This window comes from Methylobacterium organophilum (assembly GCF_022533465.1).
Classification (GTDB): domain Bacteria; phylum Pseudomonadota; class Alphaproteobacteria; order Rhizobiales; family Beijerinckiaceae; genus Methylobacterium; species Methylobacterium organophilum.
In genome coordinates this window covers 998,112-1,055,444 of the sequence record NZ_CP092848.1, presented here as the reverse complement: position 1 = coordinate 1,055,444, position 57,333 = coordinate 998,112, and the positions used below count along the sequence as shown (strand labels likewise).

General features: G+C 70.7%; 47 protein-coding genes, 3 pseudogenes and 1 riboswitch (2 of these 51 running past the window's edge). Of the genes and pseudogenes, 19 read left to right on the top strand and 31 right to left on the bottom strand.

Annotation, left to right across the window (positions count from 1 at the left end; all coding sequences use genetic code 11):
* The 4 genes from paoC to MMB17_RS04815 form a co-directional block, all read left to right on the top strand.
* Positions 1-298, top strand: partial view of an aldehyde oxidoreductase molybdenum-binding subunit PaoC gene (paoC, locus tag MMB17_RS04830; RefSeq protein WP_241101263.1) — the 3' end only. It extends 1,928 nt beyond the left edge of the window; 298 of the gene's 2,226 nt are visible here — the last part of the coding sequence; its start codon lies off the left edge, out of view; its stop codon occupies positions 296-298.
* Between the two features lie 215 nt (positions 299-513).
* A complete protein-coding gene (locus MMB17_RS04825; RefSeq protein WP_241101262.1) occupies positions 514-738 on the top strand; it encodes a hypothetical protein in 225 nt (74 codons plus the stop codon).
* Positions 739-947: 209 nt separating this feature from the next.
* Positions 948-1,094, top strand: a complete 147-nt coding sequence (locus tag MMB17_RS04820; RefSeq protein WP_238313862.1) for a hypothetical protein — start codon at positions 948-950, stop codon at positions 1,092-1,094.
* A gap of 972 nt (positions 1,095-2,066) precedes the next feature.
* Positions 2,067-3,014 (top strand): LysR family transcriptional regulator, encoded by a 948-nt coding sequence (locus MMB17_RS04815; protein WP_241101261.1) that lies wholly within the window; start codon positions 2,067-2,069, stop codon positions 3,012-3,014.
* 166 nt (positions 3,015-3,180) lie between these two features.
* Here MMB17_RS04815 and bcsN read toward each other — a convergent pair whose 3' ends face one another.
* The 6 genes from bcsN to MMB17_RS04785 all read right to left on the bottom strand — a co-directional run bounded on the left by bcsN (position 3,181) and on the right by MMB17_RS04785 (position 9,021).
* Complete coding sequence (bcsN, locus tag MMB17_RS04810; protein ID WP_241101260.1) at positions 3,181-4,242, bottom strand: cellulose biosynthesis protein BcsN; 1,062 nt, start codon at positions 4,240-4,242, stop codon at positions 3,181-3,183.
* Positions 4,239-6,260 carry a hypothetical protein gene (locus MMB17_RS04805; protein WP_241102116.1) on the bottom strand — a complete coding sequence of 674 codons (2,022 nt, stop codon included), beginning with the start codon at positions 6,258-6,260 and terminating at the stop codon, positions 4,239-4,241. Before MMB17_RS04805 ends, bcsN begins: the two co-directional genes overlap by 4 nt.
* Positions 6,257-7,381 carry a family 8 glycosyl hydrolase gene (locus MMB17_RS04800; protein ID WP_241102115.1) on the bottom strand — a complete coding sequence of 375 codons (1,125 nt, stop codon included), beginning with the start codon at positions 7,379-7,381 and terminating at the stop codon, positions 6,257-6,259. Before MMB17_RS04800 ends, MMB17_RS04805 begins: the two co-directional genes overlap by 4 nt.
* On the bottom strand, positions 7,378-7,761 hold the full coding sequence (locus MMB17_RS04795) for a hypothetical protein (RefSeq protein ID WP_241101259.1): 384 nt from the start codon (positions 7,759-7,761) through the stop codon (positions 7,378-7,380). The genes MMB17_RS04800 and MMB17_RS04795 overlap by 4 nt, the downstream gene beginning before the upstream one ends.
* 47 nt (positions 7,762-7,808) lie before the next feature.
* Positions 7,809-8,384, bottom strand: a complete 576-nt coding sequence (locus MMB17_RS04790; RefSeq protein WP_241101258.1) for a hypothetical protein — start codon at positions 8,382-8,384, stop codon at positions 7,809-7,811.
* A gap of 406 nt (positions 8,385-8,790) precedes the next feature.
* A complete protein-coding gene (locus tag MMB17_RS04785) occupies positions 8,791-9,021 on the bottom strand; it encodes a hypothetical protein (protein ID WP_241101257.1) in 231 nt (76 codons plus the stop codon).
* A gap of 117 nt (positions 9,022-9,138) precedes the next feature.
* Here MMB17_RS04785 and MMB17_RS04780 point away from each other — a divergent pair, with 117 nt between their 5' ends.
* The gene (locus tag MMB17_RS04780) at positions 9,139-9,477 is read left to right on the top strand and encodes a hypothetical protein (protein WP_241101256.1); all 339 of its coding nucleotides are present in this window, start codon (positions 9,139-9,141) and stop codon (positions 9,475-9,477) included.
* 717 nt (positions 9,478-10,194) lie between these two features.
* On the opposite strand, the gene MMB17_RS25365 is transcribed toward MMB17_RS04780, so the two are convergent.
* The 10 genes and pseudogenes from MMB17_RS25365 to MMB17_RS04735 form a co-directional block, all read right to left on the bottom strand.
* Positions 10,195-11,091, bottom strand: coding sequence for a hypothetical protein (locus tag MMB17_RS25365; protein ID WP_420847392.1), 897 nt, complete (start codon positions 11,089-11,091; stop codon positions 10,195-10,197).
* A 151-nt stretch (positions 11,092-11,242) separates the two neighbouring features.
* Positions 11,243-11,671 (bottom strand): annotated as a pseudogene (locus MMB17_RS25360) (glycosyltransferase family 2 protein); the annotation flags it as partial.
* An 18-nt stretch (positions 11,672-11,689) separates the two neighbouring features.
* Entirely contained in the window at positions 11,690-12,013 is a 324-nt protein-coding gene (locus MMB17_RS04770; protein ID WP_053622179.1) for an IS1 family transposase, read from the bottom strand.
* Complete coding sequence (locus MMB17_RS04765; protein WP_241101255.1) at positions 11,988-12,392, bottom strand: IS1/IS1595 family N-terminal zinc-binding domain-containing protein; 405 nt, start codon at positions 12,390-12,392, stop codon at positions 11,988-11,990. The genes MMB17_RS04770 and MMB17_RS04765 overlap by 26 nt, the downstream gene beginning before the upstream one ends.
* 50 nt (positions 12,393-12,442) lie before the next feature.
* Positions 12,443-13,312 (bottom strand): annotated as a pseudogene (locus tag MMB17_RS04760) (glycosyltransferase); the annotation flags it as partial.
* A 168-nt stretch (positions 13,313-13,480) separates the two neighbouring features.
* Positions 13,481-14,221 carry a cellulose biosynthesis protein BcsS gene (gene bcsS / locus MMB17_RS04755; RefSeq protein WP_420847368.1) on the bottom strand — a complete coding sequence of 247 codons (741 nt, stop codon included), beginning with the start codon at positions 14,219-14,221 and terminating at the stop codon, positions 13,481-13,483.
* A 303-nt stretch (positions 14,222-14,524) separates the two neighbouring features.
* Positions 14,525-16,960: a response regulator gene (locus MMB17_RS04750; protein ID WP_241101254.1), complete on the bottom strand. Its 2,436-nt coding sequence runs from the start codon at positions 16,958-16,960 to the stop codon at positions 14,525-14,527.
* Positions 16,961-17,300: 340 nt separating this feature from the next.
* The gene (locus MMB17_RS04745) at positions 17,301-18,455 is read right to left on the bottom strand and encodes a glycosyltransferase (RefSeq protein WP_241101253.1); all 1,155 of its coding nucleotides are present in this window, start codon (positions 18,453-18,455) and stop codon (positions 17,301-17,303) included.
* A 7-nt stretch (positions 18,456-18,462) separates the two neighbouring features.
* On the bottom strand, positions 18,463-19,911 hold the full coding sequence (locus tag MMB17_RS04740) for a Hint domain-containing protein (RefSeq protein WP_241101252.1): 1,449 nt from the start codon (positions 19,909-19,911) through the stop codon (positions 18,463-18,465).
* A 283-nt stretch (positions 19,912-20,194) separates the two neighbouring features.
* A complete protein-coding gene (locus MMB17_RS04735) occupies positions 20,195-20,599 on the bottom strand; it encodes a RidA family protein (RefSeq protein WP_241101251.1) in 405 nt (134 codons plus the stop codon).
* Between the two features lie 272 nt (positions 20,600-20,871).
* Between MMB17_RS04735 and MMB17_RS04730 the strand changes: the two genes are divergently transcribed.
* The 4 genes and pseudogenes from MMB17_RS04730 (at position 20,872) to MMB17_RS04710 (ending at position 27,236) form a co-directional block, all read left to right on the top strand.
* On the top strand, positions 20,872-21,783 hold the full coding sequence (locus MMB17_RS04730) for an ABC transporter substrate-binding protein (protein WP_241101250.1): 912 nt from the start codon (positions 20,872-20,874) through the stop codon (positions 21,781-21,783).
* 67 nt (positions 21,784-21,850) lie between these two features.
* Positions 21,851-23,465 (top strand): annotated as a pseudogene (locus MMB17_RS25320) (amino acid ABC transporter permease/ATP-binding protein).
* 85 nt (positions 23,466-23,550) lie between these two features.
* Entirely contained in the window at positions 23,551-24,810 is a 1,260-nt protein-coding gene (locus MMB17_RS04715; protein ID WP_241101248.1) for an acetamidase/formamidase family protein, read from the top strand.
* Between the two features lie 80 nt (positions 24,811-24,890).
* Entirely contained in the window at positions 24,891-27,236 is a 2,346-nt protein-coding gene (locus tag MMB17_RS04710; protein ID WP_241101247.1) for an acetamidase/formamidase family protein, read from the top strand.
* 57 nt (positions 27,237-27,293) lie between these two features.
* Here MMB17_RS04710 and MMB17_RS04705 read toward each other — a convergent pair whose 3' ends face one another.
* From MMB17_RS04705 to MMB17_RS04685, 5 genes are all read right to left on the bottom strand, one after another.
* Positions 27,294-28,229, bottom strand: coding sequence for an ABC transporter permease (locus MMB17_RS04705; protein WP_238313915.1), 936 nt, complete (start codon positions 28,227-28,229; stop codon positions 27,294-27,296).
* Positions 28,230-28,258: 29 nt separating this feature from the next.
* Positions 28,259-29,404 carry an ABC transporter permease gene (locus MMB17_RS04700; protein ID WP_241101246.1) on the bottom strand — a complete coding sequence of 382 codons (1,146 nt, stop codon included), beginning with the start codon at positions 29,402-29,404 and terminating at the stop codon, positions 28,259-28,261.
* On the bottom strand, positions 29,397-30,872 hold the full coding sequence (locus tag MMB17_RS04695; protein ID WP_241101245.1) for an ABC transporter ATP-binding protein: 1,476 nt from the start codon (positions 30,870-30,872) through the stop codon (positions 29,397-29,399). Before MMB17_RS04695 ends, MMB17_RS04700 begins: the two co-directional genes overlap by 8 nt.
* Positions 30,873-31,050: 178 nt before the next feature.
* Entirely contained in the window at positions 31,051-32,163 is a 1,113-nt protein-coding gene (locus MMB17_RS04690) for a BMP family ABC transporter substrate-binding protein (protein WP_241101244.1), read from the bottom strand.
* Between the two features lie 187 nt (positions 32,164-32,350).
* On the bottom strand, positions 32,351-33,037 hold the full coding sequence (locus MMB17_RS04685) for a cysteine hydrolase family protein (protein ID WP_241101243.1): 687 nt from the start codon (positions 33,035-33,037) through the stop codon (positions 32,351-32,353).
* Between the two features lie 538 nt (positions 33,038-33,575).
* Here MMB17_RS04685 and MMB17_RS04680 point away from each other — a divergent pair.
* From MMB17_RS04680 to MMB17_RS04665, 4 genes are read left to right on the top strand one after another with little or no spacing between them, the layout of a single operon-like run.
* Entirely contained in the window at positions 33,576-34,430 is an 855-nt protein-coding gene (locus tag MMB17_RS04680; protein ID WP_241101242.1) for an FAD binding domain-containing protein, read from the top strand.
* The gene (locus MMB17_RS04675; RefSeq protein WP_241101241.1) at positions 34,427-36,757 is read left to right on the top strand and encodes a xanthine dehydrogenase family protein molybdopterin-binding subunit; all 2,331 of its coding nucleotides are present in this window, start codon (positions 34,427-34,429) and stop codon (positions 36,755-36,757) included. Before MMB17_RS04680 ends, MMB17_RS04675 begins: the two co-directional genes overlap by 4 nt.
* Entirely contained in the window at positions 36,750-37,232 is a 483-nt protein-coding gene (locus MMB17_RS04670) for a (2Fe-2S)-binding protein (RefSeq protein ID WP_238313933.1), read from the top strand. The genes MMB17_RS04675 and MMB17_RS04670 overlap by 8 nt, the downstream gene beginning before the upstream one ends.
* A gap of 3 nt (positions 37,233-37,235) precedes the next feature.
* Positions 37,236-39,512 carry a xanthine dehydrogenase family protein molybdopterin-binding subunit gene (locus tag MMB17_RS04665; RefSeq protein ID WP_241101240.1) on the top strand — a complete coding sequence of 759 codons (2,277 nt, stop codon included), beginning with the start codon at positions 37,236-37,238 and terminating at the stop codon, positions 39,510-39,512.
* 104 nt (positions 39,513-39,616) lie between these two features.
* Here MMB17_RS04665 and MMB17_RS04660 read toward each other — a convergent pair whose 3' ends face one another.
* Positions 39,617-40,249, bottom strand: a complete 633-nt coding sequence (locus MMB17_RS04660) for a helix-turn-helix domain-containing protein (protein WP_238313937.1) — start codon at positions 40,247-40,249, stop codon at positions 39,617-39,619.
* Positions 40,250-40,361: 112 nt separating this feature from the next.
* On the opposite strand from MMB17_RS04660, the gene MMB17_RS04655 reads away from it, so the two are divergent.
* The 5 genes from MMB17_RS04655 (at position 40,362) to MMB17_RS04635 (ending at position 43,098) form a co-directional block, all read left to right on the top strand.
* Positions 40,362-40,760, top strand: a complete 399-nt coding sequence (locus MMB17_RS04655) for a hypothetical protein (RefSeq protein WP_241101239.1) — start codon at positions 40,362-40,364, stop codon at positions 40,758-40,760.
* Positions 40,761-40,768: 8 nt separating this feature from the next.
* On the top strand, positions 40,769-41,173 hold the full coding sequence (locus MMB17_RS04650; protein WP_241101238.1) for a cupin domain-containing protein: 405 nt from the start codon (positions 40,769-40,771) through the stop codon (positions 41,171-41,173).
* 4 nt (positions 41,174-41,177) lie between these two features.
* Entirely contained in the window at positions 41,178-41,414 is a 237-nt protein-coding gene (locus MMB17_RS04645) for a carbon-nitrogen hydrolase family protein (RefSeq protein WP_241101237.1), read from the top strand.
* Positions 41,415-41,472: 58 nt separating this feature from the next.
* Positions 41,473-42,093, top strand: a complete 621-nt coding sequence (locus MMB17_RS04640; RefSeq protein ID WP_241101236.1) for an SRPBCC family protein — start codon at positions 41,473-41,475, stop codon at positions 42,091-42,093.
* Positions 42,094-42,207: 114 nt separating this feature from the next.
* Positions 42,208-43,098, top strand: a complete 891-nt coding sequence (locus MMB17_RS04635) for a cyclase family protein (RefSeq protein ID WP_238313945.1) — start codon at positions 42,208-42,210, stop codon at positions 43,096-43,098.
* Between the two features lie 102 nt (positions 43,099-43,200).
* Here the strand turns inward: MMB17_RS04635 and MMB17_RS04630 are convergent, their stop codons facing one another.
* The 4 genes from MMB17_RS04630 to MMB17_RS04615 all read right to left on the bottom strand — a co-directional run bounded on the left by MMB17_RS04630 (position 43,201) and on the right by MMB17_RS04615 (position 49,460).
* On the bottom strand, positions 43,201-45,225 hold the full coding sequence (locus MMB17_RS04630) for a TonB-dependent receptor (protein WP_241102113.1): 2,025 nt from the start codon (positions 45,223-45,225) through the stop codon (positions 43,201-43,203).
* A gap of 229 nt (positions 45,226-45,454) precedes the next feature.
* Positions 45,455-45,652: riboswitch (cobalamin riboswitch) on the bottom strand.
* Positions 45,653-45,736: 84 nt separating this feature from the next.
* Complete coding sequence (locus tag MMB17_RS04625) at positions 45,737-47,485, bottom strand: ABC transporter ATP-binding protein (protein ID WP_241101235.1); 1,749 nt, start codon at positions 47,483-47,485, stop codon at positions 45,737-45,739.
* Positions 47,479-48,216, bottom strand: coding sequence for a siderophore-iron reductase FhuF (gene fhuF / locus MMB17_RS04620; RefSeq protein WP_241101234.1), 738 nt, complete (start codon positions 48,214-48,216; stop codon positions 47,479-47,481). Before fhuF ends, MMB17_RS04625 begins: the two co-directional genes overlap by 7 nt.
* Positions 48,213-49,460 (bottom strand): MFS transporter, encoded by a 1,248-nt coding sequence (locus tag MMB17_RS04615; RefSeq protein WP_420847331.1) that lies wholly within the window; start codon positions 49,458-49,460, stop codon positions 48,213-48,215. Before MMB17_RS04615 ends, fhuF begins: the two co-directional genes overlap by 4 nt.
* Positions 49,461-49,797: 337 nt before the next feature.
* On the opposite strand from MMB17_RS04615, the gene MMB17_RS04610 reads away from it, so the two are divergent.
* Positions 49,798-51,003, top strand: coding sequence for a major royal jelly family protein (locus MMB17_RS04610; protein ID WP_241101233.1), 1,206 nt, complete (start codon positions 49,798-49,800; stop codon positions 51,001-51,003).
* 46 nt (positions 51,004-51,049) lie between these two features.
* Here MMB17_RS04610 and rfbA read toward each other — a convergent pair whose 3' ends face one another.
* The 5 genes from rfbA to MMB17_RS04585 form a co-directional block, all read right to left on the bottom strand.
* On the bottom strand, positions 51,050-52,069 hold the full coding sequence (gene rfbA, locus MMB17_RS04605) for a glucose-1-phosphate thymidylyltransferase RfbA (protein WP_241101232.1): 1,020 nt from the start codon (positions 52,067-52,069) through the stop codon (positions 51,050-51,052).
* Between the two features lie 97 nt (positions 52,070-52,166).
* Entirely contained in the window at positions 52,167-53,600 is a 1,434-nt protein-coding gene (locus tag MMB17_RS04600) for a hypothetical protein (protein ID WP_241101231.1), read from the bottom strand.
* Complete coding sequence (locus tag MMB17_RS04595) at positions 53,600-54,712, bottom strand: DegT/DnrJ/EryC1/StrS family aminotransferase (RefSeq protein ID WP_241101230.1); 1,113 nt, start codon at positions 54,710-54,712, stop codon at positions 53,600-53,602. Before MMB17_RS04595 ends, MMB17_RS04600 begins: the two co-directional genes overlap by 1 nt.
* A 369-nt stretch (positions 54,713-55,081) precedes the next feature.
* A complete protein-coding gene (locus MMB17_RS04590; protein ID WP_241101229.1) occupies positions 55,082-56,380 on the bottom strand; it encodes a right-handed parallel beta-helix repeat-containing protein in 1,299 nt (432 codons plus the stop codon).
* Between the two features lie 22 nt (positions 56,381-56,402).
* Positions 56,403-57,333: the 3' portion of an O-antigen ligase family protein gene (locus MMB17_RS04585; protein WP_241101228.1), read on the bottom strand. The gene runs 485 nt beyond the window's last position; 931 of the gene's 1,416 nt are visible here — the last part of the coding sequence; its start codon lies off the right edge, out of view; the stop codon is at positions 56,403-56,405.

Genomic DNA, 57,333 nt, shown 5'->3' with positions numbered 1-57,333 from the left:
CGGCGGCGCCCTGATGGAGGAGCTCACCGTCGACAAGCGGCGCGGCTTCTTCGTCAATCACGACCTGGCCGGCTACGAGGTGCCGGTCCATGCCGACATCCCGCATCAGGAGGTGATCTTCCTCGACGAGGTCGACCCGCAATCCTCGCCGATGAAGGCCAAGGGGGTGGGCGAGCTCGGCATCTGCGGCGTCGGCGCGGCGGTCGCGAACGCTGTCTACAACGCCACCGGCGTGCGGGTGCGGGACTACCCGATCACCCTCGACAAGCTCCTCGACCGCATGCCCGACGCGGCCTGACGCGCGCCGGAGCGCTGTCCGCCCCTGTCATCGGGAAGACGAACGCGACCGCGGTCATGAATTCAAAATCATGTGAAGCCTCGAAACCTCCGCATTCTACCCATTTCGAGCCGCTAGACAGACTTGACGGCACGGCGTAATCGCCGGCCCGCAATCGATTGACACGCCATAAACAGCGAGTCGTCGCGTCCTGCGACATCCCTTGGCGGCCGCCCGTGTACAAAGACTCGAAGCTCGATACGGAAATCCTGTTCGCGACGGCCGACGCAACCTGGCGGTCCGAGGCGGCGCGGGTCCTCGATCTGAATCCGGACGACCCGGACCTGACCCGGGTTCCCGCCGCGCGCGGGGAACCTGACACCGTGCTGCGCCTGGCCTTCGATGTCCGGGAGCGGGCCTACGGCATGTTGCTGGGCGCGATCCGGCGCAGCCTGCATTGATGAACTGAATGGATCCGGTTTCCCGGATCTTCCCTCTGCGTGATCCGATGATCTCGCGGAATTTTTCTATGCCGGCGCCGATAAATGTTCAGTTTATCGGATCTTAACCACAAGTAATGCTTCCCTCATGGTCCGCGTGACTGAGCGCGTTCCGCGCTTTTCCGGCGGGGGAAGCTCCTGTATGAAGCTTGCGAAGGAGCTTTCCACAAATGAGCGCCAGGGAATATTCGACAGCCTACATGGCGCTCGTCGCTCCGCAGACACCGATTCCCGGCATCGTGATGACCTCCCTCTCGATCGCGCTGTGGCTGGTGGTGTCCTATGCCGAAGGCCGGCCCGTCTGGTTCCTGAACTAGCGCGCTTTCCCTGAGGCGGCCCCGGTTCCCGGAACGGCGACGGGTCGAAACAGGACCCCCGGAACGCCCGCCGGCACCCTCTACGAGTCGGTCTTGTGCATCATATAGGCGCCCAGCAGATATCCCCCCTGAAGGGATGTCAGGAGCGCGAAGGCAATGACCACGTTGATGAAGGATGTCTTCTCCAGGATGATGCATGTCGTGGCATAAGTGATCGCTACGATTGCGCTGCAGAAGAGTAGGCTTGTCACATGCAGATAATAGCCAATAACGAGGCCAATAAAAAACAATAACAGTGATATCAGCATGTGAGCCTGCCTCGCTCGCTGCCCCACGTCATGATAATGTATCGGGACAGGATCTGTGCTCCGTCTTTGTGACGCTGCGTCGTCATGGTTGATCGATCATGAATCGCGGTGCGCCGCTCTGCGGTTTGGTTAACCTTTTGATCCTTTCGTCCGAGGGGCGCGGGCGGTGATAGCCCGCAGCAGGTGCCCGATGTCCGATGTCGGTCGTCGATGAGCAGGGCGCAAGGCGACGTTACCTATCGTGCGGCAGGTCTCGCTCGAGGTCGCGAAGAAAGTCGAGCGTAGCGTAGATCCGTTATATGATGACATCAATTTATGTAAAAATAACACAAGATTCAGCGCTTTTCCCGGTCGCGCAATAGGTCCGCAAAGGTGCTTTTCATCCAGGGCGCATATTGAAAGATATTTTCCATACTGTGCGATCAAGGTTGATTTAGGATAAGCCCCATTCGAGCAAGCCTGTGTTACGCCAGTTCGTTCGCTTCATCGGCGCGGAGTTTCTTCAGAGGCTAAATCGCTTCTTGAGACGGCTTCGTCCGAGATGAGCGAGCGTCCGCTCAGTCCGTTTTCGTGACGGCTCTGCGAGGCAATCGAAGTCTTCAACCCACCTCCCGGTGGAAGGGGTGAATGGCGCGCAATGTCACATCCTCAGGTGTTGAGAGACATGGCGCTGTTCGTTGAGGTCGCCAAAAGAAAAAGCTTCAGCCAGGCCGCCCTCGCCCTGGAGATGCCGGTCTCGTCCCTTTCGCGGCGGATCACCGTCTTCGAATCCACGATCGGCGTCCGCCTGCTCGATCGCACCACCCGCAAGATCAGCCTGACCTCCTACGGGGAAGCCTATTTCAAGCAGGCCCTTCGCCTGGTCGAGGAGGCGCAGCGCGCCTACGACGACATCACGGCGGAGGCGAAGGGTCCCAGCGGGCTCCTCAAGATCGCCGCGCCGCCGGACACCTGGATGCTGCAGCATCTCTCGACCCTCCTGACGGAGTTCAAGGCCAACCACGCCTATGTCCAGCTCCAGATCGATCTCGGCTACGGTTCGGTCGATCTCGTGGGCGGCCGTTACGATCTCGCCCTCACCCTGGATCCGCCCCAGGAAGGCTCGGTCATCGCCCGCAAGATCATGGAGGTGGAGAACGGGATCTTCGCCGCCCCCGCCTATCTCGAGGATTGGGGCTGCCCGAATGTCCCGCAGGATCTCGTCGACCATCATGTGATCGTGCCCGGGCCGAGCGCGGAATGGGTGCTCAGCCGGGGCGGAGAGATCGCCACGGTCGCCGTCTCCGGACCGGTGTCGTCCAATTCCCCGACCCTGACCCGCCGCTTCGCGATCGAAGGCCAGGGGTTGTTCGCCGACAGCCTGTCCCATGTGCGGGCGGATGTGGAGAGCGGGGCGCTGGTTCAGGTCATGCCCGCGTGGCGGCTCCAGCCCACCTCGATCCACATCGTGACGACCTCCCGGCTGCTGCCGGCCAAGGTCCGCAGCTTCATCGATTTCGCCGCCGAACGGTTTCCGGCGGTGACGAAGGCGTCGAACCGCGAGAACGCGCCCGCCGTCGTGTCCGCCGCGCACGAGATGCCGTATCTGCGCCGGGTGATCCTTCCCCATTAGGGCGCTCTCCGCCGAAGCGGACACCGGTTCGGCGTGAGAGAGCGCGTCCCGACAGAGGCTTGGAGCCGCTCCCGACGGATCGGGAGCGCCCTCGGGCCTCGTTCCGGCGGCGCGCCGCGGCAGCCCTTGCTCCTCCCGTCGACCGTGGCAGGCCGCCTGGGCGCCGTCACGGTCCCCCGGGCGGCCCCTTCGGCTTGTAGGCTTCGGGGGGTAGGTCCTGCGACAGGCTCTCGTTGGTGGTGCGGCCCGGTGCTGGGCTCGGCGCCGGGGTGCGGCCGCCGGCCTCCGCCGGGTTCGGCACGTCGGTGATGTAGCGTTGCGGGCCGCCCGCGGCCGGTCCGGCCGGCTCGGGCGCCGATGCGGCGGGCGCCTGTTGGGTCGGCGCGATGTAGCGGCGCCCGCTCTGGTCGGCCGGGGCCGGTTCGGACCGGGTTGGCGCCGGGATCTCCGGCCGTGGCGGCGGAGAGGGCGGCGGCGCCTTCGGCGGCGGGGCCGGCCGGTCGTTCAACACGTTCGGCTCGTTCGGCCCGGGCTCGGCCGCCGGCTTCGCGACCGGGGCCGGTCGCCGGGCCGCCTTCGGCCGGGGGCGGGTGACCGCGGGCCGTTCGACGGACGGGGCCGCCCCGGGCAGGGTGATCCGCAGCTTCTCGACCGCGGCGACGAGATCGCCGAGGCTCGCCTGCGCCGTGCGGCAGAGCCGGATCCGCAGGGACAGGACCTTCCGGGGGGCGCCCGCCGCGGGCGCGGCATCGATCAGGCCCGGCCGCCGGCCGCTGCGCTGGAGCGCGCTCGGCCGCTCCAGCCATTGCCAAGCGTAGAGGCAATCCGCGCCCAGGGCCATGCCGACCGGGCCGTAGACGGTCTGCCGCGGGACGGGGAGCACGCGCAGGACCTGGCCGGGGAAGCGGACCGCGATCTCGCTCTCGATGCCGAACTGGCTCGGCTTGGCGAGGCGCGGCGGGAAGGCGAGGAGCAGATCCCCCGTCTCGTTGCGCAGGGCGATCTCGGCATGGTTGCGTCCGTCGCCGCCCTCGTAGCGGATGCGCTGGTCGAACCCGTCGCGCTGGCGCGTCTCGACGACGCCCGCGACCGGCCCGGCCCCCGGCAGGGTCAGGACCGGCACGGGCTGGGCCCGGGCCGGACCGGCCGGGACGAGCCCGCTCAGGAGGGCCAGGATCGCAGGAACCAGGAGGGTGAGAGGAGGGCGGCCGCGACGTCCGGATCTCACGGAAACCCCTTCTCGTTCGCTGTCGTGCCGGAGGATTGACGGCCGGGCACCGAGAAGCGGTCGCCTTCGGTGGAGCCGGCGCGGGCGCGGTCGGCCTGCTGGTCCTGCCAGAGCGTGCCCCGGGCCGGGGGGCTCAGCCCCTGCGGCTTGTCGAGGCCGTTGTAGCCGGGCAGCAGCGCGAAGCCATACCGTTCGTAAGGCATCGCGCCCGCACCGGCCACGCGGCGCGCGACCAGCGGGGGGCGGGCGGTGGCGGGTTCCGCGGCGTAGGTGCCCGGAGGGACCGGGTCGGCCAGGACGCGCTGCAGGGCGCCCGGCGGGTAGCGCAGGGCGTTGTCCAGGGAGACGGCAAGCGGGAACTCGTTGCGCTGGACGGCGGGCGGCGTGCCATCGCTCCGGGCACCGACCGTCGGCGCGTCCGGCCGGGGCACGCGGCCATAGGCGGCCGCGTCCGTCCGGGCGGGGGAGGCGGCGCGGGGGGCCACGGGTGCGGGCGCGGCGACCGGGCCGGCGCAGGGCAGGGGAGGACCGCCCGGATCCTCCCGGAACAGCATGTCCACGACCTTCGGGAACAGCCCGTCATAGCGGTTGACGACGGCCAGATACGGCCGCTGCCGCTTCAGGCGCTGCAGGGTGAGGGCGTAGCCGAACATCGTCGTCTCGCTCGGCAGCCAGGCGACCGCCCGCTGGAACCATTCGAGCGCCGTGTCGAACTGGCAGGAATTGTAGGCATACCAGGCGAGCCCCTGCGCCCCCTCGCCGGACCCGCTGCCGATGACGACTTTGGCGTAGCGCTCGATGCGGGTCGGCTCGATGAAGGGCGGATTGGGCAGCGTCAGCTTGCGCTCGAGGATGTCGATGAAGAGCAGCTCGTTGCCGACGAAGCGGTCGCGCCAAGCATAGGCCACCTCCTCCGCCTCGCGCAGCATGTTGAGCTCGCGCAGGGTATGGGCCAGGCCGTGGGCGATCATGGCGTCGCCCCCGCGGGCGATCGCCATCTTGAACCACTCGAGCGCCTCCCGGAACTGGTGGCGCTTGTAGGCGTACCAGCCGAGCAGGCCGGTCTGGCCCGGGTCGCCGCTCTTGCGCGCATAGACCTGGAAGGCGGTGAGGTCGGCCACCTTGGGCGTCTGCGCCGGCTCGTCATGCAGGAAGGCGGCGATGCGCGCCCGCGTGATGTCGAGGCGGATGACGTCGAATTCCGAGCTTCCGTCCTGCGCCTGCCGCCCCAGGGCGATCAGGCGCTCGGCCTGATCCATGGTGAGGTGGCTCATCGCCTTCTGGATGGTGGCCAAGCGTGCGCCCGCATCCGCATTCCCGTCGAGCACGGACTTGTACATCGCGAAGGCGTCCTCGGCGGCGCCGGTCGCGGCGAGGGCGTCGGCGATCGTCCAGATGCTCTCCACGTCGGCGGGATCGAGGGCGCCGGGATCGGACCGGTAGAGGGCGACCACCTCCTCCGCGCTCTTGCCTGCGCTCTTGCCCGCGATCTCCCGGATGCGGTTGCGGAATTCCGCCCGGCGCAGCTTGCGCGCCAGCTCCTCGGAGGGCTGCCAGCCCGGCTCGACCGAGCGATGCGTGGCGATGGCGGCGCGCAGGTCCTCGAAGCGCCCCGCCGTGAACAGGTCCCAGAGGGGCGCCTCCTCGGGCGGGCTCGGCTGCAGGCTGTCGAGGTCGGTGGGCTCGGTCCAGCCCGGATAGAGCCGCTTGAGGCGCGCGATCTCCGCCTTCATCCGGGCGGTCTGCTTCTGGGAGGCGTAGTAGCGCAGCGCGCTCTCGTCGACCATGCCGGGCGCCCCGCCCCCGGTCTCGGGATCGACCAGGATCGCGGGCGCCCGCACCCCGTCGCCGTAGACGACGCGCGGCCCGGGCGCCGGAGCGGGCGCGGCGTTCTGCGCCAGGGCGCCGGATCCGGTTCCCGGCAGGCCCGGGGCGGCGCAGGCGAGAAGGAGCGCGCCGAGGCCCCCCGCCAAGCGCGCGGGGAGGCGGGATGGGAGACGGCTCCGGCGAACAATCATTGGGCGAGACATGACGGGGCGCGCATCCGCGCCGCGATCAGCGCGAGGAGGTGGAGGGTGGTCGGATAGTAGTTCTGGTTGTCCTGGACCGTCCGCAGGGTTTCGGGAAAGGGGGTGCCGTCCGAGACGCAGGCCACGAGGGCGGGGATGGCGGTGTAGCCCGGCTCGCTCAGCCACTCGACGGTGTGGCCGTCCCCCGTGTCGACGATGGGCAGGCGCTCGCGGTCGAGCCCGCCCCAGAGCGTCCGGAACGGCGCGAAATCCTCCGGCCGGCCGAGGCCCGCCCAGGCCAGGTAGAGCGGGATCCGGATCGCGTTGTAGGAGAACAGCGCCGGGAAGCCGTCCGCCGGCCGCAGGGCCTCCTTGGCGGAGATCCACTCCGTCGGCAGCTGGCTCGGCCCGAACCGGGATTGGCGCAGGAAGGACAGGCCGCTGCGGACGAGGGAGGCCCAGTCGTATTCCGGGGCGACGATGGCGAGGCGCGGGAAGGCCGGGAAGATCCAGTAGGACAGGTTGAGGAGCGGGCCGTCGGCGCGCTCCTGGCCGGAGAAGCCGGAGGCGGCGGGGAGCAGGAGCGCCCCGTGCGGGTCCTTGAACAGGATCGCCTTGCGGCCGAACTCGACGGCGATGCGCCGCGCGGCGGTCCGGTAGGAGGGCTCGTCCCAGGCGACCGAGGCCTCGGTCAGCGCCCAGGCCACGAGGATGTCGCCGTCGGTGGCGTTGTTCATGTCGGCGACGGCCGGGCGCTTGTCGGGCTCCCAGCGCCAGGCCAGGAGCTCGTCGGAGCGCACCATCAGGTTGGCCCGGGTCCAGCCCCAGATCCGCTCGAAGGCGGCCCGGTCGTTGGCGGCGAGCGCCAGCAGCATGCCGTAGCCCTGGCCCTCGCTGTGGCTGATCTGGCCGTTGGCCGTGTCGACGATCCGCCCCTGTTCCGTGACGAAGCGCGCCCGGTAGGCCCGCCAGGCGGCGTCGTTGCCGAGGGCGCCGGCGAGGTTCGGCCCGGAAGCGTTCTGCACGGGGCGCTCCGCACGGGGCAGGTTCGGGATGGCGATGGCCGGCGGCACCGCGCCGGGCTCCGGCGGCGGGGCCTGGGCGAGGGCCGGCCCGGCGCCGGCGCTCAGCCCGAGCCAGAGGGCGGCCGCGGCCTCGCGCCGCCGGCCGGGGCGGGGGCTGCGGCGCGCGCGGGCGGGCTCATGAATTCCTCCGGCCGAGCTGGCGCACGAGGCTCGTCGTGGCGAGCCCGAGGCAGAGCGCCATCACCAGCGTCATGCCGACATAGGAGAGCGGGTTCAGGGAGCCACGCCGCGGAGACGAGCCGGAAATTGGCGAGCGTCCAGGGACGCGTCCCGATCAGCGCGACATGCTCCGGCTGGACGACGGAGAGCGTGCCGTTCGAGGCGTCGAGGAAGGCGGCGCGGCCGTGCAGGCGCGTCCAGACCACGGGGTCGACGAGGCAGGAGACCGAGGCCTTCAGCATCGAGGGATTGGGGGCGGTGACCACCACCGTGCTGTCCGCGAGGCCCGGGCCGCCGATCCCCTCCGCGATGATCAGCGAGGCGCGGGCATTCTCCGAGACGGCGCCGGCCGCCGGGGCTGGCTCGGGGTGGTGAGCGTCCGATGCAGCCGCCGGGTCCGGTCCACCAGTTGCCGCCAGCCCCCGCAGCACGGCGGGGATGGAGGCCCCGACAGCGTCTCGTCCCAGCGGGCGACGAGTGCCGCCTCGCTGGCGGCATCGTCGGGGACCGTCTCGGCCGCGTCGGCTTCCATGGGCGGGGGCGCCGGGGCGGGCGCCGCGGAGGGGGCGGCGGGAGGCGCCGTGACGAGGGGAACGGCGGAGGCCGGCAGGGCGCAGCGCATCGGCAGGTTCCGCCGCAGCCGGTCGAGGGTCAGCACGCCCTCCGCGCCGAACTGGCCCGGCGTGGCGAGCGTCTCGGCCCGTCCCTCCCAGATCCGGCGGATCTCCCGGGATCGAGGCCGACCGCCTCGACCGTCACCGGGTTGAGGGCGCGGGCGGGCGCCACGACGAGCCGGGCGCCGCCCCGTCGCCGGGATCTCCGGGACCACTTCGAAATCGACGATGCGCCCGGCCGCGATGGCGAGCCGCGCCGCGGGTGGCGGCGGCATCCACCGTGTCCCGGTCCGCCGTCGGCAGCACCAGCCGGCCGGCGCCGGCGGCGACGAAGGGCACGGCCCCGGCCTTGACCGCGGCGAGGTCGAGGCTGCGGGCGGCCTGGGCGAGATGCGGGATGGTCAGGCGGGTGCGGTCGAGGAACAGGAAGCGGGCCTGCCGGGCGGTGGGGACAGGGTATCGCAGGTCTTGTCCGAGGCGCGTGGGGCAGGAGCGCGCTGATGTCGATCCGGTTCAGCCCCGGCCGCCACAGGCTCAGGGGCAGCGGGATCGCGGTGTCCTCGAACACCTCGCCCCGGGCATAGGGCAGCGGCACGCTCGCGGCGTTGCGGCCGTTGATGTCGACGATGATCTTGGCGCTCGGATCGAGGCCGGCCGCGTAGCCGCCGGCGAGATGCAGCATCACCTTGCCGTAGTCGGCGGGGACGAAATCGGCGGGAAGCGCAGCTCCAGGCGGGTGCGCAGGAGGCGCCCGTTGAACTCCCGGGAGGTGATGCCGAGGCGCTCCAGGTCGATCGACTCGTTGCCGAAGACCTCGTAGCCGCGGGTGAGCGTGGCGAGGGTCGCGCCGGGTCCGCCCGCCTGGTTGTCCCGGGGCGGCGAGCTGCGCGGCGGCCTGCCGGACCTCGGCATCGCCGGGGCCGGTCACCACGAGGGTCGGCGCCCGGTTCCCCGGGGGCAGCAGGGCGAGCCGGGGCCCGGTGATCGGCCCGAGGGCCTCGATCCCCGGTGTTGCGGATCTCGGCTGCGGTGCCGACCACGAGGTTGACGCCGCTGCGGCCGGCCATGGGGCCTCCGAAGGTGACGGCGGGGCGGGCGAGCCGCCCGACCAGGGCCACGCCCTGCACGGCGGCGATCATCCGCTCCAGCCGCGGCAGGCTCGGCTTCTCGCTCAGCAGCACCGCGATGGGCAGCGCCCCGCTCTCGTCGGGCTCCAGGGCGGCGAGGGCGTTCGCGTCGAGGTCGGTCGCCGGTGCCACCACGAGGCCCGAGCGGGAGGGATCGACCTGTGTCCAGAGCTCGAAGGTCGCGTCCGTGGAGCAATCGACCCGGTGGCGCTGGCTCGCCGTCAGCGTCACGGCGTTGTAGCCGCTCCGGAGCACGCCCTCCGGCACGGAGAACTCGACCACCTTGACCGCGCCGGGGCCTGGATCCGGGTCGAGCCGACCCGGGTGCCGTTGACGAGGCCGGTCAGCACGGAGAATCCGGTGCCACCGAGATTGCCGAGAGATACGACGACGCGCAGGCGCGCCGGCCCGCGCACCTGACTCTCGGTCAGGTAGACCGGGTATTGCAGGATGTCCTCCTCGCCGGCGAGGCGGAAGCCGCGGGTGCCCGCGGGGAAGCGCCGGGCCGGGGCGATCGCCGCCTGCGCCGCGGTGCGGCGGGCGGCCTCCGTGGCCGCGTCCGTTCCGGCCGGGCGACCCTGCGGGGCGGGCGCCTGGAGGGGGCGGGGCGGCGGCGGGGCAGCGGTCGGGACCGCGGTCGCGGCGGGGGCCTGTGCCGGCGGTGGGGGCGGCGCGGCCGGGGCCGCGCCCTGCGGCGGGCCGGCGGTCGGGCGCAGGGGTCGCCCGTGGGCGGCACCGTCAGCCTTTCCGCCGGTCCCGTGCCGAGGAAGCTCTGGGCGCGGCAGGCCGGGGTCGGGAGGCCGGCCAGCGCCAGGAGCAGCCCGGCGAGGCCGAGGCGGCGCAGGCGCCCTTGGCAGGCCCGGACTCGCGCATGCGCGCCCTCATCGCGCCGTCGCGCCCCGGCCCGGCCCGGACCCGGAATGGTCGGCCAGGGTCCGCTCGTTCTCGTAATCGAGCATCATGCGCACCCACTCGCTCGAGGGGGCCTCGGCCTCCCGCGCCGTCTCCCGCGTCGTCGCGGCCCGGGCGGGCGGGCCGGGCGGCGGCAGCAGAGGCTCCGGAAAGCCCGCGCCGGTCGGGGCCTGGTCCGGGCCGTCGTAGATCGGCGAGATCCCGGTGGCGACGGCGCCACCGCCGGCCGGGCATCGGCCGCGAAGGCGTAGCGCAGGGCGCGCAGGGGCTCCACGAGCCCCCACCAGATGAATTGCAGGGTCCCGGTCAGGATGTCCTTGTGGCGGCGGCGGCGCAGCTGGAAGCGGCGCATCGCTTCCGCGTCGCCATACATCAGGCCGGCGAGCGTCATGTAGTCCTGCGGCCGGAGCCGGCCGAAGGTCAGGCGGCAGAAGGCCTCGTCGCCGGAGCGCTCGACCTCGTCGAGGGTGACCGGGAGCAGGCCCGTCGGGCGGGGCGAGCCCTTGATCGGGACGACGCCGAGGGAGCCCGTCATCGGCTTCTGGCCGGCGCCGGGGGCCAGCAGCGCGGTCGGCAGCCGGATCGAGCAGGCCTGGGCCGAGACGCGCTCCACCGCCACGTCCACGGCGCGGCCGCCGAGGGTGAGGGTCCCGCGCCGGTTGATCGCCAGCGAGGGCGTCGCCTCGCTCTGGCGGCGCTCCGCGCAGACGCCGAGGGCGGCGCCGGCGGTGAGGAGGTTGAAGAAGTTCCACAGGCCCACGACCAGCATCAGGTTGGTCACGCCCGGCTCGAACAGGTAGCGCCACGTCGCCACGGCGCAGCCGGCGAAGAGCACTCCATAGACGATGACATAGGGCAGGGCGGCCGAGGAGAGATGGTTGTGGTCGAGGGCGATGCCCTTGTCGGTGACGTTGAAGGTCGGCTTTTTCGGCGACCAGATCACCGAGGCGATCGCCTTGAAGAGGTAGAGGCCCTGGATGTACTCGTAGAGCTCGAGACGAAGGGCCAGCGGAATTTCCGTAGACGTAGTTCTGCATCATCAGGTTGATGATGATGTAGGTCGCCGTGTAGGCGATGGATTCGTCGACGCTGGCGACGAAGATCTTCAGGTCGAAGAAGATGTGCAGCAGCGGCGCGAACATGAACGCCAGGCGCGGCACCGGGAAGAACCAGAACGTCATGCTCGAGAGATAGGCGATCTTCTGGATCGGCTTGAGGCCGCGCTTGAACAGCGGGTTCTTCAGGAGCAGGATCTGGAACATGCCCTGGCACCAGCGCGAGCGCTGGCCGATGAAGGCCGACAGGGATTCGGGCTGCAGGCCGGCGATCAGGGGCTTGTCGACATAGGCGCTGGTCCAGCCGCGGGAATGCAGCTCCAGCGCCGTCTCGCAATCCTCGGTGATGGTGATGCCCGAGAAGCCGTTGGCCTCGTCGAGGGCGGTGCGCCGCAGCAGCGCGGCCGAGCCGCAGAAGAACGAGCCGTTCCACTTGTCGAGCCCGCACTGCGTCACCGCGTAGAACATCTCGTTCTCCGGAGGGTTTTAGGTTAGCATAGAGAGCAGGTCGCTGATCCTGCAGTTTCCGGCGAAACGGGCGAAGAGGGCGAGGCTGACGTCCACCATGCGCTTGGCTTTCGAGACCACGATTGAGCGGCGTCGAAAGCGGGCGAGCCAATGCCGCTGCCGGGCGTTGTCCCGCTCGATGCTGTGGGTCTCGTCCTTGCCCGTATAGTGCTGCCCGATCGGCAACAGCGCGGTGTAGGCAGCGTAGGCGTCCGTGCAGTAGAGCCGGGTGCGCCAGCGCTGCAGCCGTTGGATCAGGCGCTCGCAGGTGGCCTTGTCACGACCGCCGCATTCCCAGTCCACCAACTGCCCTGAAGCACGATCCCAAGCTTTCCAGATCCAGAGCGGCTCGGACTTTTTTCACATAGTGCCACATCTCATCAAGCTCGATCACCACCGCCCGGCCTTCCGGCTCGGGCTTGTGCGCGTAGGCGGCGGCGAACTGCTCCAGCCAAGCCTGGATCGTCGGTGTCGAGACACCGAGCAGCTTGGCGGTGCGGTTCATCGACAAGCCGCTGACATACAGCAGGACCGCGGTGGCCTTCATGGCCAGCGGCTTGCCGCGGGCGGGCGTGTCGGTGAAGTTCAGGCCACAGGCCTTGCACCGATACCGCTGCTTGGAGCGCATCAGCCCATTTTTGACGTGCTCCTCACTGCCACAACGCTTGCACTGCAGACCCATGACCCACCTCCCGCCGAATGCGCTCGGCGAGGAAGATAGGTCATCTATGCAGCCCTAAAACCCTCGTTCTCCGAGGGCATCCGCGTGAAGGTGCGCAGGTTGCGCTCGATCGGGTCCGGGTTGAGGAAGGCGTGCGGCGTCTGGACCAGGAACAGCCGCGGATCCTCCGCGAAATGGCCGACCGTCTCGGTCAGGAGGGAGCGGAACGGCACGTGGTCGGCATCGAGCACCAGCACGATCTCGCCGCTGGCGGAGGCGAGCCCGTTATTGAGGTTGCCCGCCTTGGCATGCTCGTTCCGGGCGCGGGTGAGATAGCGGGCGCCGAGTTCCGCGCAGAGCGCCTGGAGGTCGCGCCGCCGGTCCCGGGCGGCGGCCGCCTTCTCGGGGTTCGGATCGGCGCATTTCTGGTCGGTGCCGCCGTCGTCGAGGAGCCAGACGGTCAGCTTCTCGGGCGGGTAGTTCATCTGGCGCGCCGCGGCGAGGGTCATCGCCAGGATCGCGGTGTCCTCGTTGTAGCTCGGCACGAACACGTCGACCGTGGGGAGCGCGGCCGCATCCGCCACCGGCGGCGGCCGCCGCCGCAGGGGATCGGCGTTGATGATGAGGCTCACGAACAGGATGAAGACGCAGTAGAGCTCGCCCAGGAGCAGGAGCACCCCGAAGCCGAAGCTGACGGGATCGCCGGGGGAGGGCAGCGTGTCGGTGAGGCGCCACAGGATGTAGCGGAGCACCACCAGGCTTCCCAGGGCCAGGAAGACGAAGCGCGTCCGCGGACCGTCGAAGAACAACCACAGGATGGTCATCGCCGCCATGGCGGCGAGGCTCATGAACAGCTGGTTCTGCGTGCCGACGGGCTGGCTCAGCAGGATGAGGCCGGCGATCGTCGTCCCCATCCATGCAAGCCAACGGATCACACGCATCACACCCGCCGCTCCCACACCGCTTCGCCCGGCTCTCGGGCCGTATCGTGCCCTCTAAATACCGCTTTGCGGGCGATGTTCAGCCGTATGCCAGCGATTTCTGCATGCGATCAATATCGAATGTGTCTTTATGTCTAGCCTTCGATTAAACCGCAAATTTTTCCAGGATTAAAAATTAGCCCGGGCCTCGATGCTGGAATAGTAGCCGGAGCCCTGAATGCGGTCACGGACATAGCCGGCGGCGAGGGACATCTGTACGGGGCCGAAGGTCAAGCCCGTCAGGTGGGCGCCGATGCGATATTGCCGGAAGAAGTCGTCTCCGAGGAACAGGGCCTCCGGCCCAATATAGACCCCGTCCGCGACCATGTAGCCGAGGCGGACGCGGGAATAATAGGCGTTGAATTTCGTGGAGTACGAGCCGTAGGCCGAGACCATCGTCCGGTCCGTCGGATTCGCGTAGAAGTTGCCGGCGACCTTCAGGCCGACGCCCGTGCCGACGACCGGGTTGCCCGGGTCGGGGATCGAGAGCTGATTGCTGCGGACGTTGAAGCCGATATAGCCGGCGAGCGCCGCGTCCCGCCAGATCCACTCGTAACCGGCGAGCGCCGAGCCCTCCTGCTGGTAGCCCGTCACGCGGGAGCCGACGCTCTGGCCGGGATAGGAATAGGTGCCGGCGACGCCCTCGATGCGCACCCGCGCGCCGCTCACGGTGGGCGGGCTTCCCAGGGCGGTCGTCACCGTGACGGAGCCGAAGGCCGAGCTGTTCGAGGTGACGCTGGTCGAGCCGTCGACCGACACGGCCCAGCTGTCGTCGACCGCCTGCTGCTGTGCGCCCGTGTACCAGTCGGCGTCGCCCGAGCGGGGCAGGTCGGCGGCCTCCGCGGCGACCGACAGGGGCAGCGGCAGCACGGCGCCGACGAGGAGGGCGTGGAGGATGCTCGGGGTTCGGTGCTGGATGCGTGCAAACACAGCCGCTCAATCCTCGGACGCTCGAAAGCTGTTCACCAGATTCTCCACCGTGAGGGTTAACAGGATGCTGCCTGCAACCAGCAATTTGCTATTTCGCTCACGGAAACGAGAGTGACGAAGATTTAACGGTTTCGCCCGGCGACGGGCGCATCTCGGCCCGAAGCGGCGTCCGGTCTCTGTCGCACCGCTGTTTTGCTGCTCTGTGAACCGAGGGCGCCGATCGGCGCCTCGGCGCGGGGCGGATCAGGCCGCCCAGTCCTGCACCGGGCCGGCGCTGAGCACCGTCGCGAGCTCGTCCGGGCGGAAGGGCTTGTCGAGCTGCAGGAACCGGCGCGCGGTGGCGGGCAGCTGGCCGTGGGGGCTGGCCAGCACGACCCGGATCCCGGGATAGCGCTCGACCACGGTGGCCACGAGCTGCAGGCCGCTCATCACCGGCATGGCCTGATCCGCGATCATCGTGTCGAAGCGGGCATCCTCGCTCAGGAGGTCGAGGGCCTGCGCGCCGGTCGCCGCCTGGACGACCTCGTGCCCGAGATCGGTCAGCGCCTCGGCCAGGCTCTCCCGCACCAGCCCGTCGCTCTCGACGAGCAGGATCCGCAGGCTGGCCTGCCAGAGCGGCGGCTCGGCCGCCGGGCGCTCCGCGGCCCTCAGCCAGATCTCGGCCAGGAAGGTCTCCTCGCCCGTCCCGTCCGCGAGGAGGCGCCAGCCCGCGCCGATCTCCGCGAGCAGCGCCGCGACGGTCTCGAGGGACGTCCGGGAGGGGGCGGCGGAGGGAAGACGGTCCGGGACGCGCTGCCCGCTCGCCACCAGCAGCCGGACGTAGCGGCCCGCGGGCAGGCCGAAGGCCAGGGCCTCCTGTGCCTCGTGCTCCGCCCCGCCGATGGCGAAGCCGTGCAGCCCCTGGTCGCGGATATGGAAGGCGATGTTGAGCAGGGTGATCTCGATCAGGCGCTCGGCGCACAGCACCCGCGGCAGGCCGGCGGGGAGCCGGTCGATCACGGGCATGTCCCGCAGGACGTTGGTCTGCATGAAGGCGAGCGCCGCGCCGATCGCGGCGCCGGGATCGCTCTCCGCCGAGGCGTCGGCCTCGCCGCGCACGAGGTTCAGCATGCGCCGCGTCAGGGCGGCGCCGCGGAGCGCCCCGGCCAGGGCCGCCTCCACGAGGCGCGATTGCGCGGCGTCGAGATCCGGCCGCCGCCGCAGGACGCCGAGATTGGCGAGCACGACGGTGAGGGCGTCGTTGAAGTCGTGGATGATGGCGTCCGTCACCTGGCGCAGGACGAGCGCGTGCCGCCGCTCGTTCCGCCCGTGGCCGGGCTCCGGGCTCTCCGCCTCCCCGAGGGCGCGGCTGAGCGCGTGGATCCGGTCGCCGGTCCCGCCGCGCAGGAACCGCACCAGCATCTGGCGCTGTCCCTGGGGAGCGTCGGCGCGGGTCCGCAGCACCACGTCGTGCGGGCCGCCCTCCGCCCGCACCGCTGTGAGGGCGTGGTGGAGGAGCGCGTGATCGGCCGGGTCGAAGCAGGCCGCGACGTCGCTGGCGTGATCGGCGGCGAAGGCCCCGGCCCCCTCCGCGTCGGACCACAGGATCTGGCGCGTGTCCGGATCGATCTCCCAGCAGCGCCAGCCGGAGACCGCCTCGAAGGTCCTCAGGCGGCCCTTGATCCGGTCGAGGCTCACATCGGCCTGGGCGACGAGGGCGCCGGAACTCCGGCTGCGCTCGGTGACGGCCTCCGTCAGCGCCGCGATCTCGCGCACCACCGAGGCCGGCTCCGCCTCGGGCTCGGCGGTCCCCTCGGCGAGCGACCGGAGCGGCTGCGCGGCGCGGCCGCCCAGCCCGTAGCCGATCCCGGCCGCGGCGAGCACCGTGGCGAGGCCGAGGATCAGGATCCCGACATCCGGGAGCGGAAGCGCCGTCCGCGCGGCGGGGGCCGGCGCGGTGGCCGTCACCACCCAGCCGGGGCTGGCGAGCTCGCTCCCGCCGGAGAGGGGGACGGAAACCGCGAGCCGCTCGCCCTCCGGCGAAGCCGCGGGCCCGGCCAGGACGCGCCCGTCGGCCCCCGTCACCGTGAAGGCCACCGGCCCGGCGAGGCCGAGGGCCTGGCGGACATGCGCCGCGGTCTCCGTGAAGAATTCCGGGGCTGTGCGCAGCTGGATCCGGTCCGACCGGCCCGGCGCGCCGGCCGAGAGGACGATGTCCAGGGGCGCCTCGCGCTCGCCGACGCCGGTCGCCAGCGCGATCTGGGCGAGGCGGGCCCGGGCGAACCAGGGCTGGCGCGCCACGCTCGACCCGACGCGGCGGCGGTCGGTGGCGGCGCGCACGCTGCCGTCGATCCCGATCAGCGCGGCCTCGCGGTAGCGCGGGTTGAGGGCGAGCCAGTCCTGCAGCAGCGCGGAGCGGTCGCCATCCGCACGGGCCGGATCGTCCAGTTGCAGGAGCAGGGCGAGGTTGCGCGCATCGGCGACGCCGCCGCGCAGCTGCGCCTCCAGCGAATCGGCGAGGGCGCGGGCGCCGGCCTGCACGGCGGCGCGCTCCGCCTCCGGGCTCGGCGCGGTCCCGAAGGCGAGCCCCGCCCAGGCGACCAGCAGCGCGGCGGCCGTGACGGCCGCGAGCTGCGCCGCGTTCAGGATCTTGAGCGGGACGCGCCGCGAACCCGGCCCGTTTGGACGATCCCCTCGCATGGTCTGCCTGTCGCGGGAGGCCGGAATCGGCCTCTCTTCCCGGTCAGACGAGGGGGGAAGGGCTTAAGGTGCCGTTAACGCTGTTTCGACGCCGCCCGGAAATCGATCCGCCCGGGCAGCGACGCGGGCGTGCCCGCGCGAAGGACCCGCGAAGGAACAGAAAGGTCATTTCCAAGAAAGGCCCGGATCTCCTCTCATGTCCCGGCCGGCGACGACATGGCTGACAGGCGGAGGATCGGTCCGGGCGCGGCGGATCAGGGCGGCGCGTCGCCGTCGTCTTTCCGTGATCGGGCGAACGGCGCGGGAAACCGGCGCCGACCGGCCGGTCCGTCCCGCCTGTTCAGCCCCGCCCGCCCAGGCCCGTGCGGTCCGCCACGTCCGCGGCGTAGTCCGTCCAGTCGCGCAGCGGGCGGCCCCGGGCCTCGCCCGACAGCCGGTCGAGCAGGCCGGGCTCGCGGGCGAGGCGTCCCAGGCCGTCGGCGATGGCGGCCTCGCCGGCCATGTCCAGCATCAGCGTGCCCCCGCCCGGTGCCACCTCCGCCATCGCCGAGCCGGCATGGCACAGGCAGGGCCGTCCCAGCCACAGGCTCTCCAGGACGGGCAGCCCGAAACCCTCGTCGCAGGACGGATAGACGCTCGCGTGATGCGAGCGGTAGAGCGCCACCAGGGCGTCGTCGTCGACCCGCTCGGTGGCCTGCGCCTGCGGCAGGCCGGCCAGCAGGCCCTCGATCTCCGCATCCAGCGCCGCGGAAGCCCCCCGGCGCCCGACCAGCGTCAGCCGGATCGCCGCGCCATGGCTCCGCTGCGCCCGGTCGAGCGCCCGGAGCAGCCGCGGCAGGTTCTTGCGCGGCTCCCAGGTGGAGACGGCCAGGAGCCGCAACGGCTCGCCCGCCGCGCGGGGAGGGGGCGCCTCCCGCAGGCGCGGCCGGTCGGCGAATTGCGCCGGCAGCGGGACCACCCCGATCTCCGGCACCGGGAGCCCCTCGCCCTCCAGATAGGCGCGCAGATGGCCGGCCACGAGCCGGGTCGTCGCCAGGACGAGGTCGGCCCGGGCGAGCATGCGGAAGTAGCGGCGGTAGAGGAGGGTCTGGGCCGGGCTGTAGAGATGGGCGAGGCGGATCGGGATGAGGTCGTGCACGATCGCGGCGACCCGCAGGCCGCTGGCCCGCGCCAGCCGGATCGGGTCGATGTCCTCGCCGAGCAGGGTGCTCGGGATCTCGGGCAGGATCAGCCAGTCGCCGCCGGAGGCGGCCTCGCAGCGGTCCGGCCCGGCCGCGCCCGCATCGCCCAGGGGGCGCATCAGGCGCCGTCCCGCATCCCAGCCGACCGGCACGACGTCGAGGCCGCAGGCTTCGAGCCCCCGGGCCAGGCGGCGGGTGACGCGCTGGATGCCGGTCTCGAAGGGCTGCCGCGCGGTGGTGTCGCACCAGAACAGGACGGGGGGCGCAGGCGCCCCCCGCTCGGCTCGTCCCGCGACGGGCATGAGCCGGGTCATCGTCCGCTCAGGCCGCGACGGCGCTGAGGGTGGCGCGCTGGGCGGCGACCTGCGGCGCGATCCAGCGGGGCAGGGCGGCGCGGTGCAGGTCCAGCCAGAGCTGGAAGCTGCCCGTGCTGCCGGTCCACAGGCCCGAGGGGAGGCGAGCCCGGCCGGCGGTCCAGCGCCGGCGCTTGCCCTGGGGGCCCTCCATCTCGTGGAAGCCCAGGCACAGCAGCGGATCGTCCAGCGCCACGGCCCGCGGACCGTTCCAGCCGTCGTCGATGCGCAGGCCGGCGAGGCAGAGCCCGAGGGCGCGCCCGTCCTTGTGGCTCATCCCGAGATGGCGCGGCACGTTGGTCTGCGAGACCAGCCACACCTCCTTGGCGCCCGCCGGCACGACGAAGCGTGCGGTGAGGCCGCGGGTCTCCGGGTCGACGCGCCGGCCGTCCACGATGAGGTGCGCGTGGGCCCAGGCCTCCTCGTCGAGGCGCCAGCCCAGGGCGCGGGCGCGCGCGCAGAGCCGCTCGTGCACGAACTCGACCACGGCGCCGGTCTGATGGAACGGACGGCAGAAGTCGGCATGGGTGCGCTGGGCGGGATCCGCGTCGGGACCGGCGCCGAGATCGATCAGGACGCCGTTCGCCGCCTCGCCGCTGCGGCGGCCGAAGAAGGTCCGGTTGCCCATGTCGAGATAGCTCTCGGTGGCCTGGCCGTTGGCGACGAGGAGATCGTGGCTGTCGAGCTCGACATGCCAGTAGGTGACGCTCTCGACCTCTTCCTGGACGATGGTGGCGCCGTTGATGAGCGAGAAGGCCGGGACCAGGATCTCGCCGACGATGTCGAGGGCGATGGCGTGGCCCGGGGAGACGACGAGGTCCCGCGACGGCTGGTTCTCGCGCAGCGCGCCGGCCCGGATTCGCACCGGCATGGCGATCTCGGGCCGGGCATGGCGGCGCGGATCCATGGTGCGGTGGCCGAGCCACTTGACCGGGCGCTGCTCCCCAGAGGCCGTGACCACCAGGTCGCCGACCTGAAGGGACTCGACCGGCACCTCGCCGCGATCCGTCAGGATCTGCGTGCCTTCGGTGAAGCAGACGATGGTCGGGCTGTCGGGCGCGCTGACGTTCGTGGTGTCGACGGCGACGCCGACCTGGAGCGGCGGCAGGGGGGCGTTCCGCACCGCGACGGTGACGGGCGTGCCGATGCCGGCGGGCTCGACGCGGAAGTAATAGATCGCTTCCTGGGAGTTGGGGATCGCGGTGAAGCCGAGATAGCTTCCCTGCAGGCCGACGCCGGCAATGCCGACCAGGGTCGAATCGACGGTTACCGGCGAGCCGGGCAGATCGATGTTGCCGTTGATGGTGATCGACGCCGCGCCGCTGGCGAGGTTCGTTCCCGTGAAAGTATTTCCGAGAAGAAGTCCTGTTGAGGCTTGTCCGGCTCCGAATGTCTGGTTGACGAATGTCTCGGCCATTTGTGCATTCCCCTGGGCTTATGATTGCGCCGCAGAGGTTTTTCCCATCGCATTCGAGGCGATGTCTACGAGTGAAAAAACCAAAACATCTTTCGGTCTGCAACTGTATTGAATGGAATCCAGCTTCCCTTCACGCATGCTGGATTATGGAAAGGTCGCTCCACGCGTCAACGATTTGCGGCTTGATCGTTGCCGAGTTGCAACTGAGGGTTGTGTATCGGGGTCGGGAGGCCGCCACGGCCTCCCGGATCGATGGCGCGGGGGGGCGGGCGCGCGCGCCGGGTCAGGGGCGCCGGGCGACGAGATCGATCTCGATGCGGGCGTCGTAGGCGAGGCCCGTCACGCCGACGCAGGTGCGGGCGGGGCGGCGGTCGGCGGGGAAATAGCCCTGGTAGGTGGCGTTCATCGCCGCGTAGTCCTCGTCGAAGCGGGTCAGGTAGATCCGCACCATCACCACGTGCTCCAGGCCCAGGCCGAGCCCGGACAAGACAGTCTTCAGGTTCGCCATGACGTGATGGGTCTGCGCCTCGATCCCTTCGGGGAGTCGGCCGGGCGCCTCCGGCGTGTCCGGCATCTGGCCGGTGACGAAGACGAAGCCGTCCGTCTCCACGGCGTGGCTGAACGGCGCGACCGGCTTCGGCCCTCCCGGGACCATGTGGAACAGGAGGGCGGGGGCGGTCTTCGACATCGGGTCATCCTCGGCAGCGCGGCGAACGACGCCGCGCGGGGCCGGGGCAAGGCGCGAGCCATCCCGCCCCGGCCTGATCCGGCCTTCGACCCCGGTGCGGGGGCGGCGGCTGCTCATCCGATGGGCGCGCCCTGCCCGGAATCTGGCCCGGCCCGATCCAACAAACAGTGCGGCCACAGACAAGTCCGCCGCGGGCGCTTCGGTGACACTCCTGCCTCGGGACTCATGGCCGCGACGAGGCGGCGAGACGAGGGGAGTGTCCGGTGGCTTCCATGTTCGATCAATCCTGCGGCCAGCCCGTGGCAGGGGCCGCGACCTGGCTGAAGCGGGCCGTTCTCGGCGCGTTCGGCCTCGCCCTGGCGGCGGCCGCGCTCCCGGGGACGGCCGAGGCGGCGGCGCCGGAGGCCTGCGCGGCGCTCCAGGCCAAGTATCCCACCCTGAAGGGGAAGACGCTGGTCAACGCCATCAACCCGCACACGCCGGGCTACGAGACCATCGATCCCAAGGATCCGAGCAAGTACATCGGCTTCGACGTCGATCTCGGCGAGGCGATCGGCGAATGCCTCGGCTTCAGCCTGACCTACAAGCCGGTCACCTTCGCGTCGCTGCTCACCACCCTGCAGGCGGGGCAGGCCGACATCGTCATCTCGGACATCTACGCCACCAAGGAGCGCGCCAAGGCGGCGGACTTCATCACCTATCTCAAGGTGTTCGACGGCGTGCTGGTCGCCAAGGGCAACCCGAAGAAGATCGACGGCATCAACCTCTCGCTCTGCGGCGCGGTGGCCGCCGAGAACACGGGCTATGTCGAGGTGCCGCTGATCCAGGCCCTGGAGGCCGCGTGCAAGAAGGCCGGCAAGCCGGCGCCCGAGATCCAGCTCTACGACAACAACGCCAACTGCATCCAGGCGATCCTGGCCGGGCGCGCCGACACCTACATCAACGACGCCAACACCGTCGACGGCGCCGTGAAGGCCTATCCGGCCAAGCTCGACAAGGCGACGGCGGTGACGCTGCCCTATTCGGTGGGCATCGCCGTGCCGCGCGACAAGGTCGCCTTCCGCGACGCGGTCTTCGCGGCCCTGACCGAGATCCAGAAATCCGGCCTGCAGGCCGCGCTGATGAAGAAGTGGAACCTGCCCGCCGAGCAGCTCGAGGCGCCGACGCTCGTCCTCGCCGATTGAGGGCGTCCTTCGGGGCGGCCGGGCCGCGCGCGCCGGCCGCCCCCTCCTCGAAGCCGCGAACAGGCCGATGGATCCGTTCCTGCACTACCTCAGCATGCCCTACCTCCTGGAGGGCATCGGCTACACCCTTCTCATCACCGGGCTCGGCCTGCTGGGCGGGCTGGCGATGGGGCTCCTCCTCGCCGCGATGCAGCTCAGCCGCTTCAAGGCGCTGGCCGTCCTCGCCCGCGGCTACGCGATCGTCTTCCGCGGGACGCCGCTGATCCTGCAGATGGTGTTCTGCTACAACGCCCTGCCGCTGATCGGCATCAAGCTCTCCGCCATCGCCGCGGCCGGCCTCGCCCTCGCCCTCAACGAGGCGCCGTTCATCGCCGAGATCCTCCGCTCGAACGTGCTCGGGGTCGATCGCGGGCAGGTCAGCGCCGGCCAGGCCCTCGGCATGAAGCCGGCGGCCATCCTGCGCCGGATCATCGCCCCGCAGGCGATCCGCGCCATGGTGCCCGCCCTCGGCAACGAGACGGTCAGCGCCCTCAAGAACTCCTCGCTCGCCTCGGTCGTCGCGGTGCAGGAGCTGACGCTGCGCTCGACCCAGCTCGCCTCCGCGACCTTCGACTTCTTCTCGATCTTCTGCGCCTCGGGCCTGATGTATCTGGGGCTCACCGGGGCGGTCGCGCTCATCCAGGTCGGCGTCGAGCGGCTGCTCGACCTCGACCGGCCGCCGGCCCGGGAGCAGCTCGCCCGCCTCCGCGCGCCCTCCTGCCCGGGCGGGCGCCCCGCCGAGCGCGGCGGTGCCCGCGACGCCCGCCCCGGCGGCGGTTCCGCCGGCTCCGGCCGAGCCGCTGCCCGCCCTCCGGCGGCTCCGCCCCGGCGCGGACGGCCTCGACCGGGCGGCCCGGAGCGAGCGCCTGGCCGGCCACGCCACGGCCGTCGCGATCAGCGGCCTGCGCAAGCGCTACGGCGGCCACACCGTCCTCGACGGGGTCGACCTGAGCGTGCGTGCCGGCGAGGTCGTCGCCCTGCTCGGCCCGAGCGGATCCGGCAAGAGCACGCTCCTGCGCTGCATCAACCGCCTCGAGACCTGGGAGGAGGGCACGATCCGCGTCGGCGGCTGCTCCCTCGACGTGGACGAGCGCGGCCGCAGGCGGACGCCCCGGGCCATCGCCGAGATGCGGGCGAGCGTCGGCGTCGGCATGGTGTTCCAGCAGTTCAACCTGTTCGGCCATCTGACCGCCCGGGAGAACATCGCCGGCCCCCTGCGCTGGGTGCAGCGGCGCTCGCCCCGCGAGGCGGCCCGGCGGGCGCAGGAGCTGCTCGAGCGCGTCGGCCTCGCCCAGCGCGCCGACGCCCTGCCCCGCCATCTCTCCGGCGGCCAGCAGCAGCGCGTCGCCATCGCCCGCGCCGTCGCCCCGGGGCCGAGCGTGCTGCTCCTCGACGAGCCGACCTCCGCCCTCGACCCCGAGCTCGTCAGCGAGGTGCTCGAGGTGATCCGGCGCCTGGCCGTGGAGGAGGGGCTCGCCATGATCATCTCCACCCACCAGCTGCGCTTCGCCGGCGAGGTGGCCGACCGGATCGTGTTCCTCTCCGACGGCCGGATCGTCGAGGAGGGCCCGGCCGAGCGGGTGCTGGCGGCCCCCGCCCATCCCCTCACCGCCCGCTTCCTCCGCACCATGGACGCCGCCTGAGGGCCCACCCCGGACGCCCCGCGACGCCGCGCGCCCCAGTGGCCTCTCTCCCCATGCCCCGCGAGACCGTACCCAGCGAGATCCCATGACCGAGCACCGCCCCCCGCATCACCTGCCCGCCACGCCCGAGACCGTGCACTGGGGCTATTTCAGCCACACCCTGAAGCCCGTGCTCACCCTGAAATCCGGCGAGCGCGCCGTGATCGAGACGATCACGCACCACGCCAACGACGATCACGCGCGCATGATCGCCGGCGACCCGGCCGCGGAGGCGATCTTCCGCTGGACGAAGGAGACCAAGACCCTGCGCCGCCGCGGCGCCGGCGCGACGGAGCCCCCCTTCGGCGCCGGCTCCGGCGAGGGCCTGGGCGTGCATCTCCTGACGGGGCCCATCGCCATCGAGGGCGCGGAGCCCGGCGACATCATCGAGGTGCGGGTGATCGACATGTGGCCGCGCCCGAGCGCCAATCCCGCCTATGCCGGCCGCTTCTTCGGGTCCAACCCCTCCGCCAATTGGGGCTTCCAGTACAACGACCTGATCGAGGAGCCGAAGCCGCGCGAGGTGGTGACGATCTACGAGCTCGACATGGACGAGGCCTCGGTCAAGGCGCTCTATTCCTACCGCTGGACCCCCCAGACCGACCCGGACGGGATCGTCCACCCGACCATCGACTATCCCGGCGTGCCGGTCGACCACGCCACCGTCACCAAGCGGGAGAACGTCCTGCAGGGCATCCGGGTGCCGGCGCGGCTGCATTTCGGCACGATGGGTCTCGCCCCGGCCGAGGCGGATTTCGTCAGCACGATCCCGCCGAACTATACGGGGGGCAACATGGACGACTGGCGCATCGCCAAGGGCGCCCGGGTCTATTACCCGGTCGCGGTGGCGGGCGGGCTGTTCTCCTGCGGCGACGCCCATGCCGCGCAGGGAGACAGCGAGCTCTCCGGCACCGCCATCGAGATCTCGCTCACCGGCGAGTTCGAGTTCGTCCTGCACAAGAAGGGCGCGCTGGAGGGCACGATCCTCGAAGGGCTGAACCACCCGCTCCTCGAAACCGAGGCGCTCTGGTCGGTCTACGGCTTCAGCGTGCCCAACTACCTGACCGAGCTGGCGCCCGATCCGCAGGCGGAGATCCTCAAGCGCTCCAGCCTCGACGCGGCGATGCGCGACGCCTTCCGGAAGCTGCGCCGCTTCCTGATGACGGCCCACGGCCTGAGCGAGGACGAGGCGATCTCGCTCATGTCGGTCGCCGCGGACTTTTCCGTGACGCAGGTGGTCGACGCGAACTGGGGCGTGACCGGCTCGATCCCCAAGGCGGTCTTCGCCGGCCGCGCGGCGCGCTGAGGGGCCGCCCGGCCCGCGGGCCGGGCCTGGCCGGGGCACGATCCTTGCGGCCTCGCCCCGGCCATGCCGGGATCGTCACCATGAGCGCGCAGCCCTTCGCCAGCGAGTCCTATAGCGGACCCTCGCGGGACCGGGCCTGGCAGGAGGTTCTCGGCGGCTTCGCCCTGCGCTCCGTGGCGGCGCGCCCGCCGATCTCGGCCCATGCCTCCGCCCTGTTCCGCGCCTCCTCCCTCGGCCTGCGCCTCGGCACCCTCTCGGCCGAGCCGCAGGTCCTGCAGCCGGCCCATGGCGCCAGCGGCCCGCCCCTCCTGATCCTGCCGCAGGAGGGCGGCGGCCTGCTGCAGGCCGCCGAGGGCGACCGGATCCTCCGGTCGGGGCAGATGCTGCTCGGCCCCCGGGGCGGCGACTGGCAGCTCAGCTTCCAGCGTGGGCTGCACGCGATCGTGCTCGCGGCGCCGGCGGAGATGTTCCGGGGCCGCACGCTCGCCCTGCAGAACCTGTCGCGGCCCCATATCCTCGACCGGGAGGGCGTGTCCGGGATTCTGGCGAAGGCGGCGGAGGCCGCGGCCGGCACCCTCGACCGCCTCTCCGAGATGGCGTGGGAGACCGTGGCCCAGAGCGCCGCGGAGCTGCTTCTGGCCCTCGCGACGGAGCGCGCCTCGGAGGCGGCCGACGCCTCGTCGAGCCGGGTCGCCCTGTTGCAGCGTCTCTACGCCACCATCGAGCGGCGGCTCGGCGCGGCGAGCCTCTCGGTGGCCGAGATCGCCCAGAGCGAGGGCATCTCCGAGCGCTACGTGCAGAAGCTGTTCGAGGGCAGCGGGGACAGTTTCAGCCAGTACCTGCGCGAGCGGCGCCTGCAGCGCGCCTGGCATGATCTGGTCGATCCCGCCTGCGGCGCCGTGTCGATCTCCGAGATCGCCTATCGCTACGGCTTCTCCGATTCCGCCCATTTCAGCCGCCTGTTCCGGGAGCGCTTCGGGCTGCCGCCCCGGGAGCTGCGGCGGCGCGAGGCGGAGCAGGAGCGGGCGGCGGGCGCGGCGCCGAACGTTCAGCGCGGCTGGCCGCAACAGGCCCTCGCCCGTCTGCGCGCCCGCCCGGCCCGCGGAGAGGACGAGGCGCCGGGCGCCGCCGCCCGGCCCATGCGCCGGGAGGGGGCGGCCCGCACGCCGGGGCACCATCACCTGGCCGTCGATGCCGGCACCGTGCACTGGGGCTATTTCAGCCGGTCGCTCAAGCCGGTCCTGGCGATCGAATCCGGCGATCTCGTCACCGTCGAGACCCTGACCCAGCACGCCTCCGACGACCCGGAACGGATGATCCGCGGGGATGCGGGCGCGGAGAACGTGTTCCGCTGGACGGCGACCGAGAAGGCCGTCAACCGCCGCGGCGCCGGCCCCCTCGACGCCTCGGTGCTCGGGCGGGGCGCCGGCGAGGGCTTCGGCGTCCATATCTGCACCGGGCCGATCGCGGTGCGCGGCGCCGAGCCCGGCGACGTGCTCGAGGTCCGGATCGTCGACATCGCCCCGCGGCGCTCGCAGAACCCGGCCTATGCCGGCCGCGTCTTCGGCAGCAGCGTCGCCGCCTGGTGGGGCTACCATTACGGCGAGTTTCTCAGCGAGCCCCGGCCCCGCGAGACGGTGACGATCTACGAGATCTTCCCGGACGGGGACGCGCCCCATGCCCGGGCGGTCCATGCCTTCCGCTGGGAGCCGCAGACCGATCCGAACGGCGTGCGCCACGCGCTCTACGACTATCCCGGCGTGCCGGTGGATCCGGCCACGGTGACGCGGCGCAGGCCGGTGCTCTCGGGCATCCGGATCCCGCTGCGGCCGCATTTCGGCGTGATCGCGGTGGCGCCGCGGGAGGCGGATCTCGTCGATTCCGTGCCGCCCGCCTATTTCGGCGGAAACCTCGACAATTGGCGCCTCGGGAAGGGGGCGGCCGTCTACCTGCCGGTCTCGGTCGCCGGCGCGCTCCTCTCCGTGGGCGACCCCCATGCGGCCCAGGGGGACGGGGAATTGTCGGGCACGGCGATCGAGTGCTCGATGACTGGGACCTTCCGGGTGGTCCTGCACAAGAGGGCCGACACCGGCGGCACGCCCCTCGGCGACCTGACCTACCCGCTGATCGAGACCCCCGAGCACTGGGTGCTGACCGGCTTCAGCCACCCGAACTACCTCGCCGAGTTCGGCGCCCACGGCCAGAGCGACGTCTACAGCAAGTCGTCCCTCGACCTCGCCATGCGCGACGCCTTCCGCAAGGTGCGCCGCTTCCTGATGGCGAACATGAACCTCGACGAGGACGAGGCCATCGCCCTGATGTCGGCGGCCGTCGATTTCGGGATCACGCAGGTCGTCGACGGGAACTGGGGCGTGCACGCGATGATCGACAAGGCCATGTTCCGGGGGCCGCAGGGCGCGCCCTGAGCCCCCGGAGGCGGCCCCGGGCGCTCCCTTCGGCGCGCCCGTCTCTCGGCTCCGGCCCTATCGGTCTTCGCGCAGGTGAGGTGTTCCGAGGGCTCTTGGTTCGGTGTTGTTGGATTGGGCTTTGAGGCAGGTCCAGATCATGACGCCGAGGGTGGCGAGATAGGGGATCATGGCGATGAAGTACTGGGGGACCTGGATGCCGACCGCGGCGATCCGGGGGATCAGGGCTTCGATGGCGCCGAACAGCAGGGCGCCGGCCAGGGCGCGCCAGGGCTGCCAGCGGGCGAAGATGACGAGGGCGACGGCGATCCAGCCGCGTCCGCCGGTCATGCCCTCGACCCAGATCCGGGCGATGCCCACGGAGAGGTAGCCTCCGGCCAGGCCGACCAGGGCGGCGCCGGCGGCGACCGCGCCGTAGCGCGTGGCCGACACGCCGATGCCGGCGGCGTCCGCCGCGTCGGGTCCGTCGCCGACGGCGCGCAGGCGCAGCCCGGTCAGGGTGCGGGCCAGGAACCAGGCGACGAGGCCGAAGGCGGGCACGGTCAGGAACACCACCGCGTCCTGGCGGAACAGCACCGGGCCGATCCCGGGCAGGTCGGAGAGCGGGACGAGGGAGAGGCTGCGCAGGCCCTCCACCGGCCGGTTGACCCAGCCCTGGCTGGTGCCGATCAGCCCGGTCAGGCCCTGGGCCAGGAACACGAAGCTCAGCCCGGCGATGACCTGGTTGACCCGCAGGCTCACCACCAGCACGGCGTAGAGCAGGGACAGGAGCGCGGCGGCCAGGGCGGAGACCAGCAGGGCCGGCATCGGCGCCGCCCCCAGCCCGAGGATGGCGCCGATGCCGGCCAGCGCCCCCACCAGCATGAAGCCCTCCGCCCCGAGCGCGAGCACGCCGGCCTTCTCCATCAGCAGCATGCCCAGGGCGGCCAGGGCGAAGGGCACGGCGAAGCCCGGCACCGCGGCGAGCCAGTCGAGCAGGAAGTCGAGGAACATCGGGACGGCTCTTTCTCAGTCGATCCAGCTCAGTCGATCCAGCGCAGCCGGTGGCGGATGAAGAAGTCCGAGGCCGCCACGCACAGGACGATCACCGCCTGGACGAGCTGCACCGCGGAGCTGGGGATCTGGTAGAAGACCTGCAGGCTCTGGCCGGCCACGAACAGGGTGCCGACGGCGAAGGCCACCACCAGCACGGCCAGGGGATTGTTGCGGGCCAGGAAGGCGATCAGGATCCCGGAGAAGCCGTAGCCGACGGCGAAGGACTGGGTGAGCCGGTGCTCGACGCCGGCGCAGATCGCGAAGCCCGCCACTCCGGCGAGTGCCCCCGAGAGCAGGGTGGCGGCCAGCAGCACCCGGGTCATGGGCAGGCCCTGGGCCTGGCCCAGGCGCGGATTGGCCTCGGCGACGCGCATCAGGAAGCCGAAGCGGCTCACGTCGATCAGCCACCAGCCGGCCAGCAGCAGGACCAGGGCCAGCGGCAGGGCGGCGGTGAGGTTCTGCCAGCCGAGATCGGCCAGGCGCTCGGCCGGCCCGAACAGGGCCGAGTTGGGGAAGTTGCTCTCGGGGTCGCGCCAGGGGCCGTAGAGCAGGTGCAGCAGGCCGTTGAGGGCGACGTAGTTCAGAAGCAGCGTCGAGATGATCTCGTTGAGCCCGAGGCGCAGGCGCAGCAGCGTCGGCCCGAGCATCCACAGGGCGCCCCCGAGGGCGGCGGCCAGCCCCATCAGCCCCAGGCGCAGGGGGGCCGGGCCGAGATCGGCCAGGGCCACCGCGGTGGCGGCGACGGCGCCGCTGATCATCTGGCCCTCGATGCCGATGTTCCAGAAGCGCACCCGGAAGGCCAGGGCCGCGGCCAGCCCGACGATGGCCAGCGGCGCGGCCTGGGTGAGCACCGCCGCGAAGCTCTCCGGGCTGGTGACGACCGAGACCACGAATTCCTGGGCGAGCTCGGACAGGCCGACGCCGGAGGCCATCAGGATCGCGGCGGCGCAGGCCAGCCCCGCCAGGAGCCCGCCGGACAGCGCCGCCGCCTGCAGCCAGCCGGGGGCGTGCTGGCGGATCTCGACCGCCAGGCGGCGGGTACGGCGCCTCGGAGCCTCGGGGTTCGGCCTCGAAGCCGGCTTCGAGGCCGGCGGGGGCGTCAGGAGCATGGCGGAAGGCGCGGTGTCAGGCATGGTGCACCATGGCGGCCCCCACCGCGTTGCGGTCGGCGGGCGTGTCGAACTCGGCGACGATCCGCCCGCGGCTCATCACCCCGATGCGGTCGGACAGGAGCAGGACCTCGTCGAGATCCTCGCTGATCAGGAGGATGGCCGCGCCCGCGTCCCGGGCCGCGCGCAGGCGCTGGTGCACCGCGCCGGCGGCGCGCACGTCCAGGCCCCGGGACGGGCTGTGGGCCAGCACCGCGCGGGGCGGGCGCGCGAACTCGCGCGCCACCACCAGCTTCTGCGCGTTGCCCCCCGAGAGCAGGCTCGCCTTCTGGCGCGGGGCGCGCACGCCGTGGATGTCGAAGGCCGACACCGCCGCCTGCGTGGCCGCGCGCATCGCCTTGCGGTCGAGCCGCAGCCAGCTGCCGAACCGGCCCGACAGCACCCCGCCCACCGCGTAGTTCTCCGCCACCGACAGGCTGCCCGCCAGCCCGTAGGCGGAGCGGTCGGCCGGGATCGCGGCCAGGCCCAGCGCCCGGCGCAGCCCGGCATCCCCCGCGCACAGGTCGCCCCCGCCCTCCAGCTCGATGCTGCCCGAGAGCGGCTTGCGCACCCCCATCAGGATCTCGGCCAGCTCCGTCTGGCCGTTCCCGCCGACCCCGGCGATCCCGTAGATCTCCCCCGCCCGCACCACCAGCGTGGCGTCCGACAGCATCGTCAGCCCGTCCGCCCGCGCCCCCGACAGCCCGGCGATGCGCAGCATCGGCTTGCCGATCGCCGGCGCCGGGGCCCGCTCCCGTGCCACCGGCGCCCCCACCACCAGCGCGGTGAGCTCGGACAGCGACAGGCTGTCGGGATCCGCGCTCGCCACCGTGCGGCCCCCACGCATCACCGTCACCCGGTCGGCGTGCCGCTTCACCTCGCCCAACTTGTGCGTGACCAGGATCACCGTACGGCCCTCGTCGGCCAGGCGCCGCATGGTCAGGAGCATCTGCTCCGCCTCGCGGTCGGTCAGCACGGCGGTCGGCTCGTCCAGGATCAGGATCCGCGCCCCCTCGACCAGCACCTTCAGGATCTCGACCCGCTGCTGCTCGGCCACCGACAGCAGCCCGACCGGCCGATCGAGGGGCACGGCGAAGCCCAGCGCTTCGCAATGCCCGCGCACCGCCGTCTCCACCGCGGCCAGACCCCGCCCGTAGGACGGGCCGCCGCAGGCCAGCAGGATGTTCTCGAGCGCGGTGAAGGCTTTGACCAGCTTGTAGTGCTGGTGCACCATCCCGATGCCGCGCCGCTTGGCCGAGAGCGGCCCGTCGAGCACCACCGCCTCGCCCCCGATCCGGATCTCCCCCGCATCCGGGCGGTACAGCCCGATCGCCACGTTCATCAGCGTCGACTTGCCCGCCCCGTTCTCACCCAGCAGGGCGTGCACCTCCCCCGCATGCGCCGAAAAACCCGCCTCCGACAGCGCCGCGAAGCCGTCGAACGACTTCGACACCCCCGTCAGGCAGAGAGCGGGCGACGCCCCACACGAACCGCTCATCGAAAACACCAAAATCCGTCGAAGAGAAAAGGGAATGATGCCTCGGGCATCGGCGTCCCTCGCTTCGCAGGGAGCATGCCGAGGGGCGCCGCCGGATGGCCGGCGGCGCCCGCGTGAGGGCGACGTCCGGCCGCTATTTCTGGGTGATCACCCCGGGCACGAACCAGTCCATCTTCCAGAGATCGGCATCGCTGAGCGCGCCGCCCGCCGGCACGTGCTCCTTGCCTTCCCGGTCCTTGAGCGGGCCGGCATAGATCTTCTTGCCATCGATGATGGCCTGGCGCTCCGCCATGATCTTGGCGACCGCCTCCTTGGGCACGGCCGGGCCGCAGCAGGCGATGTCCGGACCGCCCTCCTTGATCGAGACGAAGGCGCCGTAGGGCGCGGGCTCCCAGGTGCCGGCTTTGATCTTCTTGATGGTCGGGATCAGGTAGCGATCCCAGTACCAGACCGAGGAGCACAGCGTCGCCTTGGGCGCGAATTCGCGCATGTCGCGGTGATGGCCGGTACCGAAGATGCCCTTCTCCTGGGCCACGATCTGCGGGGTCGGCGTGTCGACGTGCTGGCCGATCGCGTCGATGCCCTGGCCGGCGAGGGCCTCGGCCGCGGCGCGCTCCTTCACCGGATCGTTCCAGGAGCCGGTGAAGATCGCCGTCGTGGTCGCCTTCGGGTTCATCTGCTTGGCGCCGAGCTCGAACGCGTTCACCGTCCAGTTGACGACGCCGAACGGGTTGGCGGCGACGAAGCCGAGCTTGCCCTCCTTCGAGGCTGCGCCTGCGGCCATGCCGCAGAGGTAATGCGTCTCGTAGGTGCGGCCGTAGAAGGATTCGAGGTTGGGGCCGTTGGCCGTGCCCGAGCCGTTCACGAAGGCGATCTTCGGGTACTTCTCGGCCAGCTCCTTGAACGTGTCGGAATAGCCGAACGCGGTGCCGATGATGACGTTGTAGCCGCGCTTGATGAACAGCTCGACCGCCGGCCGGATCGCGGTCGCCGATTCCTTGATGTTCTCCACCACCGGGATCTTGATCCCGAGCGCCTGCTCGGTGCGCATGCGGCTCTCATCGAAAGCCTGGGACCAGCCACCGTCGTTCTTGGGCCCGAACAGCACCATCGCGACCTTGGGCTCGCCCTCGAGCTTGAACGGCGCCGCCTGCGCAGGCCCCGTCAGGGCCGGCGCCAGTCCCGCTGCGCAGGACAGCCCGAGCGCGGCGTAAGCCGCGGTTCTGCTGACAAATCTTCCGATCATCGTCCTCGCTCAGCCCCTGTTGTCACGTGCCGCGAAGCGGCCGTTCCTGATGGATCCCGCGTTGTCCGCGAGTGTCCTGGCGCATCGGGCCGGAGGCCGGCTTCGAAGCTCCAGATCTCCGTCCGCATCCCCCCGAGGGCGATACGCGTGCCGGCGCGTCGGCTTCGCCGCGCCGGTTGCCCTGACGTCAGGCCGCCTTCTGCTCCGCCCATGCTTCGAGGAGCACGGCAGCGTTCGAGACGAGGCCGACATGCATGGCCACGATGCGCATCGCCGCCTCTTCGAGCTCCGGATTGGTGCCGGCGACGAGGTCGCGCGCCACGCTCACCCGGTAGCCGAGATTGGAGGCGTCGAAGGCGGTGTTGAGCACGCAGCAATCGGCCAGGCAGCCATTCAGCACGAGGCTGCGCACGCCCATGTTGCGCAGGAGAAAGTCGAGATCGGTCGGGTAGAAGGCGGAGAGCCGCTTCTTCGACTCGACGATCAGGTCGCCCTCTTCCACCTCGGTCACGAACTCGGTCCAGCGCGTACCCTGAATGGCATGCGCGTCGGCGTTGCCGATGGCACCGACATGGAGGGGGAAGACGAGGCGCCAGGCCGAGGGGGATCGACCCGCGATGTCGTCGACGCCACCGGCCCGCAGCGTGCTGCGAACATGGATGATCGGCACGCCGAGCGCCCGGGCGGCGCGATGGAAGGCGTTCACCGGTGCGACCACGTCGCGGGCGCGCGGCGCCGGGCAGGGACAGAGCGGGTCGTCGTCGAGATGTCCGCGATGCAGGTCGATCGAGACGATCGCCGTCGCCGAGCGGTCGAAGAAGGGGGCGAAGTCGGCGCCGAGCGGCTGCAATTCGCCGTTGATGTAGCTCTTCATGAGCGATGATCCCTGCGCTCAGGCGCCGTCACGGATGAGATCGGTTCGGGCGCGCGCCTGCCGACACACGGCTCTTCAAGCGTCGCTGCGCCTGTCCCGAGCGGCGCCGAGACATGGTCGCCTAGCAGCGGCAGCGGTAAGAATTTTTGAGCCCGCATAAATTCCGATCCATCGGACTTTTCATTCTGCTCAAATAATTTCTCACAGATCTAAAAGGGTTGCATGCACGATAGTTCGGCATATCTGCCCACAAAGTTTGCATTTCGTGCAATCTGGCGTCGCGTCGGACTTTTGTGCCGATCCCGCGCCATCGTCGGTACAGCCTCTGCGACAACTGTTCAGAGCGAGAAATTGCCCTTCTCGGCTCAGATGCCGGCGCTTCTCCGCGGCGGCCTGGATCTGCTGCTGTCCAAAAAAAGTGCAGAAATGAATTTTGGTGCATAAAGTGGGAGGGTTCTCCGGCTCGGGCCCTTGGGAAGGACTATGGACAGCCCTTGCCGCCACGGCTTATCCCTGGGGTAATTTTAATGGTATCAAAATGAAGCCAGCTGCGTTCGACTATCACCGCCCACTCGATGTGCCGTCGACCCTGACGCTGCTCGAGGCGCATGGCACGGACGGGAAGATTCTGGCGGGCGGCCAGAGCCTGGTCGCTGCGATGAACTTCCGCCTGGCTCGGCCGAGCGTGCTCATCGACGTGAATCGCGTCCGGGAGCTCGACAGCCTTGCCGTCGAGGGGACGTTCCTGCGAATCGGCGCCCTGACCCGACACGCGGCCTTCCACCGTCACGTCGTCGGGGGTCCCCTCGGCCTGCTTCTGACCCGGGTGGCCGGCCACATCGCGCATTATCCCATCCGTCAGCGCGGCACCTTCGCGGGAAGCCTTGCCCATGCCGACCCCGCTTCCGAATGGTGCCTCACCGCGACCGTGCTCGACGCGGAGATCACGATGCGCAGCCTTCGCGGGAGCCACCGCCTCCCTGCATCCGACTTCTTCCGGGGCACCTTCACGACAGCCCTCGACGAGGACGAGCTGATCACCGAGATCTGGTTGCCGGTCCTCGATGCCAGCTGGCGGGGAGGGTTCTCCGAGTTCTCGCGGCGCGCCGGCGACTTCGCCCTGGCGATGGCGCTCGCCGTCCTGAAGGTCGAGGGCGGGGTAATTCGTGGGGCCAAGCTCGGCATCGGCGGCGTCGCCGACCGGGCGATCCGGCTCTCGGGGATCGAGGCTGCGCTGATCGGTCAGCAGGCCTCGGAGGCGACGTTCCAGGCTGCCGCGGCGCAGGCGCGCGAGGCTGTGGAGCCCAGCGCCGACATCCACGCCTCATCGGAATACCGGCGCGACCTGATCGCCGCCATGGTCTCCCGCGCCCTGGCGGAGGCCGCGGCGTGAGCTGGATCGGGCGTTCCCTCCCGCGGCTGGAAGACCCGACGCTGCTGCGCGGGCAGGGGCGCTATGTGGCGGATCTCGCCCGCGGGGCCGCCCATGTCCGCTTCGTCCGCAGCCCCCTCGCCCGGGGCGCCATCCTCGGGATCGAGGCGCCCGAGGGGGCGGCCGTCTACACAGCCGCCGATTTGGCGGGCGTCGGAGCGATCCGTCCGATCCTGGAGCGTCCGGATTACCGGCCCATCGCGCAGCCGATCCTGCCCGCCGACCGGGTCTGCTTCTCGGGGCAGGCGGTGGCCTTCGTCGTCGCGGAGGACGCGGCCGCGGCCGAGGATCTCGCCGAGCAGGTCTTCCTCGACATCGAGCCCGAGGATCCCGTGATCGATCTCGACGCGGCCCTCGCCCCGGAGGCCGCCCGAACGCATCCGGAGGCGCCCGGGAACGTCCTCGTCGAGGGTGCGATGCGTAGCCCGGGCCTCGATGCGGCGTTCGCCGGTGCTGCGGCGGTGATCGAGCTCGACCTGCGCTCCCGCCGGCAATCGGCCATGCCGATGGAGACCCGCGGTGCCGTGGCCCGCTACGACGCCCGCGACGGGCGCACCACCCTCTACGCCTCGGTGCAGATGCCGCACATGCTGCGCACCGGGCTTGCCGATTGCCTCGGCTGCCCCGAGGCGGATCTGAGGGTGGTCGCCCCCGATGTCGGCGGCGGCTTCGGGCAGAAGATGGCGCTCTTCCCCGAATACGTGGCCCTCGTCTGGCTCGCCCGGCACCTGAAGCGGGACGTGGCCTGGATCGAGGATCGCCGGGAGAACTTCCTCGCCTCCGCCCATAGTCGCGATCAGGCCTTCACGGTGAGGGGGGCCTTCGACGCGGAGGGCCGCCTCCTCGGACTGGAGGCCGATCTGCGCAGCAATGTCGGCGCCTTCTCCTGCTACCCGGTCACCTGCGGGGTGGAGCCGCTGATGGCCTTCGCCGAGCTGCCTGGCCCCTACAAGGTGCCGGAATACGGTGCCCGCTCGCGGGGCGTCACCACCAACACCTGCACGATGGCCCCCTATCGCGGGGTCGCCCGTCCCATGCTCACCCTGACCATGGAACGGCTGATGGAGAGCGCCGCCCGGCGCCTCGGGCTCGACCCGATCGAGATCCGGCGCCGCAACCTGATCGACAGCTTCCCCCACCGCTCCCCTACCGGGCTCGTCTACGACGAGGGCTCCTACATCGCGGCGATGGAGGCGGCGGTGGCCGCCATCGACGTGCCGGCCTTCCGGCGCCGGCAGGCGGAGGCACGGGCGCAGGGACTCCATCTCGGCCTCGGCTTCTCGGTGTTCAGCGAGCGCACCGGCTACGGCACTCCGGCCTATGCGGCCCGGGGCATGGCGATCGTGCCGGGCTACGAGCAGGTCGAGTGCGCCATGGACCCGTCCGGCCACGTCGAATTGCGCATCGGCGCCTCCCCGCACGGGCAGGGGCTCGGCACCGCCCTGGCGCAGCTCGTGGCCGACGAGCTCGGCCTCGAGCCGGCCAAGGTCCGGGTGGTCTCGGGCGACACGGACCGGACGCCCTATGGCTGGGGCACCTTCGCCAGCCGCTCGATGGTGATCGCGGGCGGTGCCTCCCGGCTCGCCTCCGGCAAGATCGCCCAGAAGCTGCGCACGATCGCCGCGCGGGTGATGGAGGCGGAAGAGGGCGAGATCGAGCTCGATGCGGGGCTGGCGCGGGTGCGCGGCACGAACCGCTCGACCCCGATCCCCGAGCTCGCCCGGGCCGCGCATCACCGCAGCCATCGGTTCGCCGGCCTGGAGGCGGGCCTGCGCGAGAGCGCCTTCTACGATCCGTCCGGCACGTTCTCGAATGCCTGCCACGCGGCGATCGTCGCGGTGGATGTCGAGACCGGGGCCGTGCGGATCGAGCGCTTCCTCGTGGTCGAGGATGCGGGGCGGCTCGTCAATCCGATGATCGTCGACGGCCAGATCCACGGGGGCGTTGCCCAGGGTATCGCCAACGCCCTCTACGAGGAGATGATCTACGATCCCGACGGCAACCTGCTGACGAGCTCGCTCGCCGATTACCTGCCGCCGACCCTCAACGAGATCCCGCGCATCGAGATCCTCCATATGGAGACGATCTCGGACGCCACCCTGACCGGCGCCAAGGGCGTCGGGGAGGGCGGAACGATCGGCGCGCCCGCGGCGGTGGTGAACGCCATCGTCGACGCGCTCGAGCCCTTCGGCGTCACGATCAACGAAATTCCCGCAACCCCTGAGCGCATCCGCGCGCGGATCCGTGCCGCCCGGCGCGGACGCGACATGGACACCCGACATGACTGACAGGATCGCGACGTCCCTCGACGTCAACGGCAAGCGCTACGAAATCAATGTCGAGCCAAGGAAGACCCTGGCCGACGCCTTGCGCGAGGATTGCGGGCTGACGGGCACGCATCTCGGCTGCGAGCATGGGGTCTGCGGGGCCTGTACCGTGCTCGTGGACGGGCGACCCGTGCGGTCCTGCCTGATGTTCGCGGTCCAGGCCGAGGGGCTGCCTGTGCGCACCGTCGAGGGGCTGGCCGAGGGCGACACGCTGCATCCGCTCCAGCGCCATTTCTGGGAGCAGCACGGGCTGCAATGCGGCTTCTGCACCCCGGGATTCCTGATGCTCGCGGCGGGTGCCATCGAGAACGATCCGAACTTGAGCGAGGAGGCGCTCAAGGACGTGCTCTCGTCCAATCTCTGCCGTTGCACGGGCTATCAGAACATCGCCAAGGCCGTCGCCCTGGCGGTCAAGGACATGCGGGCGGGCGGCTGAACCATGCACGGCATCGGAGCCTCACCGAAGCGCCTGGAAGACCGCCCCCTGCTCACCGGCGCCGGCCGCTTCGCGGCGGATGCCGCCTTTCCGGGGCAGGTGACGATGCGCGTCGTGCGCTCGCCCGTCGCCTTCGGGCGCATCCTCGACATCGACATCGCGGCGGCGCTCGAACTGCCGGGCGTGCTCGCGGTATGGACGGCGCGCGACGTCGCCGACCTGCCGCCGATCGACTTCCGCATGACGAAGGTCGACGGCCTGGAGCCTTACCGCCAGCCCGTGCTCGCCCGCGACTTCGTGCGCTATGTCGGCGAGCCCGTCGCCGTGGTCTTCGCGCAGGACGCCTATATCGCGGAGGACGCCGCCGAACGCGTCTTCTGCGAGATCGACGACCTCGCGCCCCGGCTCGATCCGGTGGCGGAGCCGGGCCTGTTCGCGCCGGGTGTGGCGCCGGACCTGCACACCGAGCCTGCGGTGCTGCGCAAGGGCTACGGGGATCTCGAAGGCGCCTTCGCGGCCGCCCATGCGGTGGTGGAGCTCGAGGTCGCGATCGGCCGCCATTCCGGCGTGCCCATGGAGACGCGCGGCGCTGTGGCGGTCCTCGACGCCGAGACCGACACCCTGACGATGTATGGCGCGGCCAAGGTCGTCCATTACAACCGCGACGCCATCGCCCGTATGCTCGGGCGCGACCCGGCGCGGCTGCAGCTCAGCGAGGGCCATGTCGGCGGCGGCTTCGGCATCCGCGGCGAGATCTATCCCGAGGACGTGCTCGTCTGCGCCGCGGCCCTGCGCCTCGGGCGCCCGGTCCGCTGGATCGAGGATCGGCGCGAGCACCTGATGGCCGCCAACCATTCCCGCGACCAGCGCCATCGGATGCGGGCGGCGGTGGATGCCCGCGGCTTCATCCTCGGCCTCGACGTCTGCTTCCACACGGACCAGGGCGCCTATATCCGCACCCACGGCGCCACCGTTTCGGATCTCGCCGCCGCCCTGTTGCCCGGCCCCTACATCGTGCCGGCCTACCGGGTGGAGGGGCATATCCGCCTCACCAACAAGACGCCCTGCGGCACCTACCGGGCGCCGGGGCGCTACGAGACCACCTTCGCGCGCGAGCGCCTCCTCGACGCCGTCGCGGCGCGCCTCGGCCTCGACCCGGTCGCCGTGCGTCGGGTCAACCTCATCCCCGAGGAGGCGATGCCCTTCGACCGAGGCATCGATGCCCTCGGGACCCACGTCGTCTACGATTCGGGCAAGTACCACGACCTTCTGGAGCGCACCCTCGACCACCTCGGCTATGCCGCGTTGAAGGCCGAGACCGCGGCGCGGCGGGCCGCGGGGGAGGCGGTCGGGCTCGGCCTCGCCTTCTTCGTCGAGAAGAGCGGCCTCGGGCCCCGCGATCTCGCCCGGGTCAGCCTCTTCCCGGACGGATCGATCCGCATCGTGACCGGGGCCTGCTCGGTCGGCCAGGGCGTCGAGACGGCGATGGCCCAGATCTGTGCGGAGACCCTTCAGGTTCCGATCACGCGCATGGAGGTGATCCATGGCCAGACCCGGGAGATCCCGATCGGCTTCGGGGCCTTCGCGTCCCGCGTGACGGTGATGACGGGCTCGGCGGTGAAGCTCGCCGCCGAGGATCTGCTGGGGCGAGCCCGTGAGGCCGCCGGCCGCCTGCTTCAGGCCGAACCGAACCTCCTCATCTTCCGCGATGGCGCCTTCCACCATCCGGAGACCGGCGCTTCGATCGATCTGGCCGGTGTCGCGCTCCAGAGCGGCGAGGCGCTCGCGGGCGAAGGCCTGTTCGAGGCCGACCACATGAACTACCCCTACGGCGTCCACGTCGCTCAGGTCCGGGTTGACCGTCGGACCTGCGGCGTGACGGTCGAGCGCTACCTCGTGGCCTACGATGTCGGCCGGGCCATCAATCCGATGCTGATCGAAGGGCAGGTGGTCGGCGCGGCCGTGCAGGGCATCGGCGGGGCGCTGCTCGAGGAATTCGTCTACGACGCGGAGGGGCAGCCCCTCGCCACCAGCTTCGCGGACTACCTCATGCCGACGAGTCGGGAAGCCCCGCCCGTCGAGGTGCTCCTGCGCGAGGATGCCCCGAGCCCGCTCAATCCCCTCGGCGTGAAGGGGGCCGGCGAAGGCGGCCTCACCGCAGCCGGTGCCGCCATCGCGGCGGCCGTAGACGACGCTCTGCAGCGACCCGGCCTGGTGGCGCGGCTGCCGATCGCCCCCCTGTATCTCTACGACGCCCTCGACGGCGCCATGGGCTCATGAAGCGGGTCTCCGGCGGCGCATCTCCCGCACCGCCGCGTGCCAGGGGAAGGCCCTGCCGCGAGGATTGGCTGCCCGCTCCCTGTGGAGCGAGCGCGGCGGCAGCCTCAGTGGCGATCGATGTTGAACCACAGGGTTCGTACCACCGTCGATCCGTGGTTCCAGATCCGGTGGGGGCGCTGCGACAGGTAGGCGATGAGGTCGCCGGGGTTCAGGATATAGACTGCGCCGTCGACCTCGACCGTCAGCCGTCCCTCCAGCACGTAGCCGTATTCGAAGCCGGCATGCGACATCGGCCGGTCGGCGCTGCCGGTCTGCGGCTGGTACTCGTTCACCGCCACGGTGACGCCCCGCGCGCGGTCGTCGCGCAGCAGCCGCCGAACCACGTGCTGTGCCGTCTCGATGGCCGGCGTCTCGTTGGCCCGCACCACCAGCTTCTCCTCGGAGGTGGGCTCGCTCGACACCAGGTCCGACATGGTGATGCCCAGCGCGCTCGCGATCACCACGAGGGATCCGATCGAGGGCGAGGCGCGTCCCCGCTCGACGAGACTCAGCATCGAGGTGCTGAGCCCCGACGCGGCGGCGAGGGATTGAAGCGTCATGTTCCGGGCGCTGCGGGCCTCGCGGATGCGCAGGCCGATCGCCGCCAGCGTCGAGGCCGTGCTTTCCGCGATCTCCGCCGACGTCGCCATCGGCACGTCCTCTGTCAGGTCGCCCGCCACGGTGATCTCTCGCGTCATCTCGTTTCTTCCTCGCAGACCAACGAAGGCCAGCCCCACAGTTCCGCCTTGCGTCAGTTTTTTATATGTGTAAAATCATTTGATTGATATTCAAAAAGGATCATCGTCGGCTATGAGCACTGAGACGGTGGAGACCGTCCGCGTCATCGACAGCGCGGTCGACTGTCCTGAGATACCGATCGTGGTCGGTGCGGGCAATGCAAAAGTCGTCATGTGGCCCGAGAATGGGGCAATATACAGGACATTTCATCTTATTTCGCTCCACGCATCCGATAAAACTATTCCACTGAGCCATAAGGGCGACAGTGTTTATTATGTCGTTTCAGGAAGTGGCGTCGTGCGTAGCCCGTCCGACGACTTCAGCGCGGAGCTCGTCGAAGGCTCCATGGTCCATATCGACGGTGGAGATTCCTACACCTTCGAGGCCCACGGCAATTCCGGCATGAGCCTGCTCGGGGGGCCGTGCCCGGCCGATCTCGAACTCTATGCAAATCTTCGCGCGCGGGGGTAGCGGCAGCCATGGCCATTCGAGTTTTCCATCGCGACACGCCCTCGTTGCGCCTGCCGCTCATCTCCAAGGATGCCCGCTTCGTGGTCTGGCCGGGCGTCGGCGCCTGGACGGCCAACATGAACTACGTGCGGCTCGAGCCGGGCGAGGAGAACGTGCCCCATATCCACGTTCAATCCGAGGATACGATCTTCATCCTCGAAGGCGAGGGGACGATCCAGGATTATACCAATGACGTCAGCCTGCCGTTCCATGCGGGCTGCGCCGTCCATGTCCCTGTGGGCGTCAAGCATGCGGTGAAGGCCGATCGCGGCGTCGGCATCGTCAGCGTCGGCGGCCCGAGCCCGGCCGACGTGGCGTTGCTCGTCAAGGCGGGCGCGCTGCCTCAGGGCACCCAGGCACCGGAGCGGAGCTGAGCCCGTGACGATCGCCGGACAGATCGGACGCAGCGAGGCGAATCGGGCGTGCTGCTTCCAGGCGATCGCGTCTGTGGCTGCCGCGGGAGCGAGCCTGGTGATGCTGCCCGCGTCGATCGTGCCAGGCGATGCGGTCGATCCTCAGGCGCTGCAGGCGGCAGCGCCGGTGGACGGGCGGAGCCTGCGGCTCTGGTCGGATCTCGCGCGGGCGCACGGCATCCTGGGGGGCGACATCCACTGAGAGCCGCCCCGGCGCGCATCACCGGGACGGGCCGACGGAGACATTCAGGAGAAGCATCGTGAAGATCACGCAGGTGTTCACCGTCGGCCGGCCGCTGCCGGTGGTGTGGGAGTTCTTCCACGACATTCCCCGTGTCGCGGCCTGCGTGCCGGGGGCGGATTATCTCGGCGTCAAGGAGGATGGCCGGCATTCGGGCCGGGTGACCACCAAGGTCGGCCCGTTCCAGACCAGCTTCGAGGGCGAGGCCGAGGTCACCTACGACGAGGCCGCCCATGCGGTGACGGCGGTCGGCAAGGGCGTCGACCGCAAGGGCGCCAGCCGGGGCAAGATGACCATGGCCTGCACCTGCGAGGCCGCCGGCGATTCCACCAAGGTCACGGTCGATGCCGACGTCCAGCTCTCCGGCCCGATCGCCCAGTTCGGCCGCACCAGCCTCCTCAACGAGGTCGCCGCGGTTCTCGTCCAGAGCTTCGTGCAGAACGCGGAGGCGCAGCTCGTGCCCGCCGCACCCGCCGTGGCCGAAGGCAGTGCGCCCTCAGCGGCACCTGCGCCCGCCACTGCGTCGGCCCCCATCGCCGCGCCGGGGCGGCCGGTGAGCGCGCTTTCCCTCGCCCTGGCCGTCCTCAAGGGATGGTTCCGATCTCTGTTCCGGCGGACGCAGGCCAACGAGAACAGCTGAGCCGCCCCCGCGACATCCTCCGCTCCGCCGTCGATCCATCGTGGCGCCTCCGGGTGCCCGCAGGGCGGAGCCGCGCCGTCCCATGATCTCGAATACCGAAGGAGACCGAGACCCGTGAAGATCGTCGACCTCTCGCATCTGATGAACGTGCACACCCCCGGCTGGGTCGGGTATGCCGGCAACAAGATGTACTACGCGCAGAACCTGCAGACGAAGCAGATCGTCGCGCAGCGCATCGACACCGCCCTTCATGTCGGCACGCATATCGACGGCGCCATGCACGGCACCGACGGCATGGGCGACATGGCCTCCTATCCCCTCGACTTCCTGGTCGGGCCCGGCGCCGTCGTCGATGTGTCCCAGCACATGGACGACTGGGCGGTGATCACGCCCGAGATGATCGAGAGCGCTCCGGTGGAGGTGCGCGAGGGCGATATCCTGATCCTGCATACCGGCTGGCACCGGTACTGGGAGGGCAAGCCTCAGCAGGATCTCGTGCGCTACTTCTGCATGCATCCGGGCGGCAAGATCGAGCTCCTGGAATGGATGCTCAAGAAGAAGATCAAGTGGTTCGGCATCGATTGCGGTTCGGGCGACCACGCCATGAACACCTCGATCCGCCACATGCGCCCCGACCTCGCCAAGCGCTTCGAGCAGAAGGTCGGCATGACCTGCGATCAGTTCTTCGGCGACTACAGCTACACCCATAAGCGCTCCGGCCGCGCCGTGACGGAGGAGATCTTCCCCTTCCACGCCTACGCCTTCCAGGAGGGCCTGATTCACGCCGAGAACGTCGGCGGCGACATCGAGCTGATGCTGAACAAGCGCTCGATCATCGGCGCCTTCCCCTGGCGCTACGACGGTCTCGAGGCTTGCCCCTGCCGGATCGTCTGCTTCGACGGCATGGACGAGGCGGTCGAGGCCGTGGGCGACGCGGCCAAGGCGATCCTGGGCCCGCGCTCCATCGCCGCCGGCCTGACCAGCGGCGGCCCGGACGGCCGCTGAGGCGTCCTCGGGCTTGGCTCCCCTCCCGTCCGGCGAGTGAGGCCGGGCGGGAGATCCGTCACGAGGCGGCCCGGCACGCGCCGGGTCGCCCGCTGCTTTGCCTCAGAACCGCCCCGCGAGGGTCAGCCGCACGGCGGTGGGCTCGACGGGATGGAAATGGCGGTCGGCGATGCCGTCCGCCGGCTCGCCGGGCAGGCGGGATTCGTAGAAATAGGTGATCTGGTCGGCTTTGGCGTTGGTCAGGTTCAGCACGTCGAGGGCGAGGCTGACGCCGTTCTCGAAATTGTAGCCGATGCGGCCGTTGAGCAGCGCGGTCGGCTTCGAGCGCACCGAATTGTCCTCGATGAGCGGGCGCGGCCCGAAATAGCGGAAGCGCAGGGTCCCGAACCAGCCGGTGCCTTCCCCGAAGGTCACCCCGGCTGAGGCGATGGTGGTGGGCGCCTCTGGCACCCGGTTGCCGGCCGGGTCGACATCCGAGAACCGGGCATTGGTGACCGTGAGGTCGCCTTCGAGCCGCAGCCACGGGGTGAGCGCGTAGCGGTTGGTCCATTCGACGCCGAAGCGCCGGGTCGGACGGCTCGGCTCGGTGGTGCCGGTATCGCCCTGGAATAGGTTCTCGGAGGCGAAATCGAGCCGGAACAGGGCGACGGAGCTTTCCAGTCCCGCGATCGAGCGGTTGCGCAGGCCGACCTCGTAGCCCGTCGAGGGCACCAGGAAGGGCGAGCGCTGGATGTTGAAGAGCGGGCTCGACGGATCGACGGTCGCGGTCACGCCGCGCACGTCGTTGGAATGGAAGCCGCCGCCGTAATTCACGTAGAGTTCGGTGTCGGCGAAGGGACCGAGCACGAGGCCGAGCTTCGGGTTGACGATGCCGTCCCGGGCCTTGCCGGAATTGGCCGCGATGTCGGAGACGACGTCGGCGTAGTAGCCGTCCGCCCGGAAGCCGAGGCTGGTGCGTAGCCAGTCCGTCCAGCGCACCCGGTTCTCGACGTAGAACGCCGCGCTCGCCTCCAGCACCCGGTCGTCGAGCACGGTCGAGCGGTATTGGCGGTTGGTGGTGTTGAACAGGCCGACGCGCATGCTGTCGGTCCGGGTCTGCACGCCGATCTCGGTCTCCGTCGCCAGGCCGAACAGGTCGCCCTGGAAGACATGGGCGATCTCGCCGCCGCCGAGCACCCGGTCGTCGAGCTGGCGGAACTGGTCGCCGTTGACCGGGTCGTTCAGGAAATAGGTGAAGTCGTTGAACAGGTTCATCCGGTAGCGGATCACGTAGGCGCTCGCCCGGGTGACCCCGGTATCGTCGGTCGCGCTCCAGCGTCCCGAGAGCGAGAACCGGCCGGTATCGCCGCCATCGGTCGGGTTCAGCGTGCCGTAGCGGCCGAGGATGCCCCCCGCCACGGCCCGCTCGGGGATCTGGTTGGTGGCGTTCCACTTGGCCCAATAGGCCATGCCGGTCACGGAGAAGCCGTCGAGCGCCGTGCCCTGGCTGTAGCGCAGCACGCCGTTGAACTTGGCGAGGCGATCCGGCACGTCCCAGGGCCCGTCATAGACCTGGGCCTCGCCGGCGGCGAGCAGGTGGCCCTCGCCCAGGGGCGCCGAGGCGATGGCGAGCGCCCGCTTGTAGCCGAAGGAGCCGATCGAGGTGAGCGCGAGGTTCTTCTCCACCGTGTCGAGATAGTCGATCCGCACCGAGCCGGCCGAGGCGAAGTCCCCGTCGCGGGCGAAATACGGGCCCTTGTGGAATTCCACCGCGCCGACGAGCTCGGGGATCAGGAAGTTGATGTCGGCATAGCCCTGGGCATGGGCGTTGGTGCGCATGTTCACCGGCATGCCGTCGACGGTGATGGCGATGTCGCTGCCGTGGTCGAGGTTGAACCCGCGCAGGAAGAACTGGTTGGCTTTGCCCTCGCCCGAATGCTGCGTGACGATCAGGCCGGGCACCGATTCCAGCACCTCGCCGGGCCGGGTGACCGGGCGGCTGTTGAGCTGCGCGCCGGTGATGACCCCCGCGCTCGCCGCTTCCACGACCGGCAGTGCGCCGCCGATACCCGTGCTGCCGCCGACGAAGCCGGCACTGGCGGCGGGGCCGGATGCCCCCCCGGCGGAAGCGGCGGCCTCCCCCGCCACGGCGATCTCGTCCAGGCGCGTCTCGCCGAGGGAGCCCTCGGCATGGGCAGGCTGCGCGGTGGCGAGGAGCGCGCAGGAGAGAAGAAGCAGGCTGGGGCGGGACACGGGACGGCAGCCTCGGGCAACGGCAGTGGCACGTCACCGCGAACGAGGCCTCGGGTCACCGCCTCCTCCGGGGAGGGGCGGCGCCTTCAGCACCCGTCAGGACACCCCGCCCGACGCGCTTCGCGTGTGACCACGGCTGACGGCAGGTCTCCTGGCTCGCGGGTCGCTGCCCTCTCACCGTCTTCCCGGATGAGGCTCATCCAGTGACATGGTGGCGGAAGGCTCGCCGCTCACAGTTGCGGGGGCAGCCGCGGCTTCAGAGCGAACCCCTCACCGCGTTCCCTTTTGATCCCCAAGGGGAACCGTCGCCCCATGGCTAAGCTTGGCGTCGCGGCTCTGTCAATGCGGTGCCACCCGCCCCCTCAATCGCCCACCCTGTCCCGGGCGAGGGGGCCTCCTGCCGCCCCTACTCCGCCGCGGCGCGCGGCGTGTCCGGCCGATCCGACGCGAACTGGGCCGCGTGGAGCTTCTGGTAGTAGCCGCCGGCGGCGAGCAATTCCTCGTGCCGACCTTCCTCGACGATGCCGCTCTCGGTGACCACGGCGATGCGGTCGGCATGGCGGATCGTGGCGAGGCGGTGGGCGATGACGAGGGTGGTGCGGCCGGCCGCGAGCTCGGTCAGCGCCGCCTGGATGTCCCGCTCGGTCTGGGTGTCGAGAGCGGAGGTCGCCTCGTCGAGGATCAAGATCGGCGGGTTCTTCAGGAAGACCCGGGCGATGGCGAGCCGCTGCTTCTGGCCGCCCGAGAGCTTCACCCCGCGCTCGCCGACCACGGTGTCGAGCCCGTCCGGCAGCCCCGCGATCAGGTCGCCGAGACGGGCGCGCCGCGCCGCCTCTAGGATCTCGGCCTCACCGGCATCGAGCCGGCCATAGGCGATGTTCTCGCGGATCGTGCCGGCGAACAGGAACACGTCCTGCTGCACGATGCCGATCTGCCCGCGCAGGGAGGCGAGCGTGTAGGCGCGGATGTCGTGCCCGTCGATCGTGATGCGGCCGGCGTCCACCTCGTAGAAGCGCGGGATCAGGGAGCAGAGCGTGGTCTTGCCCGCGCCCGAGGGGCCGACGAGCGCCACCGTCTCGCCCGCCGCGATGGTGAGGCTCAGGTCGCGCAGCACGGGACGGTCCGGGCTGTAGCCGAAGGAAACGGAGTCGAAGCGGATGTCGCCGCGCAGGGCGGGGGCCGCGGTGGCGCCCGGCCGGTCGACGATGTCGGGCGCCATGCCGAGCAGGCCCATGTAGCGCCGGAAGCCGGCAATGCCCTTCGGGTAGGTCTCGACCACCGCGCCGATCTTCTCGAGCGGCCGGTAGAACACGCCGACGAGCAGGAGGAAGCCGACGAAGCCGCCGGCGGTCAGGTCGCCCCGCACCACGAAGGCGGCGCCGCCGAGCAGCACGACGATCTGGACGAGGCGCATACCGAGATAGTTGATCGACAGGCTCGCGGCCATGATCCGGTAGGCTTCGAGCTTGGTGGCGCGGTACTTCGCGTTGTCGGCGGCGAAGAGGGCGCGTTCATGCGCCTCGTTGGCGAAGGCGCGCACCACGCGCACGCCGCCCACATTCTCCTCGATGCGGGCGTTGAAGGCGCCGACGCGGCCGTACTGGGCCTGCCAGTTGCGGGTCATGCGCCCGCCGTAGCGCAGCGTCACGAAGGCGATCACCGGCAGGATCGCCGCCGTCATCAGGGCGAGCGGCGGATGCACCCAGATCATCAGGCCGAAGGCGCCGAACAGCGTCATCACCGCGATGAACAGGTCCTCCGGCCCGTGATGGGCGACCTCGCCGATCTCCTCGAGATCCTTCGTCACGCGGGCGACGAGGTGGCCGGTCTTCTGGCCGTCGTAGAAGCGGAAGGAGAGCTTCTGCAGGTGGTCGAAGGCCCGCGCCCGCATCGTGGTCTCGATGTTGATGCCGAGCACGTGGCCCCAATAGGTGACGACGACCATCAGCCCGGCATTGGCCACGTAGAGCAGGGCGAGGCCCGCGGCGGCGAGCAGGATCAGGCCCCAGTCCTGCTGCGGCAGCAGGTGGTCGACGAAGGCCTTCACGGCCAGCGGAAAGCCGAGCTCGAGCAGGCCCGAGAGCACGGCGCAGCCGAAATCGACCAGGAACAGCGTCCGGTGCGGCCGATAATAGGCGAGGAAGGCCTTCAGCATCGGGGCAGATCAGGCTTCTGGGCGTGTTCGAGGGGGCAGAGCGACCCGCAGGAGGGAACGCCCGGCAGGCGGTGGCGCAGGCAGCAGGTGCGCCGCCGGCAACCGGAGGCGCCTGGGCGCAAGGCCTGCGCCAGGGGGCTTCTAGGGCAGACCGGCCCGGCGCACCAACCGAGGCAGGCGGCGATCTCGGCGCAAGCGGGGCTGTCCGTTTCGCCAAGCTCCCGTGCCACGTAGTCGAAGATCACCGCGGCGTTGCCCCAGAGCACCCGGGGGGCGAGGCCGCACTGGGCCTGGCACAGGGCCACGAAGGGTTGCAGATGCGCCTCGACGAGGGCCGCCAAGCCGCTCCGCGGGCAGGGTGCGGCGGTGCGATTGTCGCCAAGCCGGTTCGGGTCCACGAGGAGGCGGGCGGGGCAGCCGGCCGCATCGAGTTCGAGGCTGGTCTCGTCGAAGGCCAGCGGCAGGGGGCGGCCGAGGCGCATCAGGGCGGTCAGGGCCGGGGTCGCCAGGGTCGCGAGGTAGAACTGGCTCCAGTAGGAGACCAGGGCGCGGCGGTCGGGGCTCCCGCAGGCGCCGCAGCGGGCGCCGAAGGCCGAGAGCGTCGCCTCGAACACGGCCGGGTCGCGCAGGGCGGAGAGGGGCCGCGCCTCCGGCCCGCCGGGACCGGCGGCGACGCCGTCGCGATAGGCGCTGAGCGAGGCGGGGACCTGCGCGGCGACCTCCGGGATCATCGTGGCTCCGCCCGGTCGGCTTGCGGGGTGCGCGCTACGCAGAGGGCCAGCCACGTCACCGCGGCGGCGTAGAGCGGCATCGTCGCCGCGAAGTAGCCCGGCCAGCCGGCCCAGCCGGCCAGCGCCGGTGCGGCCACCCGCAGGGGCATCGCCGCGAAGAAGGCCGCCCCGAACAGCAGGGCGTAGTCGGTGGCCGGCCGCGGCCCCTGCGCCCAACGGTAGATCATGTTGAACACCGGCACGCCGAGGATCCCACCGCAGACGAAGTTCAGGACGGTCGCGCACACCGCCGGGCCGGCTGCGCCGGCGGCGCAGGCGCCGGCCATCAGGCCTCCCGAGGCGAGGACGCCCAGGCCGCCGAGCACGATCAGCCGGACGGTCCCGAACCGGGCGACGAGGGCGCCGGCCACCAGGGCCATGACGAGGTTGATTCCCGGCAGGACCGTCCCGGTCAGGAAGCCGACCTGCCCGAGCGTCACGCCGAGATCGAGCAGGGCCAGGGTGTTGGGGCCGGAGAGAAGATAGGCCGCGGCGAAATAGGCACCGAGCGCGAGGATCCGCACCAGGAGGGCACGCAGACGGGCGAGGGAGCCCGACCAGCGCTCCGGTATGCGGCCGGCTCCCTGCAGGCGCGCCTCCGGGTAGCGCAGGATCGGGAGCAGGCAGAGGGCGTCGAGGCCGGCGCAGCCCAGGACCGCGAAGCGCCAGCCGAGGCTGTCGTAGGACCCCACCAGAACGCCGACGCCGAGGATGCCGCCCAGGGAGGCCCCGCACAGCTTGGCGGAGGCGACGAAGGCCCGCTGCTCCGCGGGCACCGTCTCGACGACCAGCGCCTCCAGGGCGATGTCCATGCTCGCGATGCAGGTGCAGGCGGCGATCGCCAGCGCCAGGAGCGCGGCCAGGGGCCAATGCTCGCCGAAGCTGAGGACGACGAGCAGGGCGACCGTCATCCCCTGCGTCGCGACGATCCAGCCGATCCGGTGGCCGAGGACGGGCAGGCGGACCCGATCCAGTAGCGTCGCCCAGAGGAAGGTGAGCCCCACGGGCAGGTTGATGAGCTGGAGCAGGCCGACCTCGGCCAGATCCAGGCCGCGCGCCCGCAGGATCAGCGGCGCCCCGCCGGAGAGGAAGCCGAGCGTGGCGCCGAAGGTCATGTAGAGGCAGAAGAACGGGGCCAGCGGGCGCAGGGCTGCGAACGCGGTTTCCACGCGCGCGCCGCCCCCGATCGCCGACAGGCCCGTCATCGCGGGGAGGGGCCGCCGCCCCTGCAAGGACAGGCAGGCCGGCCCGCGTCGCGGGCCGGCCACGCTCCCGGGCGCTGCGGGCATCGATAGTTTATAATCAAACTAAACTGTTGTTCTGCTTCACTTTTCCCGCTTAGCCCAAGGGGCGCTCCCGCTCAACCCGGGCCGTCGCCGCCCTGCCGGATCTGCCGCCCCGTCCGCCTCGCCGAAGCCCCGAGCCGGAGCGGCGCGACAACCGCGCTGCGACATGGTGCCCGCTCCGCGCATCCGAAAAGAACGGGACGCATCGGCATGCCGACGCGTTGCCCCGGCGAATTCCCTTCTCGGAGCACGCAGAATGACGGGAGCCGCCATCGCCCGCGCGGGGCTGGGCATGATCCTGATGTCCGGCGTCATGGCCGTGGCCGGTCCCGCCTCGGCCCAGGAGCCTGCCGCCGGGCAGGGCCGCCTGACCCAGGTGGCGCGCTTCGAGCATCAGGTCACCGGCGTCACCGTCGCGCGGGACGGGCGCATCTTCGTCAATTTCCCGCGTTGGAGCGAGGATGCCCCGGTCTCCGTGGCGGAGCTGAAGGACGGCAAGCCCGTGGCCTATCCGGATGCGGAGTGGAATGCCTGGCGCAACGCCCGCAAGGACGAGGTCGACCCCAAGACCCATTTCGTCTGCGTGCAGAGCGTGGTCGCGGACGGGCAGGACCGCCTCTGGGTGGTGGACGCTGCCGCGCCCGCCATGGCGCATGTGGTCAAAGATGGGCCGAAGCTCGTCGGGATCGACCTGAAGACCAACACGGTGATCAAAACGATTCCCTTCGACACCAGCACGGTGATGCAGGCCTCCTACCTCAACGACGTGCGGATCTCGCCGGACGGGAAGACCGCCTATCTCACCGATTCCGGCGCCGAGGGGGCCCTGATCGTCGTGGACATCGACAGCGGCTCGGCCAGGCGCGTGCTTTCGGGGCATGCCTCGACCATGCCCGACACGAGCGTGACCGTAAGCCACGACGGTGCCCCACTGCGCCGGCCGGATGGGCGGGGCGTGGAATTCGCCGCCGACGGCATCGCCCTCTCGGGCGACGGCAAGACGCTGTACTGGCAGGCGATCAGGGGCAAGACGCTCTACAGCCTGCCGACCGATGCCCTCACCGGCTGGGCCGCTTCGTCGGTGGTGCCGGAGATGCTGACCGACAGGACCCTGGACGCCAAGATCGTCCGGGTGGGCGAGAACGGGCCGGCGGACGGCCTGCTGATCTCCCGGCACGACGGGCGGATGTACGTGACCTCGCCCCAGGACGACGCGGTGAAGGTGCGCGACCTCTCCGGCAGCGGCACGGGCCTGACGACGCTCCTCCAGGATTCCCGACTGCGCTGGCCGGACACCTTCGGTGAGGGACCGGATGGCACGATCTACCTGACGACGTCGCACATCCAGGATTCGGCGGATTACAAGCCCGGTGCGCCGATCAGCCTGCCGACGGAGCTCTGGGCCATCAAGCCGCTTCCGGGCGAGGCGACCGGCTCCACGCGCCCGGCGCCCAGCCCCTGACATCACTCGCGAGGGGCCGATTCGGGCCGGGCGGGCGGGGGCCCGCTCAGCCCGGCAGGGAGGCCTGCTTCACCCAGTCGAAGGCGTCGCTGCGCGGCAGTTGCACCGGCGGCTGCACGGGAGGCGGCGTCTCGGCCGGGGCCTCCCGCTCGACCCGACGGGAGGAGTCCATGATCAGGCGGAACGCGTCCCCGGCGGGTTCCTCGCGCGCCAGCCGAAGCAGGTTCTGTCCGTAGGGCGTCTTGGCGAAGAGCTCGCCGCGGGCGAGCAACTGCTCGTGGGTGATGAAGTTCTGAAGGTAGGCGATTTCCTCCAGGCAGGCGACCTGAAGGCCCTGCCGGCGCTGCAGCGTGCGCACGAACTCGCCGGCTTCCAGCAGGCTGTCATGCGTGCCCGTGTCGAGCCAGGCATAGCCGCGGGAGAGCTGCTCGACGTGGAGCTGCCGGCGTTCGAGGTAGATCTGGTTCACGGTGGTGATCTCGAGCTCGCCTCGGACCGAGGGCCGCACCTGGGCGGCGATGTCGAGCACCTGGTTGTCGTAGACGTAGAGGCCCGTCACCGCCCAGTTGCTCTCCGGGCGCCGGGGCTTCTCGACGAGCTTTCTCGGACGGCCCTGCCGGTCCAGGGTCACGACGCCGTAGGCCTCGGGGCCGTCGACATAATAGGCGAAGACCGTGGCGCCCCGCTTCCGGGCGACCGCCCGGGCGAGCAGGTCGCGCAGGCCTGCGCCGAAGAACAGGTTGTCGCCGAGCACCAGGGCGACGTCGTCGGTCCCGACGAAGTCGCGCCCGATCAGGAAGGCCTGGGCCAAGCCCTCGGGCCGCGGCTGCACCGCGTAGGTGAAGCTGAGGCCGAACTGCTCGCCGCTGCCGAGAAGGCGCTGGTAGCTGTCGAGATGCTCGGGCGCGGAGATGATCAGGATCTCGCGGATGCCGGCGAGCATCAGCACCGAGATCGGATAGTAGATCATCGGCTTGTCGTAGACCGGCAGCAACTGCTTGTTGATGGCGAGCGTGGCCGGGTGCAGCCGCGTGCCGGAGCCGCCGGCGAGGACGATGCCCTTCATGGCGCGATGATCTCCTGCTCCTGTCCCTGGGACGCTTGCGATCCCGCCGGGCGGCGGCCCGATGGCCCCGTCCGGCCTCCGTTCTGTTCCCCCGACCTCAGCGTGCGGCGACGACGGGCGTGCCCAGCTCGGTCGGGGCGATGATCGGGGCCGCGGTCGGCCAGCCGACCAGGGCGTCCTCCGCGACGGTCGCCGGAACGGAGGCGGGCGCGGTGGCGACGAGGTTGTCGATGAGCATGGCGCCGACGGCGGTCTGCCAGAGCCAGAGCCCGTTCGCCTGGCCGACGAAGCTCGGTTCGCCGCCGAACGTGCCCTGCGGCTTGAAGCCGGCGGCAAGCCCGATCCCGAAGACGCCGCCGACGGGGCGTCCCTCGGTGTCGAGCACCTGGCAGGCCCCGTCCACCGCCGGTGCGGAGGAGGTGGTTCCCATGAGGCGGATCGGCGCGCCGCTGCTGTCCGACAGGGGGAGCAGCCGCGGCCGGTAGCCCAGTGCCGCGACGATGACGTCGGCCTCATCCAGGGTTCTGCGCGCCGCGGCGAGGGTGCCGGGCTCGATCAGGGTCGGGACGACCCGCGGTTCCCCGGGCCGCCCCCCGATCCGCTTCACGTTCATCACGAGATCGCGGGAATCGGTCCGGAATCCGGCGAAGCGATAGACGAAGCCGCTGACCGGGCAGATGTCCTGCGGGCCGAACTCGGTATAGCCCTCGTCGAGGGCTGCCTGGGCGGAGGGGTAGAACACGCGCAGCGGCCGCCGGTGCAGCAGCGCGATGCTGCCCGGCTGGCTCGTCTCGACCGGCAGCGACTTCAGGAGCAGGGCTGCGGTGGCGACCGCGCTCGTGCTTCCGCCGACGATGGCGATGCGGGGCCGGGCCCGGCCCCGCAGGAGCGCGGCGACGCGGGCGATGCCGCCCGTGCGCAGCACCTCGTCGGATTGCAGGACCTTGCCCGCATAGGTCGGCAGCAGGGGCGCGTTGGCGACCCGCTCCTCGTAGAGGCGGGCGAGATCCTGCCCGCCGCCGGTGGCGAGGAGCAGCGTGTCCGACACGATCTCGTGGGTGGTGCCGACCGCCTTGCTGCGGATCTCGGTGTGCCATTGCCCGTCGCTGCCCCGGTGGGCGCCCGTCGCCTCGTGGTTGACGAGGACCACGCCGCCCGCTTCCAGGATGGCCCGGTGCAGGATCTCGCCGATGAGCGCCATGAAGGCGCCGGCCTTCTCCAGGGGGATCGCGCCCTTCCCGTAGCCGCGCAGCTCCCGGCAGAGCGGGTGGTCGATGAGCGCCCCGAGCCGCGGGTCGGCATGGCCGGTCACGGCCGTGAAGAAGGTCTCTGCCGTGCTGTCCGACCAGATGGCGTAGTTCCCCAGTCGTCCGGCACCGATGGCCGGCCCCGCCTCGATGACGGCCACGCCGCCGGCCAGGAACGCGTCGAGGCGTCCGTCGCGCGAGGCGGCGACGAGGGGCGCCAGGGCGGCGGGGCCGCCTCCGACGATCGTGGTGCGGAAGGGCGCCCTCGGCGCTCGCCCGGCCATCACGCGACGCGCTCCTCGACGGGCGCACCGCAGGCCTCGCGAAACGCCGCGCAGATGCGCGCGACATCCTCGACCGTCAGGAAGTCCGACAGGGGTAGGGAGAGGACATGCGCGCTGAGCGTGTCGGCCACCGGCAGCGCGTCCGACACGCAGCGCGTGCGGAAATACGGCTGCTGGCCGATATGGGGACTGAAATAGCTGCCCGTGCCGATGCCCATCCGGGTCATCTCGGCCTGGATCTCGGCCCGGCTCGCGGCCAGCCCGGGCGGTAACAGAAGCGGCATGAACTGATAGACCACCCGCTGTCCCCGCGTCTGCTGCGTGGCGATGTCGGGCAACTCCTTCAGGTAGGCGGCGAGCAGCTGTTCCCGGTGCTGCGCGCGCTCCTCGAAATCCTCGAGCCGCACGAGCGCGCCCAGAGCCGCGACCTCGGACATCTTGGCGTTCATCCCCGGCATCACCGCCGAGCGCCCGTTGTCGAAGCCGAAATTCGCCATGCGTCGCAGGGTGTCGATCGTGTCGGAATCCGCGCTGTAGATCAGGCCGCCCTCGCCGACGCCGAAGGGTTTCGTGCCGTGCATCGAGAACACGATCATGTGCGGCGAGCCGGTGCCGAAGGTCTGCCCCAGGGGATCGAGGGAGCCGAGGGAGGGCGCCGCGTCGACCACGACGGACACGCCGTGCTCCCGGGCGAGCCGGTCGTAGCGCGACAGGTCGATGCAGGTCCCGAAGGTGGCGTAGGGCATCAGCGCGGCGACCCGGCCCCGATGCGCCTCGAGGGCCTCCTCCTCGGCGAGGCGGCAGGCGCACCAATCCGAAGGATCCACGTCGATCAGGAGCGGGGTCAGGCCGGCCCAGAGGACCGCATGCGCGGCCGCCGCGAAGGTGAAGGCCGGCATGACCACGTAGCGCGCGCCCGCGGAGGCGCGCTCGGCGGCCAGCATCAGGGCCAGCATCAGCCCGTTCGTCGCGTTGCAGACGGTGGTGCAGGCGCCGACGCCCCCGAAGAACCGATCGAGCATCGCGGCTTCGAGGCGCGTGTTGACGGGCCCGTAATTGCTCAACCAGCAGGACTTCTCGATCTCCCGCAGCTCTTCGACATACGCACTCAAGCGCGGCGCGTCAGGCTTCGTCAAAGGCAAGAAATTGGCTGCGATCGTCTCAAGTGCTCGCGCTGTCATGGGGGAGCCCTCAGTGGTGCTGCACTGCTCTGCGCTTCGAAATCAGCTCAGAGGATGCAAATGCCTGACGTGGGAAGCATGGCAGTCGTATTTATGCCGTTCAACGCGCTTTAATCTTTTATTAATGACTAGCCCGGAGGGGTTAGGATGCTCCTGCCCATTTCGGTCTGGGTGCGAATGCAGTCCGCTTCAGACCTCCGCGCCTCTTCGAGAAGGGCCGCGCCGCGGCGGGTCTACTTCCAAAGCGGCTGCACCGATTTTCCTTAAGGCGCCCGGGCTCTCGCAGGCCGGCGCCGCGACTCAGCGGAACCTGCCCGATGTCTCCTGCCCGTGTTCGCGGATGAAGGCTTCGCCGCCGGTCCCGTTCGCCCAGGCGAAGGGGGAGGGGTTGGCGCCGATGATGTAGGTGTTGCGGTCCATGCGGATGTTGCGCTCGGAGAAGAGCGCGAGGTCGCCCGTATCCTGGACGAGGCCGCTGGAACCCCCGGCGGAGAGATCGATCGTATTGTCGTGGATGTGGATGTTCTGGAGCAGGTGCGTCCCGAACTTGCCCGACTGGCGGGCCTGCTGGATCAGGGCGATGCCGTTGCCCTTGGTCGCGCCGTCCGACACCACCGTGTTGTCGGCGATGTCGATCACGCCCCCCTTCGTGCCCCCCGAGGCGGCGATGAGGATGCCGCCGCACCAGAGCCAGCCGGGGCAGGTGGGGCCGGAATTGTTGCGGACCACGTTGTGCCGGATCGCGGCGGTCCAGGAGATCTCGTGGAAGATCCCGCCGCAGCAATTGTTCTCGACCAGGTTCCAGTCGGCCGTGTAGTTCGTGTTGTCGATGTCGGTCCAGATCCCGGGCCCGCCGTTGTGGTGGACCCAGTTGTGGCGGACCACGGCGCCGTTGCTCAGGGAGATCTTGCCGCCGCCCGCCTCGAAGGCCGGATCGAATTTCTTCTCGGCGTTGTTGAACGCGATCTCGTTGTTCTCGATCCGCGGCGCGCCCGCCGTCGGGGTGCCGTAACCCGCCTGCCCGTTGTGGTGGAGGAAGTTGCCGGAGACGACGGTGTCGGCCCCCGTCGAGACGCCGATTCCGGCATTGTGGTCGATCTCGTTGTCGAGGACGCGCCAGCCGAGCCCGTGGCCGGCGAAGACCGGCGCGTCCTGGCTGCCGGCGGTGTAGTTGCGGATGGCGAGATTGCGGATGACGACGTTGCGCGCGCTTCCGTCGAAGGCGCGGCGCACGCGGTTGCCGCCGTCGAGGATCGCGCCCTTCAGGCCGATGAAGGACTGGAGCGGGAGCGGGCTGACATGCTGGCCGCGATAGGTGCCGGGCTGGAGGCAGAGGGTGGCGCCGGCGCCTGCCATCTCCGCGATTCCCTGCAGCCCGTCGCCGGGCCGGACCTCGATGCCCTGGCAGGTGATCTCCTTGGGCCCGACCGGCCCGAGCAGCCCGGCGGTCTCCGGGGCGTTCGCCGCGGGTACCCCGCCGCGGCCCACCTCAAGCGCCACGCGCCCCTGCGCCGGCCGGTTCGCGGTGGCGAGGACCAAGGCTCCAGCCGACAGGCCCAGGAGGCCGACGAGGACGAGGGCAGTCTGCCGGTCGGACATCGTGGGCCCTCCATGCCGGCCGCTACTTCGCGGCGCTCGCAGGGATCTCGTAGGGGTAGAAGGCCAAAGCCGGCGCGCGGGCCGGCAGCCGGCGCGGCGCCCGGTAGACCATCGAGGCGGCGAGGCCGAAGCCGAACAGGCTCCAGAACCAGATCCCGAGCATCGGACCCTCGATCGCCACGTCGAAGGACGCGTCGATCACGATCGCGGCCTGGTAGGTGACGATCCAGAGCAGGACGTTCGATTGCTCGATGTCGCCCCGCCGCCGGGATTGGATCACGTCCCAGAGCAGCCGGGTGAACCAGGCCACCAGCAGGACGATCCAGAGGGCGAGTCCGGGTACGCCCGTGCGCGCCAGGAAGGTCATGTTCACGTTGTGCGGGCTGCGCAGCAGCGGCGTGTTCGAGCGGCCGTTGCTGATGCCGTCATCGACGGAGAGATTGATGCCCAGCCCCTTGCCCGTCCAGAAATACGGGCCGTGCAGGGTGTAGTCCTGGATCTTCTGCCACCATTGCAACCGCCAGGCCTTCGTCTCGTCGAGATTGGCGGACTTGCTGTTGCCGACGATGCTGTTGACGTTGTCGCTGATCTGCTCGAGCCCGATCTCCCGCCGCGATCCGTCCGGGTTGGGCGGTCCGATCTGCTTGATGCCGAGGGCGGACATCGCGCCGAGCAGCACGACGCTGATGAGGAACACCTGCGCGACCCGTCGCATCTGGCCACCGAGAACGGCGGCGATGAGCGTCGGGATCAGGCAGGCCAGCATGCCGCCCCGGCTCGGCGTCAGCAGGGCGAGGCCGAACAGCAGGGCGCCCACCCAGGGCAGGCTGACCTTCCGCATGCCGAGGAGGACGAAGATGGTGGCCCCGGCCACGTGGACGGAGGCTTCCCCCGGCCGGACCTCGAAGGCGGGCGTCCCCGACCAGGGCCAGTTCGGCACGGTGTCCTTGGCG

Bases quoted from the DNA above. Each gene is read 5' to 3' on its own strand.
- MMB17_RS04680 (WP_241101242.1), top strand. From the start codon at position 33,576: ATGAAGCCAGCTGCGTTCGACTATCACCGCCCACTCGATGTGCCGTCG.
- MMB17_RS04715 (WP_241101248.1), top strand. From the start codon at position 23,551: ATGACCGAGCACCGCCCCCCGCATCACCTGCCCGCCACGCCCGAGACC.
- MMB17_RS04805 (WP_241102116.1), bottom strand. From the start codon at position 6,260: ATGATTGTTCGCCGGAGCCGTCTCCCATCCCGCCTCCCCGCGCGCTTG.
- MMB17_RS04790 (WP_241101258.1), bottom strand. From the start codon at position 8,384: ATGCCGCCGCCACCCGCGGCGCGGCTCGCCATCGCGGCCGGGCGCATC.
- MMB17_RS04700 (WP_241101246.1), bottom strand. From the start codon at position 29,404: ATGCCTGACACCGCGCCTTCCGCCATGCTCCTGACGCCCCCGCCGGCC.
- MMB17_RS04660 (WP_238313937.1), bottom strand. From the start codon at position 40,249: ATGACGCGAGAGATCACCGTGGCGGGCGACCTGACAGAGGACGTGCCG.
- MMB17_RS04750 (WP_241101254.1), bottom strand. From the start codon at position 16,960: ATGCGAGGGGATCGTCCAAACGGGCCGGGTTCGCGGCGCGTCCCGCTC.
- MMB17_RS04610 (WP_241101233.1), top strand. From the start codon at position 49,798: ATGACGGGAGCCGCCATCGCCCGCGCGGGGCTGGGCATGATCCTGATG.
- MMB17_RS04740 (WP_241101252.1), bottom strand. From the start codon at position 19,911: ATGGCCGAGACATTCGTCAACCAGACATTCGGAGCCGGACAAGCCTCA.
- MMB17_RS04710 (WP_241101247.1), top strand. From the start codon at position 24,891: ATGAGCGCGCAGCCCTTCGCCAGCGAGTCCTATAGCGGACCCTCGCGG.
- MMB17_RS04615 (WP_420847331.1), bottom strand. From the start codon at position 49,460: ATGACGGGCCTGTCGGCGATCGGGGGCGGCGCGCGCGTGGAAACCGCG.
- MMB17_RS04665 (WP_241101240.1), top strand. From the start codon at position 37,236: ATGCACGGCATCGGAGCCTCACCGAAGCGCCTGGAAGACCGCCCCCTG.
- MMB17_RS04650 (WP_241101238.1), top strand. From the start codon at position 40,769: ATGGCCATTCGAGTTTTCCATCGCGACACGCCCTCGTTGCGCCTGCCG.
- MMB17_RS04815 (WP_241101261.1), top strand. From the start codon at position 2,067: ATGGCGCTGTTCGTTGAGGTCGCCAAAAGAAAAAGCTTCAGCCAGGCC.
- MMB17_RS04820 (WP_238313862.1), top strand. From the start codon at position 948: ATGAGCGCCAGGGAATATTCGACAGCCTACATGGCGCTCGTCGCTCCG.
- MMB17_RS04625 (WP_241101235.1), bottom strand. From the start codon at position 47,485: ATGCTGAAGGCCTTCCTCGCCTATTATCGGCCGCACCGGACGCTGTTC.
- MMB17_RS04705 (WP_238313915.1), bottom strand. From the start codon at position 28,229: ATGTTCCTCGACTTCCTGCTCGACTGGCTCGCCGCGGTGCCGGGCTTC.
- MMB17_RS04670 (WP_238313933.1), top strand. From the start codon at position 36,750: ATGACTGACAGGATCGCGACGTCCCTCGACGTCAACGGCAAGCGCTAC.
- MMB17_RS04690 (WP_241101244.1), bottom strand. From the start codon at position 32,163: ATGATCGGAAGATTTGTCAGCAGAACCGCGGCTTACGCCGCGCTCGGG.
- rfbA (WP_241101232.1), bottom strand. From the start codon at position 52,069: ATGAAGGGCATCGTCCTCGCCGGCGGCTCCGGCACGCGGCTGCACCCG.
- MMB17_RS04685 (WP_241101243.1), bottom strand. From the start codon at position 33,037: ATGAAGAGCTACATCAACGGCGAATTGCAGCCGCTCGGCGCCGACTTC.
- MMB17_RS04735 (WP_241101251.1), bottom strand. From the start codon at position 20,599: ATGTCGAAGACCGCCCCCGCCCTCCTGTTCCACATGGTCCCGGGAGGG.
- MMB17_RS04590 (WP_241101229.1), bottom strand. From the start codon at position 56,380: ATGTCCGACCGGCAGACTGCCCTCGTCCTCGTCGGCCTCCTGGGCCTG.
- MMB17_RS04655 (WP_241101239.1), top strand. From the start codon at position 40,362: ATGAGCACTGAGACGGTGGAGACCGTCCGCGTCATCGACAGCGCGGTC.
- MMB17_RS04785 (WP_241101257.1), bottom strand. From the start codon at position 9,021: ATGCCGAGGTCCGGCAGGCCGCCGCGCAGCTCGCCGCCCCGGGACAAC.
- fhuF (WP_241101234.1), bottom strand. From the start codon at position 48,216: ATGATCCCGGAGGTCGCCGCGCAGGTCCCCGCCTCGCTCAGCGCCTAT.
- MMB17_RS04730 (WP_241101250.1), top strand. From the start codon at position 20,872: ATGTTCGATCAATCCTGCGGCCAGCCCGTGGCAGGGGCCGCGACCTGG.
- MMB17_RS04765 (WP_241101255.1), bottom strand. From the start codon at position 12,392: ATGGGTCTGCAGTGCAAGCGTTGTGGCAGTGAGGAGCACGTCAAAAAT.
- MMB17_RS04745 (WP_241101253.1), bottom strand. From the start codon at position 18,455: ATGACCCGGCTCATGCCCGTCGCGGGACGAGCCGAGCGGGGGGCGCCT.
- MMB17_RS04600 (WP_241101231.1), bottom strand. From the start codon at position 53,600: ATGGCCGGGCGAGCGCCGAGGGCGCCCTTCCGCACCACGATCGTCGGA.